Below are 44,141 nucleotides of genomic sequence, written 5' to 3'. Positions count from 1 at the left end.
CCGGATGACGACCGAGCGGTTCATCCTCATGGGGCCGGCGCCGAGCTCGCCGCGGAGGCCGGCGGTGCCGAACTGCAGGGTGCCGCCGAAGCGGACGGCGAGCTCGTCGGTGGCGTTGCGGTCGAGGAGCGCGGCGAGTTCGTCGCGGGTCTCCTGGTCGGGGTCCTCGGCGAGCCACGCCTGGGCCCGGGCGAGGAGGTCGTCCTGCGTCACGGTGGTGTGCCTTTCGGGGTGTGCGGGCGGGAGGGGGAGCGGTGCGGTCCGGTGGCCGGGGCGTGCGGGCGGCCGCTGCGCGGAGCCTTTCCCCACCCCGCCCCTTCCCGAACGGGGGGCGGGCCCCCGGCCCCCGTACGGCCTGCGGCCGTGGCCCCGGACTCGCCCGCGCCCGGCGGCGCGGGGCCCGGGAGGGCCGGACTCCGGCCCCGCCGGAGTCCGGGGCGCGGATCCCGGGGCGGAGCCCCGTTTCGGGAAGGGGCGGGGAAGCCCCGTGCGGCGGGTCCCGGCGGGCCGGACGGCCCGGCGGTCGGGGCCGCCGCAGCGCTCCGAAGCCCGGCCGGCCCCGGGGGACCGACCGGTGCGAGGAGCGCCGGGAGAACTCAGATCCGGTCGAGGACCCGGGTCAGCAGCTCGCCCATCCGCGCTGCCGAGTCGCGCCCCGCCTGGAGCACTTCCTCGTGGTTCAGCGGCTCGCCCGAGAGCCCCGCCGCCAGGTTGGTGACGAGGGAGATGCCGAGGACCTCGGCGCCGGCCTCGCGGGCCGCGATGGCCTCGAGGACGGTGGACATGCCGACGAGGTCGCCGCCCATGACGCGGACCATGTTGATCTCGGCCGGGGTCTCGTAGTGCGGGCCGGGGAACTGGACGTACACGCCCTCCTCCAGCGTCTCGTCGACCTCCTTGCACAGCGCGCGCAGGCGCGGCGAGTACAGGTCGGTGAGGTCGACGAAGTTCGCGCCGACGATCGGCGAGGCGGCCGTCAGGTTGATGTGGTCGCTGATGAGGACGGGCTGGCCGGGGCGCATGCCCTCGCGGAGGCCGCCGCAGCCGTTGGTCAGGACGACGGTCTTGCAGCCGGCGGCGACGGCGGTGCGGACGCCGTGGGCGACGGAGGCGACGCCCCGGCCCTCGTAGAAGTGGGTGCGGCCGAGGAAGACCAGCGCGCGCTTCTCACCGATCTTGTACGAGCGGACCTTGCCGCCGTGGCCCTCGACGGCCGGCGGGGGGAAGCCGGGGAGCTCGGTCACCGGGAACTCGGCCTCGGGGGCGCCGAGGGCGTCGACGGCGGGCGCCCAGCCGGAGCCCATGACCAGGGCCACGTCGTGGTTCTCGACACCGGTCAGCTCGCGAAGACGTGCGGCAGCGGCCTCGGCGGCCTCGTACGGGGTGGCAGTTGCGTTCACTGACTCTCTCGCCTCGGGGAGGGGGGTCCGAGGGGAACCCCGGACGGATTTGGTACGCGAAGCAGCGTAGCCGGAGAATTCCTACGCGCGTAGATGACGATGCTGACGGACATGCGATCGTTGTCTTGTCGTTTCCGACGAACGGCGGAAATCGGCCATCCGGACGGAGCGACAGGCCCCCCGGCGGCCGGCCCGGATCAGCAGGGGCGCTTGCGCAACTCCATCACGTAGTCGTGCGGCGCGCCCGCCGACTCGGCCGCGTCGGCGACCTCGCCCAGGTACCGCGCGGACGGCAGCCCGCCCTCGTACGCGTTGAGGACGTACACCCAGGCCGGCTCCTCCCCGTCCAGGGTGTGCACCCGCACCCGCATCCGCCGGTAGATGTCGAGGCCCACGCCCTCCCACCGGTCCATGGCGTCCTCGTCCATCGGCGCGATGTCGTACAGCGCCACGAAGACCTGGGAGCGCGGGGCCTCCACGATCGTGGCGAGCGCTCCCTCCCAGCCCATCTGCTCGCCGCCGAAGGTGAGCCGCCAGCCGTTCAGCCAGCCGGTGCCGCGCAGCGGGGAGTGCGGTGCGCGGCGGCTCATCAGCCGCGCGTCGAGGTTGCCGGCGAAAGCGGCGTAGAGCGACATGGGACCGAGGGTACGGGAGGGGACGGGGTGCCCGGCGAAACCCGAGGTGGGGCCGCCCGGGCCCGGGCGCGGGGCCCGGGCGGGACCCCGCGGGTCCCGGGGGCGGGCCGCCCGGGTGTCCGCGCGCCCCCTTCGGCAGGCCCCGACGCGAGGCCGCGCCGGGAGTGCGGGAGAATGGGCTACGCACTTGAAGCGTGCGGGACAATGGCGTACGCACTGCACCCCAGCGGGGGGACCCCCCGGCAGAACGAGAGCGCGAGGCGTAGATCCCAGTGACCCGGATCGTGATCATCGGCGGCGGACCCGGCGGATACGAGGCGGCCCTGGTGGGCGCCCAACTCGGCGCGGAGGTGACCGTCGTCGACACCGACGGCCTCGGCGGCGCGTCCGTCCTGACCGACTGCGTCCCCTCCAAGACCCTGATCGCCACCGCCGAGGTGATGACCACGTTCGACTCCTCCTACGAGGAGCTGGGCATCATCGTCGCGGACGACACCCCGCACGTCGAGCAGGCGGCCCGGGTCGTCGGCGTGGACCTCGGCAAGGTGAACCGACGGGTGAAGCGCCTCGCGCTCGCCCAGTCCCACGACATCACCGCCTCCGTCACCCGGGCCGGCGCCCGGGTCCTGCGCGGCCGCGGCCGGCTCGACGGCCGCCAGGCGGTGGACGGTTCCCGTCAGGTGGTCGTCACCGCCGCCGACGGCACCGAGGAGACGCTGACCGCCGACGCGGTGCTGATCGCGACCGGCGGCCACCCGCGCGAGGTGCCCGACGCCAAGCCGGACGGCGAGCGCATCCTGAACTGGACGCAGGTCTACGACCTGAAGGAGCTCCCCGAGGAGCTCATCGTGGTCGGTTCCGGCGTCACCGGCGCCGAGTTCGCCGGCGCCTACCAGGCGCTCGGCTCCCGGGTCACCCTCGTCTCCTCCCGCGACCGCGTCCTGCCCGGTGAGGACCCGGACGCCGCCGCCGTCCTGGAGGACGTCTTCCGGCGCCGCGGCATGAACGTCATGGCCCGCTCCCGCGCCGAGTCCGCGAAGCGGGTCGGCGACCGCGTCGAGGTCACCCTCTCCGACGGCCGGGTCATCTCCGGCACCCACTGCCTGATGGCCGTCGGCGCGATCCCGAACTCGGCCGGAATGGGCCTGGAGGAGGCCGGGGTCAAGCTGAAGGACTCCGGTCACATCTGGACCGACAAGGTCTCCCGTACGACCGCCCCCGGCGTCTACGCGGCCGGCGACGTCACGGGCGTCTTCGCGCTCGCCTCGGTCGCCGCCATGCAGGGCCGGATCGCGATGTACCACTTCCTCGGCGACGCGGTGGCCCCGCTGAACCTGAAGACGGTCTCCTCGAACGTCTTCACCGACCCCGAGATCGCCACCGTCGGCTACACCCAGGCCGACGTGGACGCGGGCAAGATCGACGCCAAGGTCGTCAAGCTGCCGCTGCTGCGCAACCCCCGCGCGAAGATGCAGGGCATCCGGGACGGCTTCGTGAAGATCTTCTGCCGTCCGGGCACCGGCATCGTGGTCGGCGGCTGCGTCGTCGCGCCGAAGGCCAGCGAACTGATCCATCCGATCTCGATCGCGGTCGACAACAATCTGACGGTCGAACAGATCGCAAATGCTTTCACCGTGTACCCCTCCCTGTCGGGCTCGATCGCTGAAGTGGCACGGCAGTTGCACACCCGAAAGGCGACCGGCGAGGCCTGAGGCGCCGCCCCGTTCGGGTCCCCGCCTGCGGGAACGGTTCGCCGACTCGGACAACCCCCGGCAAGGCGGGGCATACGACGATCAACGACGGGGTCTCCCATACCACTTGGAGGCCCCGTCCGTGCGCATCTTCTGCAATTCGGCGCATAGTGCTGAAAAGTATCGGCCGGTCACGTTACTGTCAGTTTCGTGTTCGCTGCAGAACGTCGCCAGTTGATCCTCGAAATGGTGCGAGCCAATGGGGCCGTGTCGCTCCGCGAGCTCGCCCGCGTCGTCCAGACCTCTGAAGTGACCGTACGGAGAGACGTACGGGCCCTCGAGGCAGAAGGACTCCTCGACCGCCGCCACGGCGGTGCGGTGTTGCCGGGCGGATTCACGCGAGAATCCGGCTTCCCGCAGAAATCCCATCTCGCCACGGCGGAGAAGACGGCCATCGCCGACGTCGCCGCGAGCCTCGTCGAAGAGGGCGAGGCCATCGTCGTCGGCGCCGGGACGACCACGCAGGAGCTGGCCCGCCGGCTCGCCCGCGTGCCCGGCCTGACCGTGGTCACCAACTCCCTGCTCGTCGCCCAGGCACTCGCCCACGCCAACCGGGTCGAGGTCGTCATGACCGGCGGCACCCTGCGCGGCTCGAACTACGCCCTCGTCGGCAGCGGGGCCGAGCAGTCGCTCCAGGGGCTCCGGGTCTCCCGGGCCTTCCTCTCCGGAAGCGGTCTGACCGCCGAGCGCGGCCTGTCCACGTCCAACATGCTCTCCGCGAGCGTGGACCGGGCGCTCGTGCAGGCGGCGGCCGAGGTCGTGGTCCTCGCCGACCACACCAAGCTCGGCTCCGACACCATGTTCCAGACGGTGCCGACGGACGTCATCACCCGCCTGGTGACCGACGAGCCCCCCGCCCACGACGAGCGGGCCGCCACCGAGCTCCAGGCCCTCGCCGACCAGGGCGTGCAGATCGCCGTCGCCGGTACGGGCACGGCCACCGGGCCCGCCGGTGGTGAGCAGGTCCCCCCGGGCGCCCGGCCCCGCCGTGACGTGCCGCTCCCCGTCCAGCGCGGACGGATGGCGGCCGGTCAGTTCCGGGGGCCGGGCGGCGGAATGGCCGCGGAGACGCTGGAGCGCACGGCCCGGGTCGCGGACATGCGCCGCCGCTGAAGCAGCCCGAGGGACCCTCCCCCAGGGGTCCCACGCCGTCCGGCCACTCCGTTCACCCCTTGAGTCCCCGAAGCGTCAGCGCGAGCAGGCGGTCCGCCAGAAGCGCGTCCTCCGGGCACTGCTCCGCCGCCAGCGCGATCGCGTTGGTCAGTTGCATCAGGTCGCCGATCGACACGTCGGCGCGTACCTGCCCCGCCTTCCGGGCCCTTTCGAGCAGCCGCTCGCCCGCCGCGCGCAGCGGATCGCTGCACCGCGCCAGGGCCGAACTCCGGTCGTACGAGGCGGACATCAGCGCGTGTGCGAGCCCCCGGTACTCACCCGCGTGGGCGATCAGGGCCCGCAGCCACTCCACGAGCGCCCGGCACGGCTCATCGGCCCCGGCCAGTTCCCGCGAGCGGTCGAGCAGTTCGGCCAGCGCCTCCTGGAAGACCGCGTTCAGCAGGTCGGCACGGGTGGGGAAGTGGCGGTAGAGGGTGCCGATCCCGACGCCCGCGCGGCGCGCGACCTCCTCCAGGGGCGCGTCCGCGCCCTGCTCGGCGAAGGCGGCGCGGGCTTCGATGAGCAGTCGCTCGTGGTTGCGGCGTGCGTCGGCGCGCATGTGCGAGGTCCCCTCGACGAAGGGCCCGCAGGCGACTGCCTGCGGGCCCTTCGTACCGTACTGGTCGCGACGGATCAGTCCTTGATGTCGCAGATGGCGGCACCGGAGGTGACGGAGGCGCCGACCTCGGCGCTCAGGCCCTTGACGGTGCCGGAGCGGTGGGCGTTGAGCGGCTGCTCCATCTTCATGGCCTCCAGGACGACGATCAGGTCGCCCTCCTTGACCTCCTGGCCCTCCTCGACCGCGACCTTCACGATCGTGCCCTGCATCGGGGACGCGAGGGTGTCGCCGGAAGCGGTCGGGCCGGACTTCTTGGCCGCGCGCCGCTTCGGCTTCGCACCGGCCGCCAGGCCCGTGCGCGCCAGCGTCATGCCGAGCGAGGACGGCAGGGAGACCTCCAGGCGCTTGCCGCCGACCTCGACGACGATCGTCTCGCGGCCCGCCTCGTCCTCGTCCGACTCGGCGCCGGCCGGGGCGAACGGCTTGATCTCGTTGACGAACTCCGTCTCGATCCAGCGCGTGTGGATCTTGAACGGGTCGGCGGTGAAGTCGGGGTCGACCACGACGGCCTGGTGGAACGGGATCGCCGTCGCCATGCCCTCGACCTTGAACTCCGCCAGGGCGCGGGCGGCGCGCTGCAGCGCCTGCTCGCGGGTGGCGCCGGTGACGATCAGCTTGGCCAGGAGCGAGTCCCAGGCCGGGCCGATCACCGAGCCGGACTCCACGCCCGCGTCGAGACGGACGCCCGGGCCGGTCGGCGGCTGGAAGAGGGTGACCGTGCCGGGGGCGGGCAGGAAGTTGCGGCCCGGGTCCTCGCCGTTGATGCGGAACTCGAAGGAGTGACCGCGGATCTCCGGGTCGCCGTAGCCGAGCTCCTCGCCGTCGGCGATGCGGAACATCTCGCGCACCAGGTCGAGGCCCGTGACCTCCTCGGTCACCGGGTGCTCGACCTGCAGACGGGTGTTGACCTCCAGGAAGGAGATCGTGCCGTCGAGACCGACGAGGAACTCGACCGTGCCGGCGCCGACGTAGCCGGCCTCCTTCAGGATCGCCTTCGACGCCGCGTACAGCTGCTCGTTCTGCTCCTGGGTCAGGAACGGCGCGGGGGCCTCCTCGACCAGCTTCTGGTGACGCCGCTGCAGCGAGCAGTCACGGGTCGAGACGACGACCACGTTGCCGTGCGAGTCGGCCAGGCACTGCGTCTCGACGTGACGGGGCTTGTCGAGGTAGCGCTCGACGAAGCACTCGCCGCGGCCGAAGGCGGCGACGGCCTCGCGGACGGCGGAGTCGTACAGCTCCGGCACCTCTTCGAGGGTGCGGGCGACCTTCAGGCCGCGGCCGCCACCGCCGAACGCGGCCTTGATCGCGATCGGCAGGCCGTGCTCCTCGGCGAAGGCCACGACCTCCTCGGCACCCGAGACCGGGTCCGGGGTGCCGGCGACCAGCGGGGCGCCGGCGCGCTGCGCGATGTGACGGGCGGCGACCTTGTCGCCCAGGTCCCGGATCGCCTGCGGCGGCGGGCCGATCCAGGTCAGACCGGCGTCCAGCACCGCCTGCGCGAACTCCGCGTTCTCGGAGAGGAATCCGTAACCCGGGTGGACGGCGTCCGCGCCCGAGTCCTTCGCGGCCTGCAGGACCTTGGCCATGTCCAGGTAGCTGGTGGCCGGAGTGTCACCGCCCAGGGCGAACGCCTCGTCGGCCGCCCGGACGTGCAGAGCGTCCCGGTCCGGCTCGGCGTACACGGCCACGCTGCCGATACCCGCGTCCCGGCACGCCCGGGCCACACGGACAGCGATTTCGCCACGGTTGGCGATGAGCACCTTGCGCACGATGGCTCCCTCCTTGAAACAAGCTGAGTTTAGGGACTGCCGACACGGCCTTTCGACCCGTCCCCAGTGGTGAGCTTGCCCACACGGAGCGTGACCACGGGCCCGCTCGGGTCGTGAATTCCCTTGTCGCACCACGGTACGCAGGGTTCCTTGACGGCACAGTAGCTCCGAGGTGTGGCGCAGGTCTCTGTTCATGCGGCCAGGGCCCATTCGGGTTTCTTTGTGGAGTCCCTACGAATGGCCCAACGATTCTTTGCCCGACCGTCCGTCAGCTCCCCGCCGTCGCCCGCCGTGTGCGAACCCTTGTCCGAGGGTTTACCGGCCAGTAGCCTTCGCGCTGTCGACCGTACTGCCGGTAACAGGTGAATCCAGGGGGTGGCCGAGGTGGCCCGCAGACCGATAGCGCTCGTGACGGCCGCGGTGCTCTTCCTCGAGGCGCCCGGCATCGTCGCGATCAACGCCGTCATGGCGGGCTTCCTGGAGGCCCAGTCGATGTCCCTCGACGGCATGGACCCCGACGCGATGGTCGCCGGCACCTGGGGCCTCGGCATCGCCTCCGGCGTCGCCCTCGCCCTCTGCGCCCTCGTCGCCCTCCTCGCGGGCGTCCGCGACCGCCGGCCGGGCCGCCTCGGCCGGGCGCTCCTCATCGGCTGCGCGATCGCCCACGGCGTCCTCGGCGCGGTCGCCGTCGCCCTCCTCGGCTGGGGCGTCTTCGCCTTCCTCGTGACCGTGCTCGGGCTGGTCGTCCTCACCCTGGTGGCGTACGGCGAGGGGTACGAGAAGGGCACCGACGCCGCCGAGGAGGCACCGGCGCCCGCGTAGGCCCCGCCGTCGAACTCCCGTCCGTCCCGCGAGGGCAGGACACCCCCTGGCGCCCTCGCCGGCCGTCAGGCCCAGAGGTCGGTGATCTCCACGTCCAGCTTGCGCAGGAGCCGGCGCAGGAGCGGCAGGGACAGGCCGATCACATTGCCCGGATCGCCGTCGATGCCGTCGATGAACGGCGCCGAGCGGCCGTCCAGGGTGAACGCGCCCGCCACGTGCAGCGGTTCGCCGCTGGCCACGTACGCGGCGATCTCCTCGTCCGTCGGCTCGCCGAAGCGGACCACGGTGGAGGCCGTCGCCGACTCGAAGCGCTTGGCGGCCGTGTCGTAGACGCAGTGGCCGGTCTGGAGGATGCCGACCCGGCCGCGCATCGCCTTCCAGCGGGCGGTGGCCTCCTCGGCGTCGGCCGGCTTGCCGAGGGCCTGCTTGTCGAGCTCCAGGACCGAGTCGCAGCCGATGACGAGCGCGCCGAACACCTCGGGCCGGGCGGCGACATGAGCGGCCTTCGCCTCCGCGAGGGCCAGCGCGAGTTCGGCCGGGGTCGGGGCGTGGACCTTGTCCTCGTCGACGCCGCTCACGATCACCTCGGGGGCGAGTCCGGCCTGCCGGAGCAGACCGAGCCGGGCGGGGGAGGCGGAGGCGAGCACGACACGGCGCGGATCAGCAGTCATGGGGGCAGCGTAGCCAGTGGCGGGGTACGCGCGCGCGTGGCGGACCTCGTGGCACACGCACGCGCGCGTGACCGGACCGCGCGCACGCGTGCGTACGGCTGTGCGAGCGGTCAGCGGGCGCTGGCGACGAACATCGCCACCACCATCGCCAGCGCCAGCAGCACGCCCGTGCGGCGGAGCATCGCCTGCATGTCGCGCAGGAACTTGGGCGGCTGGTTCTTCGGGTCGGACCACAGCATGCCTCCGATCCTGCGCGCGGGGCGGGCGGGGCGCCTGAGTACGGATACTCAGGCCCCCCGGTGCGGAAGGACTATTCGGGGCGGACGTCCCGTCCCCGGGAGGTTCACGTCCGTACGAACACCCCGTCCCGCGCGGCCGCGAGCGCCGCCGTCACCGCCCTTTCCGCGACGGCCGCGTCGAGCTCCTCGCGGGTGACCGCGAAGCGGTAGTAGAGCGGCGCGGAGACGGCGCGGAGCAGTTCCACGGGGTCCGTCCCCGCCGGGATCTCGCCGCGTGCCGTGCCCTTGGCGACGACCGGGGCCCATTCGGCCAGCCGGGTCCGGTAGAAGCCGGCGAGGGCGCGGGCGCACTCCTCGTCGCAGGCCGCGGCGGCGATGACCGCGCGGAAGACGGCGCCCATCCGGGGGTCGGCGAGGGTGGCCCGGACGAGTTCGGCGTTGGCCCGCAGGTCGCCCGCGAGGCTGCCGGTGTCGGAGGCGGGGAGCGACTGCTCGGCCATGTCGTGCAGGAGGTCGGTGACCAGGCCGACGGGGGATCCCCAGCGGCGGTAGACGGTGGTCTTCCCGACGCCGGCGCCCGCGGCGATCCGGTCCATGTTCAGGGCGTGGAAGCCGGTGGCGGCGAGGGCCTCCAGGGTGGCGTCGAGGACCGCCCTGCGGACCTTCGCGGTGCGGCCGCCGGGGCGCGTGGTGCCGGGCGTGGCCGGCCGGCTCTCAGTCAAACGGGTCTCCTGTTCCATTAACGCCATCGACTCTGCTACGGTACGGGACATCTTAACGGAACTAATCTCCCATTAAGGGGTCGTACGCATGGCCGCCCTCGATCTCCCAGCGTCCACATCCGCCTCCACGACCGCGTCCACCTCCACACCCCCGGACCGCGACGGCGCGCGGATGACCGGGCGGATGCGGCTCGTCCTCGTCGTCCTCCTCCTCGCCCAGTTCATGCTGGCCGTCGACTTCTCGATCCTGAACGTCGCCCTGCCCGTCATCGGCGAGGGGCTCGGCTTCACGCTCGGCGGCCTCCAGTGGATCGCCACCGCCTTCGCCCTGGCCGCCGCCGGATTCACCCTCCTCTTCGGGCGCGTCGCCGACCTGGTCGGGCGCCGCCGCCTCTTCCTCGGCGGCATGGCCCTCCTCGGCGCCTCCTCCCTCGTGGGCGGCCTCGCCGGCGGCCCCGAGACGCTGATGGCCGCCCGCGTCGCCCAGGGCCTCGCCACCGCCGCCGTCACCCCCGCCGGGCTCTCCCTGCTCACCTCCTCCTTCCCCGAGGGCCCGCTGCGGGCCCGGGCGCTCGGTCTGAACGGCGCCCTCATGTCCGCGGGCTTCACCACCGGCGCGATCCTCGGCGGCGTCCTCACCGACCTGCTCTCCTGGCGCTGGGCCTTCCTCGTCAACGTCCCGGTGGCCCTCGCCGTGCTCCTCGTCGCCCCCGCCGTACTGAAGGAGAGCCGCCCCGTCGTCCGGCCCCGCCTCGACGTGCCCGGCGCCGTCACCGTCACCGGCGGACTCCTCGCCCTCGTCTACGGCCTGGCCGTCACCGGCGAGCACGGCTGGACCGACCCCACGGCGCTCACCGCCCTCACCGCCGGCGCCGCACTCCTCGCCGCGTTCCTGCTCGTCGAACGGCGGGCCGCCTCGCCCCTCGTCCCGATCCACGTCCTGAAGCGCCGCACGGTCGTCTGGGGCAACCTCGCCGGGCTCGTCGCCTTCGTCACCGAGACCTCGCTGGTCTTCCTGATGACCCTGTACCTCCAGGACGTCCTGGGCTTCTCGCCGCTCGCCGCCGGGCTCTCCTTCGGCGTCCTCGGCGCCGGCACGGTCCTCGGCGGAGTGGCCGCCTCCCGCTTCATCGGCCGCTTCGGCGCCCGCGCCGCCCTCGTCTCCGGCGGCCTCCTCCAGGCAGCCGCCACGCTCGCCCTGTACGGCCTCGGCGACGACCGCGGCGGCCTCGCCCTGCTGCTCGCCGCGACCTTCGCCGGCGGCGTCGGCAACATGCTCGCGATCGTCGGCTTCATGGTCACCGCCACCTCGGGGCTGCCCGACGCCGAGCAGGGCATGGCGACCGGACTCGCGACCATGACCCAGCAGATCGGCATCACCATGGGCACGCCGGTCATGAGCGCCGTCGTCGTCACCGCGCCCGTGCTCCTCGACGGCATCGGCCGCGCGGTCCTCGTCAACGCCGCCGTCGTCGCCGCCGGAGCCGTGCTCTCCGGCCTCTTCCTCCGCCCTGCGCGGACGTGAGGAGCGGCATGCGAAAGGCCGGACCTCCCGCACAAGGGGTCCGGCCTTTCCCGTACCGCGACGTCTACACGGGCCAGTACGACCGCGCCCAGGCCCGCGGGCCCGGTCGCTGCCGTACCGCCCGTGCGATACGGGAGGGGTCCGACCACCCCTCCGGTACCGCCGGGCCGCCCGCCTCGGCGGACGCCGCCGCCGTGGCCGCGGCCCGGGCTTGAACCACCGCCAGTGCGGCGGCCAACTCCTCCGGAGTCGGGTTGCCTCGTACGACCTTGATCATGTCGGCTCCTTGAGGGTCCGGAGGGTCTAGAGCGGGATGTTGCCGTGCTTCTTCGGAGGCAGGGATTCCCGCTTCGTGCGGAGCTGACGCAGGCCCTTCACGATCTGCGGGCGCGTGTCCGACGGCAGGATCACGCCGTCGATGTAACCGCGCTCGGCCGCCGTGTACGGGTTGAGCAGGGTGTCCTCGTACTCCCGGATGAGCCGGGCGCGGACCGCCTCCACGTCCTCGCCGTTCGCCTCCGCCTCGGCGATCGTCCGGCGGTGCAGGATGTTCACCGCGCCCTGCGCGCCCATGACCGCGATCTGCGCCGTCGGCCACGCCAGGTTCAGGTCGGCGCCCAGGTGCTTGGAGCCCATGACGTCGTACGCGCCGCCGAAGGCCTTCCGGGTGATGACCGTGATCAGCGGGACCGTCGCCTCCGCGTACGCGTAGATCAGCTTCGCGCCGCGCCGGATGATGCCGCCGTACTCCTGGTCCACGCCCGGCAGGAAGCCCGGCACGTCCACGAACGTCAGCACCGGGATGTTGAAGGCGTCACACGTCCGGACGAACCGCGCGGCCTTCTCCGAGGCGTTGATGTCCAGGCAGCCGGCGAACTGCATCGGCTGGTTGGCGACCACGCCCACCGGGAAGCCCTCGACCCGGCCGAAGCCGGTCACGATGTTCGGCGCGAACAGTGCCTGGGTCTCCAGGAACTCGCCGTCGTCGAGGACGTGTTCGATGACCTTGTGCATGTCGTACGGCTGGTTCGCCGAGTCCGGGATCAGCGTGTCGAGCTCCCGGTCCTCGTCCGTCACCCCGGTCTCCGCGACCTCCGGGAAGGCCGGCGGCTCCGAGAGGTTGTTCGACGGGAGGTACGAGAGCAGGGACTTGACGTACTCGATCGCGTCCTTCTCGTCACCCGCCAGGTGGTGCGCCACGCCGGAGGTCGAGTTGTGCGTCCGGGCGCCGCCCAGCTCCTCGAAGCCCACGTCCTCGCCGGTCACCGTCTTGATGACGTCGGGACCGGTGATGAACATGTGCGAGGTCTGGTCCACCATCACGGTGAAGTCGGTGATCGCGGGGGAGTACACCGCGCCGCCCGCGGCGGGGCCGACGATCAGGGAGATCTGCGGGATCACCCCGGAGGCGTGCGTGTTGCGGCGGAAGATCTCGCCGTACATGCCGAGCGCGCTCACGCCCTCCTGGATGCGGGCGCCGCCGGAGTCGTTGATGCCGATGACCGGGCAGCCGGTCTTCAGCGCGAAGTCCATCACCTTGATGATCTTCTGACCGTACGTCTCGCCCAGCGCGCCGCCGAAGACCGTGAAGTCCTGCGAGAACACGGCGACCGGACGGCCGTCCACCGTGCCGTAACCGGTGACCACACCGTCTCCGTACGGCCGGTTCTTCTCCAGGCCGAAGTTGGTCGAGCGGTGCCGGGCGAGCTCGTCCAGCTCCACGAACGAATCCTCGTCCAGGAGGAGGGCGATCCGCTCGCGCGCGGTCAGCTTGCCCTTGGCGTGCTGCTTCTCCACCGCGCGCTCCGAGCCGGCGTGCGTGGCCTCGTCGATACGGCGCTTGAGGTCCGCGATCTTGCCCGCGGTCGTGTGAATGTCGATCTCGTACTGCTCTGCCGGCTCGGACATCGGGATGCGGCTCCCTGCCTGGTCACGGGGGGTTCGTTGACTACGAATGGGCTACTGCTGGCCTACTGACCCGTAGAGTATCGACGGCGATACGGTTCGGCACTGCGGTCTTTGCCACACCTAGTCTGGCTTGCATGACGACCTCCCAAGGCTCCGGCGGACCCTGGTCCGACCTCGACCGGCCCCCGCTGAACGCCACCGCGCTGCGCCGTGCGCTCGTCCTCCCCGACAGCCTGTGGACCTCCCTCGACGTGGTCACCGGCACCGGCTCCACCAACAGCGATCTCGCCGCCCGGGCCGACGAACTGCCCGAAGGCGCGGTGCTCGTGGCCGAGGAGCAGACCTCGGGCCGCGGCCGGCTCGACCGCACCTGGACCGCGCCCGCCCGCTCCGGGCTCTTCCTCTCCGTCCTCCTCAAGCCCGCCGTGCCCGTCCACCGCTGGGGCTGGCTCCCGCTGCTCACCGGCGTGGCCGCCGCCACCGGCCTCGCGAAGGCCGCCGGCGTCGACATCTCCCTCAAGTGGCCCAACGACCTCCTGGTTTCCGTCGCGGGCGAGGAACGCAAGACCGGCGGCATCCTCGCCGAGCGCGCCGGCGCCGACGCCATCGTCGTCGGCCTCGGCATCAACGTCACCCTCCGCGAGGACGAGCTGCCCGTTCCGGGAGCCGGCTCCCTCCTCCTCGCCGACGCGGTCTCCACGGACCGCGACACCCTCCTGCGGGCCGTCCTGCGCTCCCTCGCCGACCACTACGGCGACTGGGTGCGGGCCGACGGCGACCCCGCCGCCTCCGGCCTCCAGGAGGCCTACGCGGCCGGCTGCGCCACCCTCGGCCGCCGCGTCCGCGCCGAGCTGCCCGGCGAGCGCATGCTGGAGGGAGAGGCCGTGGCCCTGGACGGCGACGGACGCCTGGTCGTCGCCACGGAGGGCGGCGGCACGGAAGCGGTGGGAGCGGGCGACATCGTCCACCTGCGGACGTAGACGCAGGTGCGGGCGATCGTTCCGCGGGGCGGAACGGGTGGGCACGCCCCTGACGGGCGCGGCGCCCTCCAGGCCGTTCACCAGGAGGGCCCGGGCGTCGCGCGGCACCCGGCGGCGACCGTTCGCGCGTGACCCAGCGCACAGCTGCCGTATCGTTGACCGCGATCGATGGCGACAGATCGGCAGGACAAGTGGGCAGGGAACGGGCAGGAGGCGGCCGGTGACCGTCGACGACGCGAACGCGGGAGGCGGCGACCAGCCGGCCGAACCGCCGACCTATCCCACCCCCCACCACGAGGTCGACCACACGGTCGAGCCCACCCACGACCCCCTCGCCATCCGCCTCGAACAGCTCATCCTCGGCGCCGACCGCCGCTACACCCCCTTCCAGGCCGCCCGCACCGCCGGCGTCTCCATGGAGCTGGCCTCCCGCTTCTGGCGGGCCATGGGCTTCGCCGACATCGGCCAGGCCAAGGCGCTCACCGAGGCCGACGTCCTCGCCCTGCGGCGGCTCGCCGGTCTCGTCGAGGCCGGGCTGCTCAGCGAGCCGATGGCCGTGCAGGTCGCCCGTTCCACCGGACAGACCACCGCCCGGCTCGCCGAGTGGCAGATCGACTCCTTCCTGGAGGGCCTCACCGAGCCGCCCGAGCCCGGCATGACCCGCACCGAGGTCACGTACCCGCTGGTCGAGCTGCTCCTGCCCGAGCTGGAGGAGTTCCTGATCTACGTGTGGCGCCGGCAGCTCGCCGCCGCCACCGGCCGGGTCGTCCAGGCCGCCGACGACGAGGAGATGGTCGACCGCCGGCTCGCCGTCGGCTTCGCGGACCTCGTCGGCTTCACCCGGCTCACCCGCCGTCTGGAGGAGGAGGAGCTCGGCGAGCTCGTCGAGGCCTTCGAGACCACCTGCGCCGACCTGGTCGCCGCGCACGGCGGCCGGCTCATCAAGACCCTCGGCGACGAGGTGCTGTACGCCGCCGACGACGCCGGCATCGCCGCCGAGATCGCGCTGCGGCTGATCGAGACCCTCAGCCACGACGAGACCATGCCGGCGCTCCGGGTCGGCATCGCCTTCGGCACGGTGACCACCCGCATGGGCGATGTCTTCGGCACCACCGTGAACCTGGCCAGCCGGCTCACCTCCATAGCGCCGAAGGACGCCGTCCTGGTCGACAGCGCGCTCGCGGAGGAGCTGACCCGTACGGGCGAGGCGCCGGTCTCGGAGACGGAGGCGGCCGAGGAGGCGGCCCGCGCGGAGAAGGAGGGCCGCCGGCCCGCCGCGTACCGCTTCGCGCTCCAGCCCATGTGGCAGCGCCCGGTCCGCGGCCTCGGCGTCGTGGAGCCCTGGCTCCTGAGCCGCCGCCCGACCTAGGGCCTGGCGGCCGGATCCGGCCGCCAGGCCCTAGGATCTCCCGGTGAACGCCTGTTAACACCCGTTAACAGGCCTGAACCGGGAGGGTGTGCGGTCATGTCCGAGCAGCGCTTTGGTGAGTTCGTGGTGGTCCGGAAGGACGGTCACGTCGCGGAGCTGGTCCTCGACCGGCCCAAGGCCATGAACGCGGTCTCCTCCGAGATGGCCCGCTCCATCGGCGCGGCCTGCGACGCCCTCGCCGCCGACCCCGGGGTCCGCGTCACCGTCCTGACCTCCTCGAACGACCGCGCCTTCTGCGTCGGCGCCGACCTCAAGGAGCGCAACTCCTTCACCGACGCCGAGCTCGTCCGCCAGCGCCCCACCGCCCGCGCCGCCTACACCGGCGTCCTGGAGCTGCCGATGCCGACCGTCGCGGCCGTGCACGGCTTCGCCCTCGGCGGCGGCTTCGAGCTGGCGCTCTCCTGTGACGTCATCGTGGCCGACGCGACCGCCGTCGTCGGCCTCCCCGAGGTCTCCGTGGGCGTGATCCCCGGCGGCGGCGGTACGCAGCTGCTCCCGCGCCGGGTGGGCGCGGCGCGCGCCGCCGAGCTGGTCTTCACGGCCCGCCGGGTGGAGGCGGCCGAGGCCCGCGAGCTCGGGCTCGTCGACCTCCTGGAGGAGGACGCGCGGACGGCGGCCCTGGAGCTCGCGGGGCGGATCGCGGCGAACTCGCCGGTCGGCCTGCGCGCGGCGAAGAAGGCGATGCGGCTCGGCCAGGGCCTGGACCTGCGGGCGGGCCTGGAGGTCGAGGACGCGGCCTGGCGTTCGGTGGCCTTCTCGGGCGACCGGGCGGAGGGCGTGGCGGCCTTCAACGAGAAGCGGAAGCCGAACTGGCCGGGCGAGTGATTCTTACCGTTTTGTATCAAATGTGACTTACCGTGACGTCTCGGTAGGGAAAACGGATCAAACCTCCCTAAGCTGGAGGAATGGGTGAGGACGGACGGCTGCGGGCCGTAGTGGCGCTGGCGCAGGCGATGGCGGCGGCGCACACCCCGCGCGAGTTCTGGCGGGCGGCGGCGCTCGGGGCCCGCGCGGGGCTCGACGGGAGCTTCGCCGCCCTGTCCGTCTGGGAGCGGGACCACGGCCGCCTCAAGGTCCTGGTGAACGCCGGGGACCGGGCCGTGGGCGAGGAGGAGTTCCCGGACTCGGAGACGTATCCGGTGCACCAGTTCCCCGAGATCACCGAGTTCCTGCACGAGCAGTGGGCGGGCGGCGGCGAGCCCGACGCCTGGGTGGAGACCGCCGCCGACCCCGTCCCGACCAGCCGGGTGACGGGCCTGCGGCGGCGCGGGCGAGGCTGCTGCGTGGTCGCCCCGATCGTGCTGCACGGGCGCGCGTGGGGGGAGTTGTACGTGGCCCGCCCACCGGAGCAGAAACCTTTCGGTCGTGCGGACGCCGACTTCGCGACCGTCCTCGCGGCGGTCGTCGCCGCCGGCATCGCCCAGGCCGAGCGCCTGGAGGAGGTCCGCAAGCTGGCCTTCACCGACCCCCTGACGGGGCTGGCCAACCGGCGGGCCGTCGACACCCGTCTGGACGAGGCCATCGAGCGCTATCGGGTGGACGGCTCCGTCGTGAGCCTCATGGTCTGCGACCTGAACGGCCTCAAGCGCGTCAACGACACCCACGGCCACGCCGTCGGCGACCGCCTCCTCGAACGCTTCGGCTCGGTCCTCTCCCGCTGCGGCGCCATGCTCCCCGGCGCCCTCGCGGCCCGCCTGGGCGGCGACGAGTTCTGCCTCCTCACCGTCGGCCCGACGGCGGACGAGGTCGTCGCGGTCGCCGAGGAGCTGTGCGTACGGGCGGCGGAGCTGGAGCTCGGCGAGGGCGTGGCCTGCGGGGTCGCGTCCACCGGCGACCCCATCGGCCCCCTCAGGTCCGCCCGCCGCCTCTTCCGGCTCGCCGACGCCGCCCAGTACCAGGCCAAGGCCGACCGCTCGCGGAAGCCCGTCGTCGCGGGCCGCGACGGCACGGTCATCCGGCTCGCCGACGCTCCTCCGGGCGCCCGTGACCGCCGTCGTTTCCGCGACGCCCCGACGGCCGGCCCGCCCCGGGTGGAGCCGGACGCCCCGGGCGAGGAGCACCCGTAGGGGCGCCGTCCCGGCGACGGTGCCAACGTCGTCCCGGTGGCGGTTCCGGCGCCGTTCCGACGGGCTTCGGGAGGCGGACCGGAAGGCCGGTGGCGAGCTACGAGCCGGTAAGGGGCCGTCCCGTGTGGGGACGGTGACAAAATCGGCTAGTGACATGTTGGTCTTCAGTCCGTAGGGTGCTGAATATGGATATGCAGACAGTCGTCCTCGGCACGTCCGGCACGACCCCGCAGGACGTCATCGACGTCGCCCGCCACGGCGCCCGCGTCGAGCTGTCGACCGAGGCCGTGGCCGCCCTGGCCGCCGCCCGGGACATCGTCGACGCGCTCGCCGCCAAGCCCGAGCCCGTCTACGGGGTCTCCACCGGTTTCGGCGCACTCGCCACCCGGCACATCAGCCACGAGCTCCGCGCCCAGCTCCAGCGCAACATCGTCCGCTCGCATGCCGCCGGCATGGGCCCGCGAGTCGAGCGCGAGGTCGTGCGCGCCCTGATGTTCCTCCGCCTCAAGACCGTGGCCTCCGGGTACACCGGCGTCCGCCCCGAGGTCGCCCAGACCATGGCCGACGTCCTCAACGCCGGCATCACCCCCGTCGTCCACGAGTACGGCTCCCTCGGCTGCTCCGGCGACCTCGCCCCGCTCTCCCACTGCGCCCTCGCGCTCATGGGCGAGGGCGACGCCGAGGGCCCCGACGGCGTGGTGAAGCCCGCCGGCGAGCTCCTCGCCGCCGCCGGCATCGCCCCCGTCGAGCTCAAGGAGAAGGAGGGCCTCGCCCTCCTCAACGGCACCGACGGCATGCTCGGCATGCTGATCATGGCCCTCGCCGACCTCGACGTCCTCTACAAGTCGGCCGACATCACCGCCGCCCTCTCCCTCGAAGCCCTCCTCGGCACCGAGAAGGTCCTCGAGCCCGAGCTGCACGCCGTCCGCCCGCACCCGGGCCAGGCCGCCTCCGCCGCCAACATGCTGGCCGTGCTCAAGGGCTCCGGCCTCACCGGCCACTTCCAGGCCGGCGAGGCCCCCCGCGTCCAGGACGCCTACTCGATCCGCTGCGCCCCGCAGGTCGCCGGCGCCGGGCGCGACACCATGGCCCACGCCCTGCTCGTCGCCGAGCGCGAGCTCGCCGCAGCCGTCGACAACCCGATCGTGCTGCCCGGCGGCGAGGTCCGCTCCAACGGCAACTTCCACGGCGCCCCCGTCGCCTACGTCCTCGACTTCCTCGCGATCGCCGCCGCCGACCTCGGCTCCATCGCCGAGCGCCGCACCGACCGGCTCCTCGACAAGAACCGCTCGCACGGCCTCCCGCCGTTCCTCGCGGACGACGCCGGCGTCGACTCGGGCCTGATGATCGCCCAGTACACCCAGGCCGCCCTGGTCAGCGAGATGAAGCGGCTCGCCGTCCCGGCCTCCGCCGACTCCATCCCGTCCTCCGCGATGCAGGAGGACCACGTCTCCATGGGCTGGTCCGCCGCCCGCAAGCTGCGCACCGCGATCGGCAACCTCAACCGGATCATCGCGGTCGAGCTGTACGCCGCCACCCGCGGCATCGAGCTGCGCGAGGGCCTCACCCCGGCGCCCGCCTCGCAGGCCGCCATCGACGCCCTGCGCGCGGCCGGCGTCGAGGGCCCCGGCCCGGACCGGTTCCTCGCCCCCGACCTGGCGGGCGCGGACGCCTTCGTGCGCGAAGGGAAGCTGGTCGCGGCCGTGGAGCCGGTCACCGGCCCGCTCGCGTAACGACGAGCCGTACGGAAGGGCCGCCCCCGGCATCCGGGGGGCGGCCCTTCACGCGTACGGACGGACCGTCAGAAGGCGCGGCCCCGGCGCCGCATCGCGAGCGCCACGAAACCCGCCCCGACCCCCAGGAAACCCGCCCCGCCGAGCAGATACGCCGTGGTGTTCCGTCCCCCGGTCTCGGCCAGGTGCCCGTCGTCCGTGAGGGGACCGCTCCGGCTCACCCCGATCCGGGCCCCGCCCTCCCGGTCGGTGGCGTTCGCGGACGGCACGAACCACAGGGCGCACAGCAGCGCCCCCGCGGCGAGGGCGGTCAGCAGTGGGCGTGGGGCGGCGGACACGGAAATTTCGATCCCCCTTGCGGAAACCGCGAATTGGTCGGTGCGCAGATGCTACGGAACACAGCGGGTCGCGGGAAAGCCGAGGCCCTCCGGCCCCCTACGCTCCGACCCATGAGCACAAGTGAGTCCACACGCTATGTCCGCCTTCGCGTCGATGTCGTCCTGGAGATCGACGGTCCCGCCGAGCTGACCGAGGCCGCCGAGGCCCGGATCGACGGCGACGAGTTCATGCCCGAGGAGGAGCGGGCGCACGCGCGCGAGGCCGCGCGCGAGGACAGCGCAGAGGCGCTGGCCTACCTCGTCGAGCCCTTCGACCTGATCCGCGACGTCCCCGGCATCGAGATGGTCCAGGCCTCCTGGAGCAGCGAGGAGATCGATTACGACCCCGATGCGCTGGAGTGGGACCTCGGCGAGGAAGATGGGGCCGAGGAAGACGACGACCGCTGAGGCGGGAACCGCACGAGCGCGGGCCCCGGGACGCCGTCCCGGGGCCTTTTTCGCGGCTCCGGGAACCGGAGGCCGGGCCCCGTGCGTGTGGACGAGTGGTGTTCCCCGTGGATCAGTGGCATTGCCCACAAACCCTCCGGTCACGGAACCGGACGGGGTGTCATGGGCGTTCATAGAAGAAGTTGGCAGGGAACCGGCGACGATGGAGAAGCGTGTGATGACGGTCGGCAAGCGCCGCAGGAGCCTGGCGGCGGCGGCCGCGGTGCTCAGCGGCGTACTCGTGCTCTCGGCGTGCAACGACGGGGACAAGGACGGCAGTGCCTCCGGTTCCGCGACGCCGCAGTCACAGGCCCAGGTCGACGAGGCGGCCGCGCAGAAGACCTCCAAGGCGCAGATCACCATCTCGCCGAAGAACGGCGCCCAGAACGCCTCCATCAACAACGACGCCAAGGTCACCGTCACCGAGGGCAAGCTCACCGAGGTCACCATGACCTCCGCCGAGGGCGCCACGGTCAAGGGCGAGATAGCGGCCGACGGGCTCAGCTGGAAGCCGAGCGAGCAGCTCAAGCGGGCCACGGTCTACAAGATCGCCGCCACCGCCACGGACGCGGAGGGCCTGGAGGCCCACGAGAACTCCTCGTTCACCACCGTCTCGCAGGCCAACAGCTTCATCGGCAACTTCACGCCCGAGGACGGCTCGACCGTCGGCGTCGGCATGCCGGTCTCGATCAACTTCAACAAGGCGATCACCGACAAGAAGGCCGTCCAGAGCGGCATCACGGTCTCCTCCAGCTCCGGCCAGGAGGTCGTCGGCCACTGGTTCAACTCGACGCGTCTCGACTTCCGCCCCGAGACGTACTGGACCGAGGGCTCGACCGTCACGCTGAAGCTGAACCTCGACGGCGTCGAGGGCGCCGACGGCGTCTTCGGCGTCCAGCAGAAGACCGTCACCTTCAAGATCGGCCGCAACCAGGTCTCCGTCGTCGACGCCGCCGCCAAGACCATGAAGGTCCAGCAGGACGGCAAGACGATCAAGACCATCCCGATCTCCGCCGGCTCCCCGGAGAACACCACCTACAACGGTCAGATGGTGATCTCCGAGAAGTTCAAGGAGACCCGGATGAACGGCGCCACCGTCGGCTTCACCGACGACGACGGCAAGGGCGAGTACGACATCAAGGACGTGCCGCACGCCATGCGCCTGTCCAGCTCCGGCACCTTCATCCACGGCAACTACTGGGGCGCGCGGTCGATCTTCGGCAACGTGAACACCAGCCACGGCTGCGTCGGCCTCGCCGACGTCAAGGGCGCAGGCGACCCGAACCAGACGGCCGCCTGGTTCTTCGACCACTCGATGATCGGCGACGTCGTCATCGTCAAGAACTCCAACGACAAGACGATCAAGCCGGACAACGGCCTCAACGGCTGGAACATGAGCTGGTCGGAGTGGAAGGCCGGCTCGGCGGTCTGACCCCGGCACGTCCGTACGCGCGTCACGAAGAAGGCCCCCTCCCGCACCGGGAGGGGGCCTTCCCGTCACTCCCGTACGTCCACGGGCTCGTCCACGCCCCACTGCGCGAGCAGCCGCAGCGCGTCCGCCGAGGGCGTCCCCGGCTCCGCGTGGTACGTGACGATCATCAGGTCCGGATCGTCGCCCGCGACCTTCAGGGACTCGTACGACAACGTCATCTCGCCCACCAGCGGATGCCGTATCCGCTTCGTCCCGTGCCCCTTGTCGGTCACCGTGTGCGCCGCCCACAGCGATCGGAACTCCTCGCTCCGGACCGACAGCTCGCCGACGAGCGCGAGCAGCTCCTTGTCGTCCGGATAGCAGCCCGCGTACAGCCGCAGCGCGCTCACGACCTCGACCGCCTTGCACTCCCAGTCGACGTAGAGATCGCGCGCGTTCGGATCGAGGAAGACCATCCGGGCCATGTTCCGCTCGGCCGGCTCCCAGGCCGCGAAGTCGCCCATCAGCGCCCGCGCCATCCGGTTCCAGGCCAGGATGTCGAGCCGCCGGCCCAGGACGAACGCCGGTACCCCGTCCATCGAGTCGAGCAGGTACGAGATCCCCGGCCGGACCCGCTGCGGACGCGCGATCGCCGCCCGCTGCCGCTTCTTCACCGTCGGCTTCGCCAGATGCGTCAGATGCGCCCGCTCGGTGTCGCTCAGCCGCAGCGCCCGGGCGATGGAGTCGAGCACCTCCATGGAGACGTTCCGCCCGTTGCCCTGCTCCAGCCGCGTGTAGTACGCCACGGACACCCCGGCCAGCTGCGCCAGTTCCTCGCGGCGCAGGCCCGGCACCCGCCGGTGCCGCCCGAACTCGGGCAGGCCCACGTCCTGCGGCTTCAGCCGGGCCCGGCGGGAACGCAGGAATTCGCTGAGTTCGGCACTGAGGTCCATACCGCCCCATTATCGCCGCCGGACCGCGCGCACGGACGTGCGTTCCTGACCCTGCCAGTGGTAGGCACGCCGGACGTAGGCAGAGCAGGTGGCTGGGTGGCGCCGCCGCCCTCCGGCAGGCTTGCGTCCATGACCACGAACGTGACCACCGTCCCCGCGTACGCCGCACCCGCCGCCAACGCCCCGCTGGAGCGCACCACCGTGCCGCGCCGGCCCGTCGGCGAGCACGACGTCCTCATCGAGATCAAGTACGCCGGAATCTGCCACTCCGACATCCACCAGGCCACCAACGGCTGGGGCGAGGGCATCTTCCCGATGGTCCCCGGCCACGAGATCGCCGGAATCGTCGCCGAGGTCGGCCCCGGCGTCACGAAGTTCCGGGTCGGCGACCGGGTCGGCGTCGGCTGCTTCGTCGACTCCTGCCGCGAGTGCGAGTACTGCCTGCGCGGCCTGGAGCAGTACTGCGTCACCGGCGGCACCGGCACGTACAACGCGCTCGACAAGAACGGCGAGCCGACCTACGGCGGCTACTCCACCCACATCGTCGTCGACGAGAACTACACCCTGCGCATCCCCGAGGGCATCGGCCTCGACGAGGCCGCGCCGCTGCTCTGCGCCGGCATCACCCTCTACTCCCCGCTCGCCCACTGGCAGGCCGGCCCCGGCAAGAAGGTCGCCATCGTCGGCCTCGGCGGCCTCGGCCACATGGGCGTCAAGATCGCCCACGCGCTCGGCGCCGAGGTGACCGTCCTCAGCCAGTCCCTGAAGAAGCGGGAGGACGCCCTCAAGCTGGGCGCCGACCACTACCACGCCACCAGCGACCCGGAGACCTTCGCCGCCCTCCGCGGCACCTTCGACCTGGTGATCTCCACCGTCTCGGCGCCGCTCGACTTCAACGCCTACCTGAGCCTGGTCAGGACGGACGGCGCCCTGGTGAACGTCGGCGCCCCCGAGGAGCCCGTCCAGATCGGCCTCTTCTCCCTCATCGGCGGCCGCAAGACCCTCGCCGGCTCGATGATCGGCGGCATCGCCGAGACCCAGGAGATGCTCGACTTCTGCGCCGAGCACGGCCTGGGCGCCGAGATCGAACTGATCCGCGCCGACCAGATCAACGAGGCGTACGAGCGCGTCCTCAGGAGCGACGTCCGCTACCGCTTCGTGATCGACACGGCCACGATCTGATCCACCCGGCGGCGGGGCATGACGTCCGAGGTAATCGACCCGGACGCCGTGCCCCGGCACGCTGTCCTCATGACCGCATACGCCATCGGAAACCTGCACCCGGAGCCCGTCCTCAACGACGAGGTATTCGTCTACATGGAGCACATACAGGCCACCCTCGACCCCTTCGGCGGCCGCTTCCTCGTCCACGGAGCCCCCGCCCGCGAGGTCCGTGAGGGCACCTGGCCCGGTGCCGTCGTGATCATCGGCTTCCCGACGTTCGAAGACGCCCGCGGCTGGTACGACTCCGACGCCTACCAGGCCCTGATCCCCCTCCGCACCCGCCACATGGCCGGCGACATCCTCCTCGTCGACGGCACCCCGGAGGGCTACGACCCCGTACGGACGGCGGCCCACCTGCGTGGCACTCGGGCGGCCGCGGCGGGCGACGTCCGACCTGACGAAGATTGACGTATGAGCCCGGCCCGTGCAACGACACCGCCCCGTGCCACGACACCGCACAGCACGGAACTCCGCGCGTACACCGGCTCTGTGCGGGCGGAGGCCGAGGAACTGCGGCAGACCGTAGCCTGTTCGGAAGCGCGCCTCGACCTCGTGGTGGCGAGCCGGACCGCTTTCCGGACCGACCTCGACACGGAGGAAGCCGAGTCGCACCGGACCCTGGCCGACCGCTACGCCAATTTTGTGGAGCAGAGTCTCTACGGCATTGCGCGGAAGGCCGTGAGGGAGAAGCACGGCGATCTTCCGCCCGACAAGACGGCTCGTGTGGTGGCGGCACTGTGCGGCGAACTGTTCGGACGGGCCGATGTCAGCGAGCGGCGCGTCCGTCGCGTTCTGGGGATCAGGGCGGACCACGAGCCGGCTCAAACCGTGCAGCGTGTGGTGACCCGGGCGCGAGGGATCGTGGCGGAGTCGGTCCGCATGAAGACCAGAGGATCCTGGGAGTTCGACCGCATTCCGGGTGCCCCCTTGGACGAAGGCCGCCAGCAGCCGTGGGCGAGGTGCGATCGATGAGCTCGGGCCCCACCGGGCAACGGGGCCCCGGGGTCCTACTCGGCCTTCGTGAGGCCGGACAGGACAGGCCCCTGCCGCCGGTGCCGCACAGCCTGCCGGGTTCTTGTCCGGGTACCGCTGGTGGTGGGCCTCGGCCGGAGGACGCGGACGGTGATCACCCCGCGCGGCGGACGACCCGGCTCCCGGTCCGCCCGCCGCGCCCCCGTCAGGCGACCTTGTCGCAGAGGGAGTCCGTGGAGCCGCGCAGCACGGTCAAGGTCTTGTACCCGGTCGCGGAGACGTCCAGCGTGTAGGCGCCGTCGACCGTGTAGAGGCCGCGCGGCACGTTCCCGCCGCCCTCCCCGAAGCCAGCCAGGATCGGCCCCACCACGTACCAGGTCTGCGAGCGGTCCGGCCGGATCTCGACGACCGCCCGGCCGCTCGCGTCCGCGTCGTACGAGGCGCCGGTCGCGGAGTTGACGACCCGCACCACCAGATCGCCCTTGTACTCCACGACCTTCGTGCCGTCCTCGTACGCGGCGAGGGTGCGGCGCGCGACCTCGTCGACCACCGGCGAACCCTGCACGGCGAAGTCGCACCGCGCACCGGCCGGATAGGACCAGGCGGGGGAGGGAGCGGGCTCCCAGCCGTCGCCGGTCTCGCCCGCGGTGGCGGGCGCGGCGGTGGCGCACACGATGCCGACGGCCGCGAGAACCAGGGGAACACGTCGCAAGGGAATCTCCTCACAGGGATGTGGACCGGAACGGAGACCACCCTCCACGCACCCCCTGACCACATCCTGACCACGGCCCCCTAGGGTGTCCGGCACCATGGACTTCACCCTTCTCGGCCCGTTCGAGGCCCGCCACGAAGGGCGCCGCGTGCGGCCCGGAAGCCGCCGCCAGGAGCGGTGCCTGCTCGCGATCCTCCTCCTGGAGGCGGGCCGTCCCGTCCCCACCGACCGGCTCGCCGACCTCCTGTGGAACGGCGCCCCGCCCGAGACCGCCCGAGCCACCCTCCACACCTACGTCGGCCGGCTGCGGGCCGCGCTCAAGCCGTACGGCGTGGCCGTCGAGACCCGCCACGACGGCTACGCGGTCGACCCGACCGGCCACACCGTGGACGTGCGGGAGTTCCTCGACCTCGTCGGCCGGGCCGCCCTCGCGGCCGACCCCGGCGAACAGGTCCGCTGCCACGACACCGCCCTCGCGCTCTGGCGCGGTCCCCTCCTCGCCGACACCCTCGACGACACCCAGCGGGACCGGCTCGGCGGCCGGCTCACCGAGCTGCGCCTGACCGCCCTCGAACAACGGGCCGAGGCCCAGCTCACCATGGGCCTCCACGAACGGGTCCTCGCCGACCTCGCCCCGCTCGCCGGCGAACACCCCGGCAGGGAAAGGCTGGTGGCCGCCCACATGACCGCCCTCTACCGGGCCGGCCGGCAGACCGAGGCCCTGGAACTCCACCGCGCCACCCGCGAGCACCTCGTCACCGAGCTCGGCATCGAACCCGGCCCGGCCCTCACCACGCTCCACGAACGCATCCTGAACGCCGACCCCCGCCTCGACCGCCCGCCGGCCCCCCTCTACGCGGTCCGCGTCCGCGAGGAGTGGCTGCCCTGGTCCACCGGCGGCCACCCGGCCCTGGAGTTCTGCAACACCTACGCGGGCTGGCACCGCGCCCCCGCCGTGCCCGGCTCCGACTGGCTCCGCACCTACCGCACCCTCGCCGTCTGGGCCGGCCACCAGGCCCTCGCCGACGACCCCCTCGTCGACCGGCTCCTCGACCTCGCCCGGACGCGGCCCGCCGAGGCCGCCGACGCCCTCGCGGAGGCCAAGGCCTTCCGCACCGACCTCTACGCCTGCCTCACCGCCCCGTCCGACCTCCGCGCCTTCCGCGCGGTCGCGGCCGTCGCCGAGGACGCCGCCCGCGCCGCCGTCCTCGACCTCGACGAGGACGGCCTCGCCCACTGGCGGCTCCCACCCGCCACGGGCCTGCGCCTCCCGCTCCTGGCCGCGGCCCGCGCCGCCGCCGACCTCCTCGCCGACCCCCGCCGCCTCACCCTCCGCGCCTGCCCGAGCGACGACTGCGGCTGGCTCTTCCTGGACACGACCGGCCGCCGCCGCTGGTGCTCGACGGCGACCTGCGGCGGCGGCCGGTCCTGAGCCCCGCCCCGGCGTCCTACTCGGCCTTCGCGACCCCGATCGGGCAGGAGAGGCCCGTGCCGCCGATGCCGCAGTAGCCCGCCGGGTTCTTGTCCAGGTACTGCTGGTGGTAGGCCTCCGCCGGGTAGAAGGGGCGGGTCTCGTCGGCCGGGAGGACGGTGGTGGTGATCTCGCCGTAGCCGGAGGCCGTCAGGACCTTCTGGTAGGCCTCGCGGGAGGCTTCGGCCTGCCGTGCCTGCTCGGGGGAGTGGGTGTAGACCGCCGAGCGGTACTGGGTGCCCACGTCGTTGCCCTGGCGGAAGCCCTGGGTGGGGTCGTGGGACTCCCAGAAGAGCTTCAGGAGCGACTCGTACGACACCTTCGACGGGTCGAAGACGACCCTCACGACCTCGGTGTGCCCGGTCAGGCCGGAGCAGACCTCCTCGTACGCCGGGTTCGGCGTGTAGCCGCCCTGGTAGCCGACGAGGGTCGTCCAGACGCCGTCGGTCTGCCAGAACTTGCGCTCGGCCCCCCAGAAACAGCCCAGCGCGAAGTCGGCGACCTCCAGGCCCTCCGGGTAGGGGCCGAGGAGCGGGTTGCCGAGGACGGTGTGGCGCTCGGGCACGGAGAACTCCGGCTCGGGACGGCCGCGCAGGGCCTGCTCGGGGGTGGGGAGGACGGGGGTGCGGGACAGGAACATGCTGCATCTCTCCTCGACGGTCGGCAGTTTCGTCAACGCCGGGGGTACGGGCCCGATTCCCCGCCCGTGACGTGCTCCGCGCACGCGTCGCGGGCCCGGCAGAACTCCTCCGCCGGGTCCGCCTTGTACCGCCAGGGCAGGGCGCCGACATGACCGTCCACGAGCCGGAACTGCCCCATCGCCTCCTCCCACCGGTCCTGCAGCCACAGGTAGTACGCGAGCAGGTGCCGGGCCTCCGGCAGGCGCGGATGGGCCGGGTCGGCGGCCGCCACGTCCGCGAGCAGCGCGTCCACGGCGGCGAACATCTCCGGAGTGCGGTCGACGTCCGTCGAGTCCGACACGTCGTGCTCGAAATGCGCGATCAGCGGGAGCGCCGTCATCAGAGTGCCGGGCGGCGCCCCGGCCGCCGCCCGCACGGCGAACGCCCGCGCGAGCTCCGCCGAGCCGCTCCACTTGCCGCACCAGTACTGGAGCGCCGCGAAGTGGGCCTCGTAGTGGTGCGGGGCCCGGTCGACGACCTCCCGCCAGAGCCGGCGCAGCTCCTCGTGGGGCAGCCCGAGGCCGAGCGCCGTCCAGATCTCGGCCACGTACGGAGAGGGGTCGTCGGCCGGGGCGAGTGCCACCGCGCGCACGTGCTCCTCCCGGGAGCGGGCCAGCACCCGGCGGAAGCCCTCCTCCTGCTCGGGCGACGTGTCCTCGTCCCGTGCCCCGCCGCGTACGTTCCACGCCAGGAACACCGTCCCGCGCGCCCGCACCAGGGCCGCCCCCGGATCGCCCGGCCGGGCCTCCTCCCACTCCCGAAGCCAGCCGTCCTCCTCGGCGGCCAGGTCCGCGAGCCGCTCGGAGAACGCCGAACGGCCCTCCCAGTCGCCTGCCTCCAGGGTCGCGTCGAGCAGTTCGGCGGCCGGCCCCCAGTCGCCGGCCCGGGCGGAGACGAGCGCCACCGAGAGGGCCGGCGACAGCGGGGCGGCCAGCTCGGTGTGCTGCCGCTCGGCGGGCAGCAGCCCCAGCGCGGCGACGCGGGCGGCGGTCGCGTCGGTGTCCGGATCGGTGCGCACGTCCCTGAGGAGGCCGCGCACGATCGCGACGAGGAACACGAGGGCGACGGCGGCCACGCACAGGGCGAGCGGGGTCAGGACGACCCAGAGCAGGACGGTCATGACGCGCCGGCGATCGCCTTCTCGCGGGCCCGCACGTAGGCCCCCGCCGGATCGCTCTGGTAGTTCCACGGGAACGCGCCGATGAAGCCGTCCACGATCCGGAACTGGGCGAGCGCCTCCGCGTGCCGTTCGAGCCGCACCAGGTACCAGGCGAGGAGCAGCCGTGCCTCCGGCAGGTGCGGGTCGTCGGGCCGGGCGGCCGCGACGTCCGCCGCGAGGGCGTCGACGAGGGCCGACACCTCGGGGCCCGTGAAGCCCTTCTTCGTGTGGCCGAAGGACTCGTGCTCGTACCAGCTGATCAGCGGGAGCGCCGTCAGCAGGCTGCCGCGCGGGGCGGTCGCCGCCGCGCTCGTGGCGAACCCGGTGGCCAGCTCGACGGAACCCCGCCACTTCTGGCACCAGTACTGCAGCGCGGCGAAGTGGGCGTCGTAGTGGTGCGGGGCCCGGTCCACGATCCGCTTCCACAGCTCCCGCATCTCCTCGTGCGAGGAGCCGAGGGAGAGCGCCACCCAGACGGCGCTGACCAGCGGGGTCGGGTCGGCCGGGTTCAGCTCGGCGGCGCGGGTGATCTCCTCGTCGGCGCGGGCCATCATCCGGTGGAAGTCGTCGAACTGCTCGCGGCTCGTCTCGGACGCGCGGGCCGAGCCCCGCAGCTTCCCCGCGAGACCGACGGTGCTCCAGGCGCGGACGGCGGCGGCGCTCGGGTTCTCCGGCTCGGCCTTCTCCCACGCGGTCAGCCAGGCGTCGTCGTCGACGGCGACGTCGCCGAGGGCGCCGACCAGACCGGTGCGCAGCTCCCAGTCGGGGCCGTCGACGGTGGGGGCGAGCAGGGCGGCGCCGGGCTCCCAGTCGCCGGCCCGGGCGGCGGCGACGGCGGCCGCCACGTGGGGCTCCCGGGGGCGGCTGCGCTCGGTGTCGAGCCGGTCCTCCGGCAGGAAGCCGAGTTCCAGGGCGCGGGCGGAGACGCGCGGGGCTTCCGCGGCGGGGGCGGCCGCTCCACGGCTCCGGCGGGACTTCCACCAGAGGTAGAGGGCGACCGCTATGACGATCAGGGGGAGGAGACGGGGCATGGAGCGACTTTCTCGGGAGGGCGGGAGGGGACAGGTGGACAGGTGGGAGGGGACGAGGGGGGTACGGGGTCACGGGTAGCGGGCCGCGGGTCGCGGCCGGTCACGCAGCGGCCAGCAGCTTCCGCAGTCGCCCCGTGTCCGGCCGGTCCGCGATCGCCGCCTCCAGCGCGGCCGGGAGCTCCTCCGTGAACCCGTCGGGCAGGCGCAGGGACGCGGGGGCCGACCAGGAGAGCTGCCAGCGGGCGCGGCCGTCCTGGGCCAGCGCGGTCGTCAGGAGGCGGGCGAGCTCGCGCCGCAGGGAGGAGCGGGCGAACTCCCGGGCGGCCCGCCCGGTCGCCGCGGCGGCCTCGTCGGACTTGGGCAGCCGCTCGACGAGGTCCCAGACCGTGCCGGCGTCGACGGCGTCGAGGAAGGCCTCGACCTCGGCGACGAGGCCGGGGGCGCGGGAGGTCCCCGCGTCCGGCAGCTCCACGATCGCCGCGCGCAGCGGCTCCGTGTCGCGTACGTACCTCGCGGTCATCGCCTCGTGGACCAGGTCCGGCCAGTCCAGGCGGCGCATCCGGAGCGCCTCCGGGGCCAGGGTGGCGTCCTCGACCCGGCACAGCGCCGCCTCGGGCGAGGCGAGGAGGCCGAAGGCCGGGAGGGTCTCCTCGGCGGCCCGGCCGTCGTCGGGCAGGGCCTCGACGGCGGCGACGCGGTCGGCGGTCGGCGGGTGCGAGTCGTACGGCGAGGCGGGCTCGGCGGGCAGTTCGGCCCGGAGCTCCGCCAGCTCCTCGGCGCGGGCGTCGAGCAGGTGGCGCACCCCGCCGAAGACCTCACCGCGCGGCGGCAGCATCCCGAACTCGACGCCGAGGGTGGCGTACGAGTCCAGGTAGAAGTCGTGTGCGCTGCCGAGGGCCGGGAGCGCCCGCAGCGCCGACGCGGTGGCGTCGCGTCCGGCGATCCGGGCGGCGGCCAGGTCGGCGGCGACCTCCTGGCGGCGGGAGCCGCTCTGGGTGGCCCGCATGGAGAAGCGGCCGTACGCCGTGTAGATCCGGGCCGTCGCGCGGTAGGTGAATCCGGCGCCGGTGGTGTCGACCTCCTTCGGCGACTTGCCCCTGGCGACCCGCTTGGCGGACCTGCGTTCCTGCCGGGCGCGTTGCTTGGCGACCTTGTGGCCGGACTTCTCCTCGAGCCGGTCGACGGTACGGGCGACGTGGAGGCGGCTGCGTTCGGTGATCCCGGAGAGCCGGGTGTCGGAGTTGGCGTAGTGCCCGAGCTCATGGGCGAGCACGGCGCGCAGCTGGGCCTCGGAGAGGCCGGCCATCAGGGGCAGTCCGAGGTAGAGGCGGCGGGTGCCGCCGAGGAGGCCGAGGAGGCGGGCGTCCTCGGTGACGGAGGCGTTCATGTCGGCGGTGAGCCGGATCTCGTCGGGCGCGCGGGTCCCGACCCGCTCGGCGAGATCCCGTACGGCCGCCCAGAGCCGGGGCTCCGCTTCCTCGGTGACGGGGACGCCCGCGGTGCCCTCGTCGCGGGGCGTGCGCAGCATGACCATGCCGCGGACGACGGGGACGGCGAGGACGAAGCTGACGACGTACATCCTGAGCGCCCACACGGCCGGAGCCCACCGGTAGGCCGCCCAGTCCAGCGTGCCGAGCAGGGCGAGCAGGACGAGGCCGAGCATGTGGAAGCCGGCGAGCAGGACGAGGGCGCGCAGCGCGCGCAGAGTGGCGCCCATCGGGCAGGTTCCCCCCACGGGAAAAGCGTGATGACGATCTTACGAGCAGTGGGGGGCACCCGGATCATGGCCCACCGGAACGGACGCCGTCCACACGGTTTCCGCAGGTGGGCCGGGCGCTGACGACAGCGCGGCGATGTCGTCGGCGTCAGCGCGGCAGCGTCGCGGACGTCAGCGCGGCAGCGTCGCCGGGCTGCCGCCGTTCGCCTCGTAGCCCGCGACCGCCAGGTTCCGGAAGACCGTGAACTCCGCCGCCGGGTCGCCGCTCAGCGTCCACGGGACCGCCCCCACGTGCCCGTCGACCCGCACCAGCTGGTGCATGGCCTCCGCCCAGCGCTCCGAGCGGACGAGGAACCAGACGAGCAGATGGCGGACGTGCGCCAGCATCGGGTCGTCGGGGCGGGCCGAGTGGACCGCGTACAGCGCGCCGTCCATCGCCTTGGACACCACCGCCGTACGCCAGAAGTCCTGCACGATCACCACCTCCGGCACGTGCTCGAACACCGCGAACAGCGGCAGCGCGGCGAGCAGCGACCCCTGGGGGGCGCGCGCCGCCGCCGTCGTCGCGAAGTGGTCGGCCTCCTCGCGCGAACCGTGCCACTTCTCGCACCAGTAGTGCAGGGCCGCCAGATGCGCCCCCATGTGCTGCGGCGCGCGGTCGATCACCTTCGCCCACACCTGGTCGAACTGCTCGTGCCCGTAGCCGAGTCCGCGCGCCACCGCGAGCCGCGTGATGTACGGAACCGGGTCGCCGGGGGCGAGCAGCGCCGCCTCCTCGGTGACCTTCAGCGCCTCCTCCAGGATGATCCGGAAGTCGTCCGTCCCGGCCGTCGAGGAGCGCCACGCCTGCTGCACCAGGAACTCGGCGTGCACGGCCGCGCCGCCCGCGTCCTTCGGCTCCTCCGCCCGCCAGGTCCGCAGCCACGCGCCGCCGGCGCCGGGCCGCTCCTGGAGCTCCAGGGAGGCCGCGCCCGCGAAGGCCTGCACCCGCTGCCAGCGCACCTCGCCCTCCGTGCCGGTGGCGGCGAGCAGCCGCGAGGCCGGCCGCCAGTCCTGGGTGGCCTGGACGACGTCGAGGACGTGCAGGAGTTCGTCGTCGGCGCCCGGCAGCCGCACGTCCTGCTCCTCCTGCCGCACGAAGCCGTACGCCTCCGGGTCCGCCGCGTCCGGGGCCCCCGGCGCGACCTGCCGGATCCCCCCGGCGCCCCGCCGGCGCAGCACGAAGGGACCGAGGACGCCGAACAGCAGGCCGAGCGCGATCAGCAACCAGAGAATGTCCATGTGTCCATTGTCCAGGACACCCGGTGAGACGATCGAAGCGGCAGGAGGCGTACGGGACTACGCTCCTGACCCATGAGCGACCAGCACTCCCATCAGAGCTTCGAGACCCGCGCGATCCACGCGGGCAACACCGCCGACCCGCTGACCGGCGCGGTCGTCCCGCCCATCTACCAGGTGTCCACCTACAAGCAGGACGGCGTGGGCGGGCTGCGCGGCGGTTACGAGTACAGCCGCAGCGCCAACCCCACCCGTACGGCCCTGGAGGAGAACCTCGCGGCCCTCGAAGGCGGCCGTCGCGGCCTCGCCTTCGCCTCGGGCCTCGCCGCCGAGGACTGCCTGCTGCGCGCGCTCCTCGCGCCCGGCGACCACGTGGTCATCCCGAACGACGCCTACGGCGGCACCTTCCGGCTCTTCGCCAAGGTCGTGCAGCGCTGGGGCGTGGACTTCTCCGTCGCGAACACCTCCGACATCGAGTCGGTGCGCGGCGCGGTCAACGACCGCACGAAGCTGATCTGGGTCGAGACCCCCTCGAACCCGCTGCTCGGCATCACCGACATCGAGGCCGTCGCCGGCGTCGCCCGCCAGGCCGGCGTGAAGCTCGTCGTCGACAACACCTTCGCCTCGCCGTACCTCCAGCAGCCGCTGGCGCTCGGCGCGGACGTCGTCGTGCACTCGCTCACCAAGTACATGGGCGGCCACTCCGACGTCGTCGGCGGCGCCCTGGTGACCGCGGACGAGGCGCTCGGCGAGGAGCTCGCCTACCACCAGAACGCGATGGGCGCGGTCGCCGGTCCCTTCGACTCGTGGATCGTGCTGCGCGGCATCAAGACCCTCGCCGTGCGCATGGACCGCCACAGCGAGAACGCGACGAAGATCGCCGAGATGCTGACCCAGCACCCGAAGGTCACCCAGGTCCTCTACCCGGGCCTCCCGGAGCACCCGGGGCACGAGATCGCGGCCAAGCAGATGCGGTCCTTCGGCGGCATGATCTCCTTCCGCGTGCAGGGCGGCGAGGAGGCGGCCGTCGAGGTCTGCAACCGCGCGCAGCTCTTCACCCTCGGCGAGTCGCTGGGCGGCGTCGAGTCCCTCATCGAGCACCCGGGCCGGATGACCCACGCGTCCGTCGCGGGCTCCCTCCTGGAGGTCCCGGCCGATCTGGTCCGCATCTCGGTGGGCATCGAGAACGTCGACGACCTGCTCGCCGACCTGCGCCAGGCGCTGGGCTGACGGCACCGGTGGTGACGGCCGGGATCCCGGCCGTCGCCCTGTGGCGGAGGCGAGCTCACCACCCTTCAAGCGGCGGTGTCGTCTCTGCCGGCGGGACCTCCCACGGGTGGGCCGTCGACGCCCACGCGACGAAGGCGAGCACGGCGACCGCGCCCAGGACCCACAGCACGCGCCGGACCCGCCGGGCGTGGTGGAGCCGCCGGGCCCCGCGCGCGGCGGCCCGCAGCGCGAGGTCGCGGGGGACCGGCGGGTGCTGCGTGTCGAGCAGCCGCCGCACCGCCGCCTCCTCGTCCTCGTACCGGCGCCGGCTCATGCCGCCGCCCGGGCGGCGGATCCGAGCGTGCCGACCGAGCGGGCGCACACCGCGCGGACGCGGGCCTCGGAGAGGCCCAGCAGGGCCGCGACCTGCTCCTCCGCGACCCCCTCGTACAGCCGCAGGACGACGACGAGCCGCTCCTGCGGGGAGAGTGCGGCGAGCACCCCGCCCCGCCCGCCGTGGTGACGCCAGGCGGTGCGGGCGAAGCGGGCGGCGATGTCGCGGCGCGCGAGGTCGTACGGGTCCTCGTCGCGCAGCCGGTCCCACACCGCGTACGTGTGCGCGAGGGCGGCGGTCAGCAGGCCCTGGGCGTACGGGTTGTGGGCGCGGGTCTCGGCGGTGAGCAGCGTCGCGGCGTGCAGCAGCCGCCCCGCCGCCCCGGCCACGAACGCCTCGAACTCCCGGGTGGGGTGGGCGGGTTGGGCATCCCTTCCGCGCTGCCGCTCTCGCACCTCCTCATCTGAGGACAGCGCGGGTGCGGGGTCAAGAGGTCTGCGTGGACCCGGTCCCGGCCGGTGCGTGGCCCGTGTGCGCCGACTGCCGTGCGGACAGGGCGGTGTTGAAGCGGGTGAGGAGGGTGCAGAAGGACTCCCGCTCGTCCGGGGTCCAGCCCTCCGTGACCTCGGCCATCAGCTGCCGGCGCGAGGAGCGGACCTCCTCCAGGCGCGCGAGGCCGCGCGGCGAGAGCTGGAGGACGACCGCCCGCCCGTCCTCCGGGTGCGAGGTCCGCTTCACCAGGCCGGTGTCGACGAGCGGGGCGACCTGGCGGGTCACGGTGGACGAGTCGATCCCCATGCCCGCCGCGAGCGCCTTCACCCCCATCGGGCCTTCCTGGTCGAGGCGGTTGAGGAGGAGGTAGGCCGCGCGGTCCATGGAGTTGCGGAGCTGGCCGGTGCCGCCGAGGCGGGTCTGCTCGGCGCGGCGGGCGAAGACGGCCACCTGGTGCTGGAGGGCATCGAGGAGACCGGGGTCGAGCGCAGTCGTCATGTCCTGAGAATTGGGCATGGCTGTGGGTCTCTCTCGTGCGGGGGTGGTCGGTCGGTGGGGGACAGAGTACGCGGCCCCGCCGGGGTCCGTACCGGCGCTGCGCAAACCCGTTCCCCGACCCGCCCGCCGGGCGGCCACGGGGGTCGTGAGCTGCGAGACTTGCTGTCATGAGCTTCCGTACGCCATACCCCTTGCACCGGCTGATGCTCGACGACGTACGGGGGGCGCAGAAGATGCTGGCCGGGGTGGCCAGGGTGACGGCGATGGAGGGCAGCCGTCACCTGTCCTCGCTGGTGGGAGCCCCGGTCCACCTCAAGTGCGAGAACCTCCAGCGCACCGGTTCCTTCAAACTGCGCGGGGCGTACGTGCGGATCGCCGGGCTGCGGCCCGAGGAGCGGGCCGCCGGGGTCGTCGCGGCCTCCGCCGGCAACCACGCGCAGGGCGTCGCGCTCGCCTCGAAACTGCTCGGGGTGCACGCCACCGTCTTCATGCCGGTCGGCGCCCCGCTGCCGAAGGTCGCGGCGACCCGGGAGTACGGCGCCGAGGTCCGGATGCACGGCCACGTCGTCGACGAGACGCTCGCGGCGGCGGAGGAGTACGCCCGCGAGACCGGCGCGGTCTTCATCCACCCCTTCGACCACCCCGACATCATCGCCGGGCAGGGCACGGTCGGCCTGGAGATCCTGGAGCAGTGCCCCGAGGTGCGGACGGTCCTCGTCGGCATCGGCGGCGGCGGACTCGCGGCCGGCATCGGGCTCGCGGTGAAGTCGGTGCGGCCGGACGTGAAGGTGATCGGCGTCCAGGCGGAGGGCGCGGCCGCCTATCCGCCCTCGCTGGCCGCCGGACACCCGGTGGTGATCGATTCGCCGGTGACGATGGCGGACGGGATCAAGGTCGGACGCCCGGGCGACGTGCCGTTCGCCCTGATCCAGGAGTACGTCGACGAGGTCCGTACGGTCTCCGAGGACGCGCTCTCCTCGGCGCTGCTGCTCTGCCTGGAGCGGGCGAAGCTGGTGGTCGAACCGGCCGGGGCGAGCCCGGTGGCGGCCCTCCTCGCCGACCCGGAGGCCTTCCGGGGCCCGGTCGTCGCGGTCCTCTCCGGCGGGAACGTCGACCCCCTGCTGCTCCAGCGCATCCTGCGGCACGGCATGGCCGCCGGCGGCCGCTACCTGAGCCTGCGGCTGCGCGTCACCGACCGGCCGGGGGCGCTCGCGACGCTCCTCGCGGTCCTGACGGTGGTCGACGCGAACGTCCTGGACGTGAGCCACGTACGGACCGATCCGCGCCTCGGACTGACGGAGGCGGAGGTCGAGCTGCACCTGGAGACGAAGGGCCCGGAGCACTGCCGGGAGGTGGAGGAGGCGCTGCGGGACGCCGGGTACACGGTGCTCGGCTGACGGCCGCGCGTACGCCTCCTCCGTACGCCCCCGTACGTCTCCTCCCGGGGCCCGTCGTGCGCGGCGGCCGGTCCGGCCACGGCACGCCGACAGGCGCGCGGACCCGGCCCGGGACACCCGGGACGGACGCGGGGGGACGCGGGAGGATGCGAGGGGGACGCGAGACGTCGCCCGGCGGAGCCTCCGGGGCGGGCGCCCCCGGCGTCGCCCTCCCCGCCCGATCGTGCGCTCCGCGTCACGGATTCACCGGGCGGGGGCCGTTCCGGAATCCTAGGATCGGTAGGAAACGCCCGAATCTCCTTGGGAGAATCCACATGCCAGGCGCGATATACGCCGAGGGTCTGGTGAAGACCTTCGGGGACGTACGAGCTCTGGACGGGGTGGACCTCGACGTGCCGGAGGGTACGGTCCTCGGTCTGCTCGGCCCGAACGGCGCGGGGAAGACGACCGCCGTGCGGGTCCTGACGACACTGATCAAGCCCGACAGCGGAAGAGCCGTCGTCGCCGGGATCGACGTCCTGAAGCACCCCAACGAGGTCCGCCGCTCGATCGGGCTCTCCGGCCAGTTCGCGGCCGTCGACGAGTACCTCACCGGCCGCGAGAACCTCCAGATGGTCGGGCAGCTCTACCAGATGAGGGGCAGGGCGGCGAAGGCGCGGGCCGACGAGCTGCTCGAACGGTTCCACCTCGTCGACGCCGCCGACCGGCAGGCCAAGACGTACTCCGGCGGCATGCGCCGCCGCCTCGACCTCGCGGCGGCCCTCGTCGTCTCCCCGCCGGTCATGTTCATGGACGAGCCGACCACCGGCCTCGACCCGCGCAACCGGCAGGAGCTCTGGGACGTCGTCAAGGAGCTCGTCGCCGGCGGTACGACCCTGCTCCTCACCACCCAGTACCTGGAGGAGGCCGACCACCTCGCCCACGACATCTGCGTCGTCGACCACGGCCGGGTCATCGCCCGCGGCACCTCGGACCAGCTCAAGGACCGGACGGGCGGCGAGCGCGTGGAGGTCGTCGTGCACGGACCGGAGATGATCGACGACGCCCGGGACGTCCTCGCCCGCTACGGCGTCGCGGGGATCGGCCACGGCGAGGTGTCCGTCGAGCAGCACACCCGCAAGCTCACCGTCCCCGTCACCGGCGGCGCCAAGCTGCTCGCCGAGGTCATCCGCGACCTGGACGGCGTCGACGTCGAGATCGACGACATCGGGCTGCGCCGCCCGACCCTCGACGACGTCTTCATCTCCCTCACCGGCCACGCCGCCGACCGGGGCGAGGAGGAGGGCGAGCGGCGCGAGCCGGCGGCCGGGGACCGGAAGAGCCGGAAGGAGGCCGTGAGGTGACCACAGCCCTGGGGTCGGCCGACGAGCCGACCGCCCCGCGCCCGCGCGGGGGGATCGTCCAGTCCGTCAACGACTCGCTCGTGATCGCGCGCCGCAATCTGATCAGAATGTCCCGCATACCCGAAATGATCATATTCGGGCTCGTCCAGCCGATCATGTTCGTGGTGCTGTTCAGCTACGTCTTCGGCGGCTCGATGCAGATCGGCGAGTCGACGGACCCGACCGTCTACCGCGAGTTCCTGATGGCCGGCATCTTCGCCCAGACCGTCACATTCGCCACGGCCGGAGCGGGCGCGGGGATCGCCGACGACATGCACAAGGGCCTGATCGACCGCTTCCGCTCCCTGCCGATGGCCCGCGGCGCGGTCCTCACCGGCCGCACGCTCGCCGACCTGGTCCAGACGACGCTCACCCTCGTCGTCCTCGCGGTCGTCGCCCTGCTGGTCGGCTGGCGCATCCACGAGGGCGTCCCCAAGGCGCTGTGCGCCTTCGCCCTCCTGCTCCTCCTCGGCTACGCCTTCTCCTGGATCGGGGCGCTGATCGGCCTCTCGGTCCGCACCCCGGAGGCGGCGACCTCGGGCGGGCTGATCTGGCTCTTCCCGGTCACGTTCATCTCGAACGCGTTCGTGGACTCCAGCAAGCTGCCCTCCTGGCTGCAGCCCATCGCCGAGTGGAACCCGTTCAGCGCGACCGTCCAGGCCTGCCGCGAGCTCTTCGGGAACCCCGGCGTCTCGACCTCCGACGCATGGCCGATGCAGCACGCGGTGTGGGCGTCGCTGCTCTGGTCGATCCTGATCATCGCGGTCTTCCGGACGCTCTCGGTCCGCAAATACCGCTCGGCGACGGCGTGACCCCCGGGGCCTTCGGCCGCCGGACACGACGAAGGGCCGGCCCCCGCGGGGGCCGGCCCTTCGCTCGCGGAGTGCGGCTCAGCCGGTGTACGGCTTCGCGCTGAGGATCTTCACCGTGGCCTTCTTGCCGTTCGGCAGCTCGTACTCGGCGTCCTCACCGACCTTCTTGCCGTTGACGCCGACGCCGAGCGGCGACTGCGGCGAGTAGGTCTCGATGTCGTCGCTCGCGTACTCGCGGGAGGCGAGCAGGAAGTCCAGCGTGTCGTCCTCGTCGCCGTCGAAGGCGATCGTGACGACCATGCCGGGCGCGACGACGCCCTCTTCCGCCGGGGCCTCGCCGACCTTGGCGTGCTCCAGGAGCTGGGTGAGCTGGCGGACCCGGAGCTCCTGCTTGCCCTGCTCCTCCTTGGCCGCGTGGTACCCGCCGTTCTCGCGCAGGTCGCCCTCTTCGCGCGCCGCTGCGATCTTGGCGGCGATCTCGGTACGCGCGGGACCAGTCAGGTACTCAAGCTCGTCCTTGAGCTTGGTGTACGCCTCCTGGGTGAGCCAGGTGACGTTGTCGCTGGTCTGGGTCACGGGTGCTCCTCGTAGGTACTGGGAATACAAAGCATCGCCCTACACGGAAAAGCGGTGCTGTCCCGGGTGGGCGAAACCACGAGCCTAACAATGAGTGGCGAAAAGCGGGAGGACATAAACCACCGGAATGGCGTCTCCCCAGGTCACCGAGGTGACTCGCCGGGACTCGACACCCCGTCCCTACCCACCGCTACCGCGCCGTACACCCGATGAGCTCGGCGCTCGTCGCGCGGGCGGTCGTACGGAGCGAGAAGACCCGGTCGACCCGGGTCGCGGCGTCGTCGATCCGGACGTCCTTGCGGGCCACCTCGGCCCCGTCCTCGGAGCGCGAGCGCAGCGTGCAGACGCCCTTGACGCCCTCGTCCTTGCGGATCTCCAGGTGCACCTGGACCTCGTCGGCGCTCACCACGTCGAATTTGATCAGCTCGGCGCTGATCTTGCTGTCGACGACGTAGTGCCAGCCGAACCAGCCCATCATGCCGAGGAAGAGGACCCCGAGCACCGCTCCCGCGATCTTGAGCTTGCGGTCGGCCCGCTCATCCGCGGAGCGCCCGTAGCGCCCCTCGGGCAGCTGCTCTCGCACCGCGCTCATGGGAATCCTCTCGAAGCCGGGGGTGGCGGAATTTTCGCTCCCCCGATTCCGTCACTATAGAGACCACCCTCCGCGTCGAATCACTGAGGATCGAGTCTTGACTGAGCAGCTGCGACTGATGGCCGTTCACGCCCACCCCGACGACGAGTCGAGCAAGGGTGCGGCCACGATGGCCAAGTACGTGTCCGAGGGGGTGGACGTCCTGGTGGTGACGTGCACGGGCGGCGAGCGCGGCTCGGTCCTGAACCCCAAGCTTCAGGGCGACCCCTACATCGAGGCGAACATCCACGAGGTGCGCCGCAAGGAGATGGACGAGGCCCGCGAGATCCTCGGCGTCTCCCAGGAATGGCTCGGCTTCGTCGACTCGGGCCTGCCCGAGGGCGACCCGCTGCCCCCGCTGCCCGAGGGCTGCTTCGCCCTGGAGGACGTCGACACGGCGGCCGGGGCGCTGGTCCGCAAGATCCGCTCCTTCCGTCCCCAGGTCATCACGACCTACGACGAGAACGGCGGATACCCGCACCCCGACCACATCATGACCCACAAGATCACGATGGTGGCCTTCGACGGCGCGGCCGACGCCGAGAAGTACCCGGAGGCCGAGTTCGGCCCGGTCTGGCAGCCCCTGAAGCTCTACTACAACCAGGGCTTCAACCGCCCCCGCACCGAGGCCCTGCACAACGCCCTCCTGGAGCGCGGCCTGGACTCGCCGTACGGGGACTGGCTGAAGCGCTGGGACGAGTTCGGCGGCAAGGCGCGCAACCTCACCACGCACGTCCCCTGCGCGGACTTCTTCGAGACCCGCGACAAGGCCCTGATCGCCCACCGCACCCAGATCGACCCCGACGGCGGGTGGTTCCGGGTCCCGATGGAGATCCAGAAGGAGGTCTGGCCGACGGAGGAGTACGAGCTCAGCAAGGCGCTGGTCCCGACCTCCCTCCCCGAGGAAGATCTCTTCGCGGGCATCCGCGACAATGCCTGACATGAGCGCACACCTGGCACTGACCCAGCTTGTCCCCTTCGCCGCCCAGGAGCTGGACAAGAACAAGGTGACCCCCGGCGTCCTCGGCTTCGTCGTCTTCGCGGCACTGGCCCTCGCGGTCTGGATGCTGATGAAGTCGATGAACCGCCACATGGGCAAGGTCTCCTTCGAGGAGGCCCCGAACCCGGCCGCGGCGGGGGACACCCCGGCGAAGCCGACCACCAAGGGCAAGTGACCACCCGCCCCCTGGGCCGTACCGCGGAGGTACGGCCCAGGGGGCGGCCCTGTCCCCTCCCCGGGACACGCCGGCGCGCGGGGCACGGCCGGGCGCCGTCCCCGCACCCCGCACCCCGCACGTCCGGGCCCCGGACGTGCGGGGTGCGGGGGCCCCGGGCGCCTACGGCGCCCCCGGCCCTCCCCGCACGCCCAGGACCTCGCGGGCGTGACGGGTCGGGACCAGGCCCAGGTCCCAGGCCTGCCAGGGGGTCGACGGGGCGATGCCCCGGTCCAGGAGCAGGCCGTGGGCCTCGACGCAGTCGTCGAGCCTCGGGTCGCGGGCCGGGTGCCGGTCAGCGGCCAGCGCCGCGAGCTCCTCGCGCGCCGACGCCGCCCCCGGCTCCGGGTTGCCCGGGACCGCGTGCGGCAGCAGCCCGCAGCGCAGCAGACGGGCCCAGTCCGAGCCCCGCCGGTCGCCGTACCCCTCGAAGAGCGACCGCGCCTCCTCGCACAGCGCGAGCGCCTGCGGGACCCGCCCGTTGCCCGCGTCGACGATCGCGAGCTCCAGACAGGCCCACGCCTCGCCGTGGGCGACCCCGATCCGGCGGAAGTCCGCCCGCGCGTCCACCAGGAGCTGCCGGGCGAAGCCCGAGTTGCGCAGGTTGCCCGCCCGCGCCGCCTGCTGGTCCCGGGTGACCCGCCCCAGGTGGTGCCGGGCGCACGCGAGGCCGTACAGGTCCCGCATCCGCGAGAACATCGACCGCGCCCGCCCCAGCTCCCGCACCGCCTCGTCCCGGTCGCCCCGCTCCTCCAGCGCCTGCCCCAGGTAGTACAGCGTCCACGCCTCGCCGCGCGCGTCCTCCTGCTCCCGGTGCCGGGCGAGCGCCCCGCGCAGCTCCTCCACCGCCGGCTCCGCCTCCCCGGCGGCGAGCCGCGCCCGGGCCAGCTGGGTCAGCGCCCAGGCCTCCCCGCGACCGTCGTGGACCCGTCCGTACGTCTCCAGGGCGCGCCGCAGCTCGCCCTCCGCGCCCGCCGTGTCGCCCCGGACCAGCAGCACCTGCCCGCGCTGGAAGTGCGCCCACGCCTCGCCGTGCAGCGACTCGTGCTCCCGGTGCAGGACGAGCGACCGTTCGAGCAGCGCCGTCGCCTCGGCGAGGTCGCCCCGGTCGCGCTCCACGGCCGCGAGCGCGTGCAGCGTCCAGCCCCGGTCGGCGGCCAGGGACTCCGGCTCCTGGAGCGCGAGCGCCTCCCGCAGGCGCGTCGCGGCCTCCGTGAGCCGCCCCTGGTGGTGCAGGGTGATCCCGAGCGAGCAGAGCGCGAGCGCGGCCCCGGCGTCCTGGTGGGCCTCCTGGTAGAGGGAGACGACCGAGGTCAGCGTCTTGTGGGCCTTGTCGAGCTCGCCGAGCTGCCGGGCCGCGATGCCGGTCCGCCACCGCACCGAGCGCGTGAGCAGCCCCTGCCCGACGGATTCGGCCAGCTCGTTGATCTCGCCCAGCCGGTAGAGGTCGCCGCGCAGCAGGCAGTAGTCGCAGAGCGCGCTGAGCAGGCCGAGGACGGTCTGCTGGTCGACGCCCTCCGCGTGCCGCAGGGCCGCGGTGATGAAGCTGGACTCCTCGTCGAGCCAGCCGAGCGCCGCCTCCAGGGAGCCGAAGCCGTGCCCGTCGAAGCGGTCGGCCCGGGTGGACATCTTGCCGTCGACCATCCGGATCACCGCGTCGGCGAGCTCCGCGTGGTTCCGGACGAGCCGCTCCTGCGCCGCCGCGACCTCGGCCGCGTCCTCCTCGTCCAGGAGCCGGCCGGCCGCGAAGGCGCGCACCACGTCGTGCAGCCGGTAGCGCTCCCCGCGCACGTGGTCGAGCAGCCCGGCCGCGGAGAGCTCCCGCAGCCGCCGGGCCGCCTCCGGGCCGCTCCCGTCGAGCAGGGCGGCGGCCGCCGCCGCGCCGAGGGACGCCCGCCCGGCCAGCGCGAGCCGTCGGAGCAGCTGCCGGGCGTCCTCGTCGAAGTCGAGGAAGTACCGTACGGACAGGGCGCGTCCGACGGGGTCGTCGCCCCATCCGGGCCGGGCGAGGACATGGCCGACCTCGTCCATGGAGCGACGCCCGAGCAGGGAGCCGACGACCCGCAGCGCCAGCGGCAGTCCGCCGCACAGCTCCCGTATCCGCTCGAAGGCCTCGGCGTCGTACGGGCCGGGGTCGGGCGCGTCGGCCGCCGCGCGCAGCAGCTCCTCGGCGCCCGCCGCGTCGAGCGCGGCCACCGGCAGCGCGTGCACCCCGGCCGGGGCGTCCGCGCCGAGGTCCAACGGCTCCCGGCAGGTCACGAGGACCAGGCTGTCGGACCGCTCCGGCAGCAGGGCCCGCACCTGGGCGGCGTCGGCGGCGTCGTCGAGTATGAGCACCACGGGCACCCCGCTCAACTGCCGCCGGTACAACTCGGAGAGCCTCCGCACCTGTTGCTCCGCCGAGGCGCCCTCGCGGAAGAGCAGCCGGTCGCGCGGGGCGCCGAGCCGGTTCAGCAGGTGCAGCAGCGCCTCCCGGGTGGTCACGGGCCGCTCGCCGGCCGCGCCGCCCCGCAGGTCCACCACGCAGGCCCCGCGGAACTGGTCGCGCAGCGCGTGGGCGGCCCGCACGGCGAGGGCGGTGCGGCCGGAACCGGGCTCGCCGTGCAGCAGCACGACGGTCGGCCGGGTCACCGCCGAGGCCCGCCCGGCCTGGACCCACCGGGTGATGCGGGCCAGCTCCTCGCGCCGGCCGGCGAACACCCCGCCGGGGTCGGGCAGATGCCCGAAGGACCGTTCCAGCACG

The 44,141-nt window shown here is 73.0% G+C and carries 44 protein-coding genes and 1 pseudogene; 21 read left to right on the top strand and 24 right to left on the bottom strand.

What is annotated here, in order from left to right; all coding sequences use genetic code 11:
• The 3 genes and pseudogenes from K7G60_RS28185 to K7G60_RS28175 form a co-directional block, all read right to left on the bottom strand.
• Positions 1-213, bottom strand: a pseudogene (locus tag K7G60_RS28185) (phospho-sugar mutase); the annotation flags it as partial.
• Positions 214-596: 383 nt separating this feature from the next.
• Entirely contained in the window at positions 597-1,400 is an 804-nt protein-coding gene (locus tag K7G60_RS28180; protein ID WP_030687411.1) for a purine-nucleoside phosphorylase, read from the bottom strand.
• Positions 1,401-1,597: 197 nt separating this feature from the next.
• Positions 1,598-2,035: a gamma-glutamylcyclotransferase gene (locus tag K7G60_RS28175; RefSeq protein ID WP_225803769.1), complete on the bottom strand. Its 438-nt coding sequence runs from the start codon at positions 2,033-2,035 to the stop codon at positions 1,598-1,600.
• Between the two features lie 272 nt (positions 2,036-2,307).
• Between K7G60_RS28175 and K7G60_RS28170 the strand changes: the two genes are divergently transcribed.
• Together K7G60_RS28170 and K7G60_RS28165 are read left to right on the top strand one after the other, a co-directional pair.
• Positions 2,308-3,747 (top strand): NAD(P)H-quinone dehydrogenase, encoded by a 1,440-nt coding sequence (locus tag K7G60_RS28170; protein ID WP_225803768.1) that lies wholly within the window; start codon positions 2,308-2,310, stop codon positions 3,745-3,747.
• A 225-nt stretch (positions 3,748-3,972) separates the two neighbouring features.
• The gene (locus K7G60_RS28165; protein ID WP_374115702.1) at positions 3,973-4,899 is read left to right on the top strand and encodes a DeoR/GlpR family DNA-binding transcription regulator; all 927 of its coding nucleotides are present in this window, start codon (positions 3,973-3,975) and stop codon (positions 4,897-4,899) included.
• A 52-nt stretch (positions 4,900-4,951) separates the two neighbouring features.
• Here the strand turns inward: K7G60_RS28165 and K7G60_RS28160 are convergent, their stop codons facing one another.
• Both K7G60_RS28160 and K7G60_RS28155 read right to left on the bottom strand, forming a co-directional pair.
• Entirely contained in the window at positions 4,952-5,497 is a 546-nt protein-coding gene (locus tag K7G60_RS28160) for a TetR/AcrR family transcriptional regulator (protein ID WP_225803766.1), read from the bottom strand.
• 74 nt (positions 5,498-5,571) lie between these two features.
• The gene (locus tag K7G60_RS28155; RefSeq protein ID WP_225803765.1) at positions 5,572-7,326 is read right to left on the bottom strand and encodes a biotin carboxylase N-terminal domain-containing protein; all 1,755 of its coding nucleotides are present in this window, start codon (positions 7,324-7,326) and stop codon (positions 5,572-5,574) included.
• A 384-nt stretch (positions 7,327-7,710) separates the two neighbouring features.
• On the opposite strand from K7G60_RS28155, the gene K7G60_RS28150 reads away from it, so the two are divergent.
• Positions 7,711-8,148: a hypothetical protein gene (locus K7G60_RS28150; protein WP_225803764.1), complete on the top strand. Its 438-nt coding sequence runs from the start codon at positions 7,711-7,713 to the stop codon at positions 8,146-8,148.
• A gap of 65 nt (positions 8,149-8,213) precedes the next feature.
• On the opposite strand, the gene K7G60_RS28145 is transcribed toward K7G60_RS28150, so the two are convergent.
• The 3 genes from K7G60_RS28145 to K7G60_RS28140 all read right to left on the bottom strand — a co-directional run bounded on the left by K7G60_RS28145 (position 8,214) and on the right by K7G60_RS28140 (position 9,831).
• On the bottom strand, positions 8,214-8,819 hold the full coding sequence (locus K7G60_RS28145; protein WP_030687394.1) for a nucleoside triphosphate pyrophosphatase: 606 nt from the start codon (positions 8,817-8,819) through the stop codon (positions 8,214-8,216).
• 110 nt (positions 8,820-8,929) lie between these two features.
• On the bottom strand, positions 8,930-9,058 hold the full coding sequence (gene mmpB / locus K7G60_RS38945) for a morphogenic membrane protein MmpB (protein WP_093874383.1): 129 nt from the start codon (positions 9,056-9,058) through the stop codon (positions 8,930-8,932).
• A 104-nt stretch (positions 9,059-9,162) separates the two neighbouring features.
• Positions 9,163-9,831 carry a TetR/AcrR family transcriptional regulator gene (locus K7G60_RS28140; RefSeq protein ID WP_374115701.1) on the bottom strand — a complete coding sequence of 223 codons (669 nt, stop codon included), beginning with the start codon at positions 9,829-9,831 and terminating at the stop codon, positions 9,163-9,165.
• A gap of 37 nt (positions 9,832-9,868) precedes the next feature.
• Here K7G60_RS28140 and K7G60_RS28135 point away from each other — a divergent pair, with 37 nt between their 5' ends.
• Positions 9,869-11,305, top strand: a complete 1,437-nt coding sequence (locus tag K7G60_RS28135; protein ID WP_225803763.1) for an MFS transporter — start codon at positions 9,869-9,871, stop codon at positions 11,303-11,305.
• A gap of 64 nt (positions 11,306-11,369) precedes the next feature.
• Here the strand turns inward: K7G60_RS28135 and K7G60_RS28130 are convergent, their stop codons facing one another.
• The gene (locus tag K7G60_RS28130) at positions 11,370-11,582 is read right to left on the bottom strand and encodes an acyl-CoA carboxylase epsilon subunit (protein ID WP_030687388.1); all 213 of its coding nucleotides are present in this window, start codon (positions 11,580-11,582) and stop codon (positions 11,370-11,372) included.
• A gap of 26 nt (positions 11,583-11,608) precedes the next feature.
• Positions 11,609-13,213, bottom strand: a complete 1,605-nt coding sequence (locus K7G60_RS28125; protein WP_225803762.1) for an acyl-CoA carboxylase subunit beta — start codon at positions 13,211-13,213, stop codon at positions 11,609-11,611.
• 134 nt (positions 13,214-13,347) lie between these two features.
• Between K7G60_RS28125 and K7G60_RS28120 the strand changes: the two genes are divergently transcribed.
• The 5 genes from K7G60_RS28120 (at position 13,348) to hutH (ending at position 19,421) form a co-directional block, all read left to right on the top strand.
• Positions 13,348-14,193, top strand: a complete 846-nt coding sequence (locus K7G60_RS28120) for a biotin--[acetyl-CoA-carboxylase] ligase (RefSeq protein WP_225803761.1) — start codon at positions 13,348-13,350, stop codon at positions 14,191-14,193.
• A gap of 220 nt (positions 14,194-14,413) precedes the next feature.
• On the top strand, positions 14,414-15,562 hold the full coding sequence (locus tag K7G60_RS28115; RefSeq protein ID WP_225803760.1) for an adenylate/guanylate cyclase domain-containing protein: 1,149 nt from the start codon (positions 14,414-14,416) through the stop codon (positions 15,560-15,562).
• A gap of 96 nt (positions 15,563-15,658) precedes the next feature.
• The gene (locus tag K7G60_RS28110; protein WP_225803759.1) at positions 15,659-16,447 is read left to right on the top strand and encodes an enoyl-CoA hydratase/isomerase family protein; all 789 of its coding nucleotides are present in this window, start codon (positions 15,659-15,661) and stop codon (positions 16,445-16,447) included.
• Positions 16,448-16,527: 80 nt separating this feature from the next.
• On the top strand, positions 16,528-17,688 hold the full coding sequence (locus tag K7G60_RS28105) for a GGDEF domain-containing protein (RefSeq protein WP_225803758.1): 1,161 nt from the start codon (positions 16,528-16,530) through the stop codon (positions 17,686-17,688).
• A 191-nt stretch (positions 17,689-17,879) separates the two neighbouring features.
• Positions 17,880-19,421, top strand: coding sequence for a histidine ammonia-lyase (gene hutH / locus K7G60_RS28100; RefSeq protein ID WP_225803770.1), 1,542 nt, complete (start codon positions 17,880-17,882; stop codon positions 19,419-19,421).
• 68 nt (positions 19,422-19,489) lie between these two features.
• Here the strand turns inward: hutH and K7G60_RS28095 are convergent, their stop codons facing one another.
• Positions 19,490-19,759 carry an LPXTG cell wall anchor domain-containing protein gene (locus K7G60_RS28095; RefSeq protein WP_225803757.1) on the bottom strand — a complete coding sequence of 90 codons (270 nt, stop codon included), beginning with the start codon at positions 19,757-19,759 and terminating at the stop codon, positions 19,490-19,492.
• Between the two features lie 111 nt (positions 19,760-19,870).
• Between K7G60_RS28095 and K7G60_RS28090 the strand changes: the two genes are divergently transcribed.
• Both K7G60_RS28090 and K7G60_RS28085 read left to right on the top strand, forming a co-directional pair.
• Positions 19,871-20,206, top strand: a complete 336-nt coding sequence (locus tag K7G60_RS28090; protein WP_225803756.1) for a hypothetical protein — start codon at positions 19,871-19,873, stop codon at positions 20,204-20,206.
• A gap of 202 nt (positions 20,207-20,408) precedes the next feature.
• Positions 20,409-21,677 (top strand): Ig-like domain-containing protein, encoded by a 1,269-nt coding sequence (locus K7G60_RS28085; protein WP_225803755.1) that lies wholly within the window; start codon positions 20,409-20,411, stop codon positions 21,675-21,677.
• 65 nt (positions 21,678-21,742) lie between these two features.
• Here the strand turns inward: K7G60_RS28085 and K7G60_RS28080 are convergent, their stop codons facing one another.
• Complete coding sequence (locus K7G60_RS28080) at positions 21,743-22,609, bottom strand: helix-turn-helix transcriptional regulator (RefSeq protein WP_225803754.1); 867 nt, start codon at positions 22,607-22,609, stop codon at positions 21,743-21,745.
• Positions 22,610-22,738: 129 nt separating this feature from the next.
• Here K7G60_RS28080 and K7G60_RS28075 point away from each other — a divergent pair, with 129 nt between their 5' ends.
• The 3 genes from K7G60_RS28075 (at position 22,739) to K7G60_RS28065 (ending at position 24,805) form a co-directional block, all read left to right on the top strand.
• Positions 22,739-23,791 carry an NAD(P)-dependent alcohol dehydrogenase gene (locus K7G60_RS28075; protein WP_225803753.1) on the top strand — a complete coding sequence of 351 codons (1,053 nt, stop codon included), beginning with the start codon at positions 22,739-22,741 and terminating at the stop codon, positions 23,789-23,791.
• A 69-nt stretch (positions 23,792-23,860) separates the two neighbouring features.
• A complete protein-coding gene (locus K7G60_RS28070; RefSeq protein ID WP_225803752.1) occupies positions 23,861-24,241 on the top strand; it encodes a DUF1330 domain-containing protein in 381 nt (126 codons plus the stop codon).
• A gap of 3 nt (positions 24,242-24,244) precedes the next feature.
• Positions 24,245-24,805 (top strand): hypothetical protein, encoded by a 561-nt coding sequence (locus K7G60_RS28065; protein ID WP_225803751.1) that lies wholly within the window; start codon positions 24,245-24,247, stop codon positions 24,803-24,805.
• Between the two features lie 205 nt (positions 24,806-25,010).
• Here the strand turns inward: K7G60_RS28065 and K7G60_RS28060 are convergent, their stop codons facing one another.
• Positions 25,011-25,517, bottom strand: a complete 507-nt coding sequence (locus K7G60_RS28060) for a hypothetical protein (RefSeq protein WP_225803750.1) — start codon at positions 25,515-25,517, stop codon at positions 25,011-25,013.
• A 97-nt stretch (positions 25,518-25,614) separates the two neighbouring features.
• Here K7G60_RS28060 and K7G60_RS28055 point away from each other — a divergent pair, with 97 nt between their 5' ends.
• On the top strand, positions 25,615-26,949 hold the full coding sequence (locus K7G60_RS28055; RefSeq protein WP_225803749.1) for a BTAD domain-containing putative transcriptional regulator: 1,335 nt from the start codon (positions 25,615-25,617) through the stop codon (positions 26,947-26,949).
• Between the two features lie 16 nt (positions 26,950-26,965).
• On the opposite strand, the gene msrA is transcribed toward K7G60_RS28055, so the two are convergent.
• From msrA to K7G60_RS28030, 5 genes are all read right to left on the bottom strand, one after another.
• A complete protein-coding gene (gene msrA / locus K7G60_RS28050; RefSeq protein WP_225803748.1) occupies positions 26,966-27,628 on the bottom strand; it encodes a peptide-methionine (S)-S-oxide reductase MsrA in 663 nt (220 codons plus the stop codon).
• A gap of 32 nt (positions 27,629-27,660) precedes the next feature.
• Positions 27,661-28,788, bottom strand: coding sequence for a hypothetical protein (locus tag K7G60_RS28045; RefSeq protein ID WP_225803747.1), 1,128 nt, complete (start codon positions 28,786-28,788; stop codon positions 27,661-27,663).
• On the bottom strand, positions 28,785-29,858 hold the full coding sequence (locus K7G60_RS28040) for a hypothetical protein (protein ID WP_225803746.1): 1,074 nt from the start codon (positions 29,856-29,858) through the stop codon (positions 28,785-28,787). Before K7G60_RS28040 ends, K7G60_RS28045 begins: the two co-directional genes overlap by 4 nt.
• Positions 29,859-29,958: 100 nt before the next feature.
• Positions 29,959-31,575 (bottom strand): M48 family metallopeptidase, encoded by a 1,617-nt coding sequence (locus tag K7G60_RS28035; protein WP_225803745.1) that lies wholly within the window; start codon positions 31,573-31,575, stop codon positions 29,959-29,961.
• Between the two features lie 171 nt (positions 31,576-31,746).
• Positions 31,747-32,856 (bottom strand): hypothetical protein, encoded by a 1,110-nt coding sequence (locus K7G60_RS28030; RefSeq protein WP_225803744.1) that lies wholly within the window; start codon positions 32,854-32,856, stop codon positions 31,747-31,749.
• 72 nt (positions 32,857-32,928) lie between these two features.
• On the opposite strand from K7G60_RS28030, the gene K7G60_RS28025 reads away from it, so the two are divergent.
• Positions 32,929-34,083 (top strand): cystathionine gamma-synthase, encoded by a 1,155-nt coding sequence (locus K7G60_RS28025; protein ID WP_225803743.1) that lies wholly within the window; start codon positions 32,929-32,931, stop codon positions 34,081-34,083.
• A gap of 55 nt (positions 34,084-34,138) precedes the next feature.
• Here the strand turns inward: K7G60_RS28025 and K7G60_RS28020 are convergent, their stop codons facing one another.
• From K7G60_RS28020 to K7G60_RS28010, 3 genes are read right to left on the bottom strand one after another with little or no spacing between them, the layout of a single operon-like run.
• Positions 34,139-34,396: a hypothetical protein gene (locus tag K7G60_RS28020; RefSeq protein ID WP_225803742.1), complete on the bottom strand. Its 258-nt coding sequence runs from the start codon at positions 34,394-34,396 to the stop codon at positions 34,139-34,141.
• Positions 34,393-34,851, bottom strand: a complete 459-nt coding sequence (locus tag K7G60_RS28015) for a sigma factor-like helix-turn-helix DNA-binding protein (RefSeq protein WP_225803741.1) — start codon at positions 34,849-34,851, stop codon at positions 34,393-34,395. Before K7G60_RS28015 ends, K7G60_RS28020 begins: the two co-directional genes overlap by 4 nt.
• Positions 34,852-34,882: 31 nt before the next feature.
• A complete protein-coding gene (locus K7G60_RS28010; protein WP_225803740.1) occupies positions 34,883-35,404 on the bottom strand; it encodes a MarR family winged helix-turn-helix transcriptional regulator in 522 nt (173 codons plus the stop codon).
• Positions 35,405-35,553: 149 nt separating this feature from the next.
• On the opposite strand from K7G60_RS28010, the gene ilvA reads away from it, so the two are divergent.
• The 3 genes from ilvA (at position 35,554) to K7G60_RS27995 (ending at position 38,977) form a co-directional block, all read left to right on the top strand.
• Complete coding sequence (gene ilvA / locus K7G60_RS28005) at positions 35,554-36,783, top strand: threonine ammonia-lyase (protein WP_225803739.1); 1,230 nt, start codon at positions 35,554-35,556, stop codon at positions 36,781-36,783.
• A 314-nt stretch (positions 36,784-37,097) separates the two neighbouring features.
• Complete coding sequence (locus K7G60_RS28000; protein ID WP_225803738.1) at positions 37,098-38,126, top strand: ATP-binding cassette domain-containing protein; 1,029 nt, start codon at positions 37,098-37,100, stop codon at positions 38,124-38,126.
• Entirely contained in the window at positions 38,123-38,977 is an 855-nt protein-coding gene (locus K7G60_RS27995; protein WP_225803737.1) for an ABC transporter permease, read from the top strand. Before K7G60_RS28000 ends, K7G60_RS27995 begins: the two co-directional genes overlap by 4 nt.
• Before the next feature lie 78 nt (positions 38,978-39,055).
• Here K7G60_RS27995 and greA read toward each other — a convergent pair whose 3' ends face one another.
• Together greA and K7G60_RS27985 are read right to left on the bottom strand one after the other, a co-directional pair.
• Positions 39,056-39,553 carry a transcription elongation factor GreA gene (gene greA, locus K7G60_RS27990; protein WP_190155071.1) on the bottom strand — a complete coding sequence of 166 codons (498 nt, stop codon included), beginning with the start codon at positions 39,551-39,553 and terminating at the stop codon, positions 39,056-39,058.
• Between the two features lie 190 nt (positions 39,554-39,743).
• On the bottom strand, positions 39,744-40,145 hold the full coding sequence (locus tag K7G60_RS27985; protein WP_225803736.1) for a DUF4307 domain-containing protein: 402 nt from the start codon (positions 40,143-40,145) through the stop codon (positions 39,744-39,746).
• A gap of 97 nt (positions 40,146-40,242) precedes the next feature.
• On the opposite strand from K7G60_RS27985, the gene mca reads away from it, so the two are divergent.
• Together mca and K7G60_RS27975 are read left to right on the top strand one after the other, a co-directional pair.
• Positions 40,243-41,124 (top strand): mycothiol conjugate amidase Mca, encoded by an 882-nt coding sequence (mca, locus tag K7G60_RS27980; RefSeq protein ID WP_225803735.1) that lies wholly within the window; start codon positions 40,243-40,245, stop codon positions 41,122-41,124.
• Positions 41,117-41,359, top strand: coding sequence for a hypothetical protein (locus tag K7G60_RS27975; RefSeq protein WP_225803734.1), 243 nt, complete (start codon positions 41,117-41,119; stop codon positions 41,357-41,359). The genes mca and K7G60_RS27975 overlap by 8 nt, the downstream gene beginning before the upstream one ends.
• A 162-nt stretch (positions 41,360-41,521) precedes the next feature.
• Here K7G60_RS27975 and K7G60_RS27970 read toward each other — a convergent pair.
• The coding region (locus K7G60_RS27970; protein ID WP_225803733.1) for a tetratricopeptide repeat protein at positions 41,522-44,141 on the bottom strand (2,620 nt) is incomplete at its 5' end.

This window comes from Streptomyces sp. NK15101, assembly GCF_020400725.1.
Classification (GTDB): domain Bacteria; phylum Actinomycetota; class Actinomycetes; order Streptomycetales; family Streptomycetaceae; genus Streptomyces.
The sequence above is the reverse complement of the archived record's forward strand: the minus strand, read 5'-3'. Positions and strand labels throughout refer to the sequence as shown.

Bases quoted from the DNA above. Each gene is read 5' to 3' on its own strand.
- K7G60_RS28025 (WP_225803743.1), top strand. From the start codon at position 32,929: ATGAGCGACCAGCACTCCCATCAGAGCTTCGAGACCCGCGCGATCCAC.
- K7G60_RS28110 (WP_225803759.1), top strand. From the start codon at position 15,659: ATGTCCGAGCAGCGCTTTGGTGAGTTCGTGGTGGTCCGGAAGGACGGT.
- K7G60_RS28035 (WP_225803745.1), bottom strand. From the start codon at position 31,575: ATGGGCGCCACTCTGCGCGCGCTGCGCGCCCTCGTCCTGCTCGCCGGC.
- K7G60_RS28020 (WP_225803742.1), bottom strand. From the start codon at position 34,396: ATGAGCCGGCGCCGGTACGAGGACGAGGAGGCGGCGGTGCGGCGGCTG.
- K7G60_RS28090 (WP_225803756.1), top strand. From the start codon at position 19,871: ATGAGCACAAGTGAGTCCACACGCTATGTCCGCCTTCGCGTCGATGTC.
- K7G60_RS28160 (WP_225803766.1), bottom strand. From the start codon at position 5,497: ATGCGCGCCGACGCACGCCGCAACCACGAGCGACTGCTCATCGAAGCC.
- K7G60_RS28175 (WP_225803769.1), bottom strand. From the start codon at position 2,035: ATGTCGCTCTACGCCGCTTTCGCCGGCAACCTCGACGCGCGGCTGATG.
- K7G60_RS28010 (WP_225803740.1), bottom strand. From the start codon at position 35,404: ATGCCCAATTCTCAGGACATGACGACTGCGCTCGACCCCGGTCTCCTC.
- K7G60_RS28075 (WP_225803753.1), top strand. From the start codon at position 22,739: ATGACCACGAACGTGACCACCGTCCCCGCGTACGCCGCACCCGCCGCC.
- K7G60_RS28135 (WP_225803763.1), top strand. From the start codon at position 9,869: ATGGCCGCCCTCGATCTCCCAGCGTCCACATCCGCCTCCACGACCGCG.
- K7G60_RS28145 (WP_030687394.1), bottom strand. From the start codon at position 8,819: ATGACTGCTGATCCGCGCCGTGTCGTGCTCGCCTCCGCCTCCCCCGCC.
- K7G60_RS28040 (WP_225803746.1), bottom strand. From the start codon at position 29,858: ATGCCCCGTCTCCTCCCCCTGATCGTCATAGCGGTCGCCCTCTACCTC.
- K7G60_RS28070 (WP_225803752.1), top strand. From the start codon at position 23,861: ATGACCGCATACGCCATCGGAAACCTGCACCCGGAGCCCGTCCTCAAC.
- hutH (WP_225803770.1), top strand. From the start codon at position 17,880: ATGCAGACAGTCGTCCTCGGCACGTCCGGCACGACCCCGCAGGACGTC.
- K7G60_RS28055 (WP_225803749.1), top strand. From the start codon at position 25,615: ATGGACTTCACCCTTCTCGGCCCGTTCGAGGCCCGCCACGAAGGGCGC.
- mmpB (WP_093874383.1), bottom strand. From the start codon at position 9,058: ATGCTGTGGTCCGACCCGAAGAACCAGCCGCCCAAGTTCCTGCGCGAC.
- K7G60_RS27975 (WP_225803734.1), top strand. From the start codon at position 41,117: ATGCCTGACATGAGCGCACACCTGGCACTGACCCAGCTTGTCCCCTTC.
- K7G60_RS28125 (WP_225803762.1), bottom strand. From the start codon at position 13,213: ATGTCCGAGCCGGCAGAGCAGTACGAGATCGACATTCACACGACCGCG.
- K7G60_RS28130 (WP_030687388.1), bottom strand. From the start codon at position 11,582: ATGATCAAGGTCGTACGAGGCAACCCGACTCCGGAGGAGTTGGCCGCC.
- ilvA (WP_225803739.1), top strand. From the start codon at position 35,554: ATGAGCTTCCGTACGCCATACCCCTTGCACCGGCTGATGCTCGACGAC.
- K7G60_RS28030 (WP_225803744.1), bottom strand. From the start codon at position 32,856: ATGGACATTCTCTGGTTGCTGATCGCGCTCGGCCTGCTGTTCGGCGTC.
- K7G60_RS28080 (WP_225803754.1), bottom strand. From the start codon at position 22,609: ATGGACCTCAGTGCCGAACTCAGCGAATTCCTGCGTTCCCGCCGGGCC.
- K7G60_RS28000 (WP_225803738.1), top strand. From the start codon at position 37,098: ATGCCAGGCGCGATATACGCCGAGGGTCTGGTGAAGACCTTCGGGGAC.
- K7G60_RS28165 (WP_374115702.1), top strand. From the start codon at position 3,973: ATGGTGCGAGCCAATGGGGCCGTGTCGCTCCGCGAGCTCGCCCGCGTC.
- K7G60_RS28120 (WP_225803761.1), top strand. From the start codon at position 13,348: ATGACGACCTCCCAAGGCTCCGGCGGACCCTGGTCCGACCTCGACCGG.
- K7G60_RS28105 (WP_225803758.1), top strand. From the start codon at position 16,528: ATGGGTGAGGACGGACGGCTGCGGGCCGTAGTGGCGCTGGCGCAGGCG.
- K7G60_RS28065 (WP_225803751.1), top strand. From the start codon at position 24,245: ATGAGCCCGGCCCGTGCAACGACACCGCCCCGTGCCACGACACCGCAC.
- msrA (WP_225803748.1), bottom strand. From the start codon at position 27,628: ATGTTCCTGTCCCGCACCCCCGTCCTCCCCACCCCCGAGCAGGCCCTG.
- K7G60_RS28140 (WP_374115701.1), bottom strand. From the start codon at position 9,831: ATGTCCCGTACCGTAGCAGAGTCGATGGCGTTAATGGAACAGGAGACC.
- K7G60_RS28085 (WP_225803755.1), top strand. From the start codon at position 20,409: ATGGAGAAGCGTGTGATGACGGTCGGCAAGCGCCGCAGGAGCCTGGCG.
- K7G60_RS27985 (WP_225803736.1), bottom strand. From the start codon at position 40,145: ATGAGCGCGGTGCGAGAGCAGCTGCCCGAGGGGCGCTACGGGCGCTCC.
- K7G60_RS28045 (WP_225803747.1), bottom strand. From the start codon at position 28,788: ATGACCGTCCTGCTCTGGGTCGTCCTGACCCCGCTCGCCCTGTGCGTG.